Origin of the sequence: Qipengyuania sp. S6317L1 (assembly GCF_023015615.1) — a bacterium.
In the GTDB taxonomy this organism is placed as follows: domain Bacteria; phylum Pseudomonadota; class Alphaproteobacteria; order Sphingomonadales; family Sphingomonadaceae; genus Erythrobacter.
The window spans coordinates 283,702-341,372 of record NZ_JALKAJ010000005.1; the positions used below are offsets into that span (position 1 = coordinate 283,702).

48 protein-coding genes, 3 tRNA genes and 1 other RNA gene (2 of these 52 only partly in view) are annotated in these 57,671 nt (G+C 59.7%); 25 read left to right on the forward strand and 27 right to left on the reverse strand.

Features of this window, described 5'->3' with window-relative positions:
• The 3 genes from MWU38_RS13005 to MWU38_RS13015 form a co-directional block, all read right to left on the reverse strand.
• A protein-coding gene (locus MWU38_RS13005) for a sterol desaturase family protein (protein ID WP_247272237.1) crosses the window boundary here: on the reverse strand, nt 1-403 show its start. Its footprint begins 551 nt before the window's first position; 403 of the gene's 954 nt are visible here — the first part of the coding sequence; its start codon is at nt 401-403; its stop codon lies off the left edge, out of view.
• Nucleotides 404-507: 104 nt separating this feature from the next.
• Nucleotides 508-1,599, reverse strand: coding sequence for a helix-turn-helix domain-containing protein (locus MWU38_RS13010; protein ID WP_247272238.1), 1,092 nt, complete (start codon nt 1,597-1,599; stop codon nt 508-510).
• A complete protein-coding gene (locus tag MWU38_RS13015; protein ID WP_247272239.1) occupies nt 1,596-4,379 on the reverse strand; it encodes an ATP-dependent DNA helicase in 2,784 nt (927 codons plus the stop codon). Before MWU38_RS13015 ends, MWU38_RS13010 begins: the two co-directional genes overlap by 4 nt.
• Before the next feature lie 83 nt (nt 4,380-4,462).
• Between MWU38_RS13015 and MWU38_RS13020 the strand changes: the two genes are divergently transcribed.
• Nucleotides 4,463-4,891 carry a nuclear transport factor 2 family protein gene (locus tag MWU38_RS13020; protein WP_247272240.1) on the forward strand — a complete coding sequence of 143 codons (429 nt, stop codon included), beginning with the start codon at nt 4,463-4,465 and terminating at the stop codon, nt 4,889-4,891.
• A gap of 108 nt (nt 4,892-4,999) precedes the next feature.
• The gene (locus MWU38_RS13025) at nt 5,000-6,622 is read left to right on the forward strand and encodes a lysine--tRNA ligase (protein ID WP_247272241.1); all 1,623 of its coding nucleotides are present in this window, start codon (nt 5,000-5,002) and stop codon (nt 6,620-6,622) included.
• A 98-nt stretch (nt 6,623-6,720) separates the two neighbouring features.
• On the opposite strand, the gene MWU38_RS13030 is transcribed toward MWU38_RS13025, so the two are convergent.
• Both MWU38_RS13030 and MWU38_RS13035 read right to left on the reverse strand, forming a co-directional pair.
• Entirely contained in the window at nt 6,721-7,389 is a 669-nt protein-coding gene (locus MWU38_RS13030; RefSeq protein ID WP_247272242.1) for a 2OG-Fe(II) oxygenase, read from the reverse strand.
• Nucleotides 7,390-7,477: 88 nt separating this feature from the next.
• Nucleotides 7,478-8,647 (reverse strand): RcnB family protein, encoded by a 1,170-nt coding sequence (locus tag MWU38_RS13035; RefSeq protein WP_247272243.1) that lies wholly within the window; start codon nt 8,645-8,647, stop codon nt 7,478-7,480.
• A 195-nt stretch (nt 8,648-8,842) separates the two neighbouring features.
• Between MWU38_RS13035 and MWU38_RS13040 the strand changes: the two genes are divergently transcribed.
• Nucleotides 8,843-9,427, forward strand: coding sequence for a pyridoxamine 5'-phosphate oxidase family protein (locus tag MWU38_RS13040; protein ID WP_247272244.1), 585 nt, complete (start codon nt 8,843-8,845; stop codon nt 9,425-9,427).
• On the opposite strand, the gene MWU38_RS13045 is transcribed toward MWU38_RS13040, so the two are convergent.
• The gene (locus MWU38_RS13045) at nt 9,424-9,882 is read right to left on the reverse strand and encodes a hypothetical protein (protein ID WP_247272245.1); all 459 of its coding nucleotides are present in this window, start codon (nt 9,880-9,882) and stop codon (nt 9,424-9,426) included. The genes MWU38_RS13040 and MWU38_RS13045 overlap by 4 nt on opposite strands.
• Nucleotides 9,883-10,532: 650 nt before the next feature.
• Entirely contained in the window at nt 10,533-12,206 is a 1,674-nt protein-coding gene (ettA, locus tag MWU38_RS13050; protein WP_247272246.1) for an energy-dependent translational throttle protein EttA, read from the reverse strand.
• Between the two features lie 216 nt (nt 12,207-12,422).
• On the opposite strand from ettA, the gene MWU38_RS13055 reads away from it, so the two are divergent.
• Entirely contained in the window at nt 12,423-13,655 is a 1,233-nt protein-coding gene (locus MWU38_RS13055; protein ID WP_247272247.1) for a GGDEF domain-containing protein, read from the forward strand.
• Between the two features lie 42 nt (nt 13,656-13,697).
• Here MWU38_RS13055 and MWU38_RS13060 read toward each other — a convergent pair whose 3' ends face one another.
• Both MWU38_RS13060 and MWU38_RS13065 read right to left on the reverse strand, forming a co-directional pair.
• Complete coding sequence (locus MWU38_RS13060; protein ID WP_247272248.1) at nt 13,698-14,102, reverse strand: response regulator; 405 nt, start codon at nt 14,100-14,102, stop codon at nt 13,698-13,700.
• A 288-nt stretch (nt 14,103-14,390) separates the two neighbouring features.
• Complete coding sequence (locus tag MWU38_RS13065; RefSeq protein ID WP_247272249.1) at nt 14,391-16,073, reverse strand: ShlB/FhaC/HecB family hemolysin secretion/activation protein; 1,683 nt, start codon at nt 16,071-16,073, stop codon at nt 14,391-14,393.
• A gap of 143 nt (nt 16,074-16,216) precedes the next feature.
• On the opposite strand from MWU38_RS13065, the gene MWU38_RS13070 reads away from it, so the two are divergent.
• A complete protein-coding gene (locus MWU38_RS13070) occupies nt 16,217-18,295 on the forward strand; it encodes a FecR domain-containing protein (protein ID WP_247272250.1) in 2,079 nt (692 codons plus the stop codon).
• 48 nt (nt 18,296-18,343) lie between these two features.
• Complete coding sequence (locus tag MWU38_RS13075; RefSeq protein WP_247272251.1) at nt 18,344-20,641, forward strand: EAL domain-containing protein; 2,298 nt, start codon at nt 18,344-18,346, stop codon at nt 20,639-20,641.
• 38 nt (nt 20,642-20,679) lie between these two features.
• Here the strand turns inward: MWU38_RS13075 and MWU38_RS13080 are convergent.
• From MWU38_RS13080 to MWU38_RS13095, 4 genes are all read right to left on the reverse strand, one after another.
• Nucleotides 20,680-20,756 (reverse strand) — tRNA-Pro (locus tag MWU38_RS13080).
• A 73-nt stretch (nt 20,757-20,829) separates the two neighbouring features.
• A tRNA-Ile gene (locus MWU38_RS13085) sits at nt 20,830-20,905 on the reverse strand.
• A 119-nt stretch (nt 20,906-21,024) separates the two neighbouring features.
• Nucleotides 21,025-22,086: a polysaccharide deacetylase family protein gene (locus MWU38_RS13090; protein ID WP_348646902.1), complete on the reverse strand. Its 1,062-nt coding sequence runs from the start codon at nt 22,084-22,086 to the stop codon at nt 21,025-21,027.
• 79 nt (nt 22,087-22,165) lie between these two features.
• Nucleotides 22,166-24,277: a histidine kinase dimerization/phospho-acceptor domain-containing protein gene (locus MWU38_RS13095; RefSeq protein ID WP_247272252.1), complete on the reverse strand. Its 2,112-nt coding sequence runs from the start codon at nt 24,275-24,277 to the stop codon at nt 22,166-22,168.
• Between the two features lie 333 nt (nt 24,278-24,610).
• Between MWU38_RS13095 and MWU38_RS13100 the strand changes: the two genes are divergently transcribed.
• Nucleotides 24,611-25,072: an Lrp/AsnC family transcriptional regulator gene (locus MWU38_RS13100; protein ID WP_247272253.1), complete on the forward strand. Its 462-nt coding sequence runs from the start codon at nt 24,611-24,613 to the stop codon at nt 25,070-25,072.
• A 40-nt stretch (nt 25,073-25,112) separates the two neighbouring features.
• The gene (locus MWU38_RS13105) at nt 25,113-25,562 is read left to right on the forward strand and encodes a GFA family protein (protein WP_247272254.1); all 450 of its coding nucleotides are present in this window, start codon (nt 25,113-25,115) and stop codon (nt 25,560-25,562) included.
• Here MWU38_RS13105 and MWU38_RS13110 read toward each other — a convergent pair.
• From MWU38_RS13110 to MWU38_RS13125, 4 genes are all read right to left on the reverse strand, one after another.
• A complete protein-coding gene (locus MWU38_RS13110) occupies nt 25,559-26,953 on the reverse strand; it encodes an NAD(P)/FAD-dependent oxidoreductase (protein ID WP_247272255.1) in 1,395 nt (464 codons plus the stop codon). The genes MWU38_RS13105 and MWU38_RS13110 overlap by 4 nt on opposite strands.
• A gap of 184 nt (nt 26,954-27,137) precedes the next feature.
• A complete protein-coding gene (accC, locus tag MWU38_RS13115; RefSeq protein WP_247272256.1) occupies nt 27,138-28,487 on the reverse strand; it encodes an acetyl-CoA carboxylase biotin carboxylase subunit in 1,350 nt (449 codons plus the stop codon).
• A 15-nt stretch (nt 28,488-28,502) separates the two neighbouring features.
• A complete protein-coding gene (gene accB / locus MWU38_RS13120; protein ID WP_247272594.1) occupies nt 28,503-28,952 on the reverse strand; it encodes an acetyl-CoA carboxylase biotin carboxyl carrier protein in 450 nt (149 codons plus the stop codon).
• Between the two features lie 135 nt (nt 28,953-29,087).
• Nucleotides 29,088-29,528 carry a type II 3-dehydroquinate dehydratase gene (locus MWU38_RS13125; protein ID WP_247272257.1) on the reverse strand — a complete coding sequence of 147 codons (441 nt, stop codon included), beginning with the start codon at nt 29,526-29,528 and terminating at the stop codon, nt 29,088-29,090.
• A gap of 135 nt (nt 29,529-29,663) precedes the next feature.
• Between MWU38_RS13125 and MWU38_RS13130 the strand changes: the two genes are divergently transcribed.
• Nucleotides 29,664-29,987, forward strand: a complete 324-nt coding sequence (locus MWU38_RS13130; RefSeq protein WP_247272258.1) for a TraR/DksA family transcriptional regulator — start codon at nt 29,664-29,666, stop codon at nt 29,985-29,987.
• A gap of 46 nt (nt 29,988-30,033) precedes the next feature.
• Here MWU38_RS13130 and MWU38_RS13135 read toward each other — a convergent pair whose 3' ends face one another.
• The 4 genes from MWU38_RS13135 to MWU38_RS13150 form a co-directional block, all read right to left on the reverse strand.
• The gene (locus MWU38_RS13135) at nt 30,034-30,447 is read right to left on the reverse strand and encodes a holin family protein (RefSeq protein ID WP_247272259.1); all 414 of its coding nucleotides are present in this window, start codon (nt 30,445-30,447) and stop codon (nt 30,034-30,036) included.
• 79 nt (nt 30,448-30,526) lie between these two features.
• Entirely contained in the window at nt 30,527-31,408 is an 882-nt protein-coding gene (locus MWU38_RS13140; protein ID WP_247272260.1) for a CoA ester lyase, read from the reverse strand.
• Nucleotides 31,409-31,442: 34 nt separating this feature from the next.
• A complete protein-coding gene (locus MWU38_RS13145; RefSeq protein WP_247272261.1) occupies nt 31,443-33,575 on the reverse strand; it encodes a TonB-dependent receptor plug domain-containing protein in 2,133 nt (710 codons plus the stop codon).
• Between the two features lie 117 nt (nt 33,576-33,692).
• Nucleotides 33,693-34,616 (reverse strand): PAS domain-containing protein, encoded by a 924-nt coding sequence (locus tag MWU38_RS13150; RefSeq protein ID WP_247272262.1) that lies wholly within the window; start codon nt 34,614-34,616, stop codon nt 33,693-33,695.
• A 437-nt stretch (nt 34,617-35,053) separates the two neighbouring features.
• On the opposite strand from MWU38_RS13150, the gene MWU38_RS13155 reads away from it, so the two are divergent.
• A complete protein-coding gene (locus MWU38_RS13155) occupies nt 35,054-37,591 on the forward strand; it encodes a YadA-like family protein (RefSeq protein ID WP_247272263.1) in 2,538 nt (845 codons plus the stop codon).
• 239 nt (nt 37,592-37,830) lie between these two features.
• On the opposite strand, the gene MWU38_RS13160 is transcribed toward MWU38_RS13155, so the two are convergent.
• Nucleotides 37,831-37,907, reverse strand: a tRNA-Pro gene (locus MWU38_RS13160).
• 300 nt (nt 37,908-38,207) lie between these two features.
• Here MWU38_RS13160 and yajC point away from each other — a divergent pair.
• The 3 genes from yajC to secF all read left to right on the forward strand — a co-directional run bounded on the left by yajC (nt 38,208) and on the right by secF (nt 41,196).
• Nucleotides 38,208-38,537 carry a preprotein translocase subunit YajC gene (yajC, locus tag MWU38_RS13165; protein ID WP_247272264.1) on the forward strand — a complete coding sequence of 110 codons (330 nt, stop codon included), beginning with the start codon at nt 38,208-38,210 and terminating at the stop codon, nt 38,535-38,537.
• 66 nt (nt 38,538-38,603) lie between these two features.
• On the forward strand, nt 38,604-40,202 hold the full coding sequence (gene secD / locus MWU38_RS13170; protein WP_247272265.1) for a protein translocase subunit SecD: 1,599 nt from the start codon (nt 38,604-38,606) through the stop codon (nt 40,200-40,202).
• Between the two features lie 16 nt (nt 40,203-40,218).
• Nucleotides 40,219-41,196, forward strand: coding sequence for a protein translocase subunit SecF (gene secF, locus MWU38_RS13175; protein WP_247272266.1), 978 nt, complete (start codon nt 40,219-40,221; stop codon nt 41,194-41,196).
• 1 nt (nt 41,197) lies between these two features.
• On the opposite strand, the gene MWU38_RS13180 is transcribed toward secF, so the two are convergent.
• On the reverse strand, nt 41,198-42,406 hold the full coding sequence (locus MWU38_RS13180; RefSeq protein ID WP_247272267.1) for a glycosyltransferase: 1,209 nt from the start codon (nt 42,404-42,406) through the stop codon (nt 41,198-41,200).
• Nucleotides 42,403-42,999, reverse strand: a complete 597-nt coding sequence (locus tag MWU38_RS13185) for a helix-turn-helix transcriptional regulator (protein ID WP_247272268.1) — start codon at nt 42,997-42,999, stop codon at nt 42,403-42,405. The genes MWU38_RS13180 and MWU38_RS13185 overlap by 4 nt, the downstream gene beginning before the upstream one ends.
• Before the next feature lie 111 nt (nt 43,000-43,110).
• On the opposite strand from MWU38_RS13185, the gene MWU38_RS13190 reads away from it, so the two are divergent.
• Complete coding sequence (locus tag MWU38_RS13190) at nt 43,111-43,593, forward strand: DUF6456 domain-containing protein (protein ID WP_247272269.1); 483 nt, start codon at nt 43,111-43,113, stop codon at nt 43,591-43,593.
• 37 nt (nt 43,594-43,630) lie between these two features.
• Here MWU38_RS13190 and MWU38_RS13195 read toward each other — a convergent pair whose 3' ends face one another.
• Together MWU38_RS13195 and MWU38_RS13200 are read right to left on the reverse strand one after the other, a co-directional pair.
• Complete coding sequence (locus MWU38_RS13195; RefSeq protein WP_247272270.1) at nt 43,631-44,215, reverse strand: uracil-DNA glycosylase family protein; 585 nt, start codon at nt 44,213-44,215, stop codon at nt 43,631-43,633.
• The gene (locus tag MWU38_RS13200; RefSeq protein ID WP_247272271.1) at nt 44,212-46,029 is read right to left on the reverse strand and encodes an ATP-binding cassette domain-containing protein; all 1,818 of its coding nucleotides are present in this window, start codon (nt 46,027-46,029) and stop codon (nt 44,212-44,214) included. The genes MWU38_RS13195 and MWU38_RS13200 overlap by 4 nt, the downstream gene beginning before the upstream one ends.
• Before the next feature lie 100 nt (nt 46,030-46,129).
• Between MWU38_RS13200 and MWU38_RS13205 the strand changes: the two genes are divergently transcribed.
• From MWU38_RS13205 to MWU38_RS13220, 4 genes are all read left to right on the forward strand, one after another.
• A complete protein-coding gene (locus MWU38_RS13205) occupies nt 46,130-46,861 on the forward strand; it encodes an SIMPL domain-containing protein (protein WP_247272272.1) in 732 nt (243 codons plus the stop codon).
• A gap of 99 nt (nt 46,862-46,960) precedes the next feature.
• Nucleotides 46,961-47,302, forward strand: a complete 342-nt coding sequence (locus tag MWU38_RS13210) for a PepSY domain-containing protein (RefSeq protein ID WP_247272273.1) — start codon at nt 46,961-46,963, stop codon at nt 47,300-47,302.
• Between the two features lie 121 nt (nt 47,303-47,423).
• Nucleotides 47,424-48,101, forward strand: coding sequence for a response regulator transcription factor (locus MWU38_RS13215; RefSeq protein WP_247272274.1), 678 nt, complete (start codon nt 47,424-47,426; stop codon nt 48,099-48,101).
• Nucleotides 48,052-49,557 carry a HAMP domain-containing sensor histidine kinase gene (locus MWU38_RS13220; RefSeq protein WP_247272275.1) on the forward strand — a complete coding sequence of 502 codons (1,506 nt, stop codon included), beginning with the start codon at nt 48,052-48,054 and terminating at the stop codon, nt 49,555-49,557. Before MWU38_RS13215 ends, MWU38_RS13220 begins: the two co-directional genes overlap by 50 nt.
• Before the next feature lie 11 nt (nt 49,558-49,568).
• On the opposite strand, the gene MWU38_RS13225 is transcribed toward MWU38_RS13220, so the two are convergent.
• Nucleotides 49,569-49,853, reverse strand: a complete 285-nt coding sequence (locus MWU38_RS13225) for a chorismate mutase (protein ID WP_247272276.1) — start codon at nt 49,851-49,853, stop codon at nt 49,569-49,571.
• Between the two features lie 67 nt (nt 49,854-49,920).
• Between MWU38_RS13225 and MWU38_RS13230 the strand changes: the two genes are divergently transcribed.
• From MWU38_RS13230 to lon, 7 genes are all read left to right on the forward strand, one after another.
• Nucleotides 49,921-50,931, forward strand: a complete 1,011-nt coding sequence (locus MWU38_RS13230) for a polyprenyl synthetase family protein (RefSeq protein WP_247272277.1) — start codon at nt 49,921-49,923, stop codon at nt 50,929-50,931.
• Nucleotides 50,932-50,950: 19 nt separating this feature from the next.
• A complete protein-coding gene (gene hrpB / locus MWU38_RS13235) occupies nt 50,951-53,392 on the forward strand; it encodes an ATP-dependent helicase HrpB (RefSeq protein WP_247272278.1) in 2,442 nt (813 codons plus the stop codon).
• A gap of 138 nt (nt 53,393-53,530) precedes the next feature.
• Nucleotides 53,531-53,809 (forward strand): ETC complex I subunit, encoded by a 279-nt coding sequence (locus MWU38_RS13240; RefSeq protein ID WP_247272279.1) that lies wholly within the window; start codon nt 53,531-53,533, stop codon nt 53,807-53,809.
• 132 nt (nt 53,810-53,941) lie between these two features.
• Nucleotides 53,942-54,036, forward strand: an RNA gene (ffs, locus tag MWU38_RS13245) — signal recognition particle sRNA small type.
• Nucleotides 54,037-54,096: 60 nt separating this feature from the next.
• Complete coding sequence (locus MWU38_RS13250) at nt 54,097-55,941, forward strand: DNA polymerase III subunit gamma/tau (RefSeq protein ID WP_247272280.1); 1,845 nt, start codon at nt 54,097-54,099, stop codon at nt 55,939-55,941.
• 16 nt (nt 55,942-55,957) lie between these two features.
• A complete protein-coding gene (locus tag MWU38_RS13255; RefSeq protein ID WP_247272281.1) occupies nt 55,958-56,299 on the forward strand; it encodes a YbaB/EbfC family nucleoid-associated protein in 342 nt (113 codons plus the stop codon).
• 112 nt (nt 56,300-56,411) lie between these two features.
• Nucleotides 56,412-57,671, forward strand: partial view of an endopeptidase La gene (gene lon, locus MWU38_RS13260; protein ID WP_247272595.1) — the 5' portion only. Its footprint extends 1,152 nt past the window's final position; 1,260 of the gene's 2,412 nt are visible here — the first part of the coding sequence; its start codon is at nt 56,412-56,414; its stop codon lies beyond the right edge, outside the window.

The window sequence follows — 57,671 nt, forward strand, 5'->3', positions numbered from 1 at the left end:
GGTGGATCCAGTAGAAATAAGCATCGTGGACAAGCACGATGAGCGCAAATTGCCACGCGACCGTGAGCATTGGCACTCTCTCCAGTTTGAGCCCGATCAGCCCGACTTCGCGGCCCATCAAGATCACAAGCGTGACCAAGGCGAACACGATCACGGTACGCATCGAAGAGAGCACTTCGCGGATATAATCGCCCCGAGAAGCTCTGCGTTTCCTCTGAATGCGCCGTGCCTCGGACCAGCTGCGAAACACCAGCAGGAACAGCGTAAGCGCCCCTGCAGCCATGAGGTAGCGCCCGAGATCGAAATAGATCACATCGATAAAATGATCGCCGATGCGGGTGATAGCGTATTCGAGAGTAGAGGCGGCGGGCTCTGGGGTGGCGGTGTCGGAAGAGGTCATCATTCGGCTCCATCGGGTTTGGGTGCCGTCGGTTTGGATGACTTTGGGCTCAGCGTCCTTAGCGATGCCGCAAAAATGGCCTCGATTCTGAAATCGAGCCACATTTTTCAGTTCTGATCGGCGTCTGAATGCTCTGTCTGAGGCTCTGGTGCTACGAAGGCCCGCTTGCGAAATTCACTTGGAGATGAACCGCTTAGCTCGCGAAACGCACGGTTGAAGGGAGGTAGCGAATTGTACCCCAGGTCCATAGCAATGGTGAGGATGGGCAAATCGACATTTTCGCTCGATGAGAGCCTTCTTTGCGCCTCGGCGATACGATAGCCGTTCAGGAAGGCACTGAAATTGCGGTGGCCCAGCCGCTGGTTGATCAAAGCCCGCAACCGGTGTTCGGGCGTCTCAAGCTGCTCGGCGAGCGCAGCGATGGTGAGGCCCGATGCTCTGTAGGCCCCCTCATCCATCGCGCTGACCAGCCTGTCATGGAGCACCTTCTCGGAAGGTGACAGCTCAAGTTCGGGCACCATTTCATTGGGCAGATCGGGACGCTGCTCTTCGCTCGTTTTGGGTAGAAGCTCGCGGTTGGTGCGAAACAGGGTGAGGCTGGCAAACAGCATGAACACCAAGATCAAGGTCGAATTGATGATCGAGACAATAGGGTGGCGGCTGTCGAGAGGCGAGAGCGGTTCGAGTATTTCAACGAGCAGGATCTGGCCTGCCTGAAGCGCCACCAGCAACGGGAACCAGAACCGGACGATCCGGCGATCTTCGACCAAATCATCGCCGCGCTCGAAAATCCCGACCCTTACGAGGTCCGCCACCAGCACCAGCGCCACCACATGCAGCAGCACGAAGCCTGTTTCCCCCACCAGATGGACCAGAAAATTCTGCAGGAACCAGCCCAGCACCATAAGAGCCGCTGTGATAAGCATGATGCGTTGCTCTGGCTCGCGCTCGAAAAGGCGGCGACCAAAGAGCCATATCCAGAACGGTGTCGAAATCGCAAAAAGCTCGATCCATGGCGAGGCGGGCCCGCGTTCGGTCATCATCGGGGTATTGAGCAGGTAGCCTACCGATCCCACCAACATCCCGATCAGAGGCACGCGAACCGAGAGGCGCACTTCGCTTGCCACCACCATGGCGATCAAGGTGAGAGCGCTGCCCAGCGACATGAGCCGGATTAGAAAATCCCAATCATGGATCATACGAAACTATCTGGGATGTTGTCGTTCAGGATTCCAGTGTCTTCGTCGGCGTGTGCGTCATCTTCGCCGATCAGGCCGCCTTTGACCCTCGCCAGTGCTTCGTCGAGCGTCACCCGCCGCACCATCGTTCCCTTGGGAAACGCGCTGAGCAGTCTTGAGGGAAATGCCGATGAAAGAACCACGAAATGTCCTGCATCATCCTTGTTACGAATGAGGCGGCCAAATGCCTGAGCAAGTTTTGCGCGGATAATACGGTCGTCATATTTGCTGCCGCCATTGGCCGCGCGGCGCGCCTTGTGAAGAATGTTGGGGCGCGGCCACGGAACCGCTTCGAGCACAACGCATCTGAGAGAACGTCCCGGTACATCCACACCGTCACGCAGCGCATCGGTGCCGAGCAAACTCGCTTTAGGGTCGTCCCGAAAAATGTCGACCAGCGTGCCGGTGTCGATGGGGTCAACGTGCTGCGCGTAAATCGGCAGCCCTTCGCGCGCCAGACGGTCGGCGATGCGACCATGCACAGCGCGCATCCGGCGGATGGCTGTGAATAGGCCAAGGACGCCGCCCTCGCTTGCCTCGATCATCCTCGCATAGGCTCCCGCGAGCCCGGGAAGGTCGCCTTTCCTCACGTCGGTGACGATCAGGACCTCGGCCCTCTTGGCGTAGTCGAATGGGCTGTCGGCCTGGCTGAGCAGTGGCTGGCTCTCGATATGCGCGACGCCTGAGCGGGCGATGGCGCTCTGCCATTGCAATTCTTGCGGATCGCCGGTTTCCGTTTCGATCCGGTCGGTTAGAGTTGCGCTTGTCAGCATTACGCCGTGGGCCGGTTCCAGCACCACCTTGGCAAATGGCTTCATCGGGTCGAGCCACCGCCGGTGGATTGCAACGTCAAACTCGCGCGCATCAGAGCGGTCAACCGCGAGCCAATCGACAAATTCCGGGTCGGCGGGGCCACCAAGCCGCACCAGCAGCGATTCCCACGCAGTCAACAAATCCACGCGCCACGAGAGTGAGAACCGCGCCCCTTCAATCCTTGCTCGGCCCTGTCCATCAAGCCAGTCGGGCGGGTCCGCCATAATCGCCTCCAGCCGCGCGCCGAGTTTCATCAGCGGGATGCGAATTCTGGCAAGTGCTTCGGCAGCGGCATTGGAGGCCTCAATGACTTCTCCGGGCAGACCCGATGCTTCGGTCTCGATCCCGTATCCAGCCTCCTGCCCCTTTTCATCTCGGGCGTAGGTAACGGTGCGAACAGCCGCCAGAAGCTCCTCGACCGGGCCTAAAGCGGCGTCCTCGTGGAGACGTTGCAGCCAGCCATCACCCGGAAGAGCACTTGCTTTCTCGCATGCCTCATCAATCGCTTCACCGCCTTCTTCATCGTAGCTTGCAACGTCGGCCAGCCGCGCCGAAAGGCCGCGTCTGCGGCCACGGTTCTTGCGCTCTGGCCCGATGATCCAGCGCCTCAGTTCAATCGCCTCCTGGCCTGAGAGCGTGGCGGCAAAAGTGCTGTCAGCGGCCTCGAAGACATGGTGGCCCTCATCGAAGATAATGCGGGTGGGACGCTGTGCGTGGTCGCGGCCGCGCGCCGCGTTGACCATCACCAATGCGTGGTTGGCGATCACCAAATCGGCCTGCGCCGAGTCCCGCGCGGCGCGCTCTATGAAGCATTTTCGGTAATGCGGGCAGCCTGCATAGATACACTCACCGCGTTGATCAGTGAGGGCTGCGATCCCGCGTTTACGGAACAGAGTGCCAAGCCATCCGGGCAGGTCGCCACCGATCATATCGCCATCGCGAGTGAACGATGCCCAGCGTGCGACCAAATGCGCAAGGATTGCCGGACGTCCGGCAAAACCGCCTTGAAGAGCGTCTTCAAGGTTGAGCAGACACAGATAATTCTCGCGTCCCTTGCGCACGACGACCGGAGGTGTGCCATCAGCGCGCTTGGCCGGCCAGGCGCGTCTGCTTTCGGTGCGCAACTGCCGCTGCAGGTTCTTGGTGAAGGTCGATACCCACACGGTCCCGCCAGAGCGCGCCGCCCAAAGTGATGAGGGAGCCAGATACCCCAGTGTTTTGCCAATCCCCGTGGCTGCCTGCGCGAGTGCCACATGCGGTAATTCCCGGGCGTCGCGGGGGGCAAATATCTTTGCCGCATCCTGCGTGTAAACCTGCTGCCCCTTGCGCTTTTCAGCTTTGTCGCCCGTAAGTTCGTCCAGCTTGGCGGTCACATCCGCTGGTGGCATTTCGACTTGGCGCGGCGCGCCGCGTTCACCCGCTTCCTCCCATTCCGGAAGCGCGGAGAACAGCCATTTCTCGGCCCGATCGGGTCTGGCAATATGCGGCTTCAAAACCTGCGCCCATGGCCAGCGCAACCGTTCCAGAGATTGCAGCGAAGACCAGGCCCCGGCGCGTTCGAACCACTCCGGGTTCTCGCACTCTTCGACCAGGGCGCCTGCTGCCAATTGCAGAAACTCTGGCACGGCCTCATCGCCCTCTGGCTCATCCAGCTCCAAAGCAGAAGCTAACCCTCGCGGGGTCGGTACGCAAAACCGTGCAGGATGCACGAAGGCAAAGAGCTCTAACAGATCAAGCCCCGACAGATCGGGATAGCCTAGCCGGTTGGCCACCAATGGCGCATTCAGAAGCAGAACGGGTGTGTCGGCCGCGGCCATGATCGCGTCCCCCTTTGATGCGGCCTCGGTCGCACCGGTGCTCGTGCGCAGCCAATTGCCCGAATGGCTGGCATGGAGCGAGGGAAGGGGGAGGGGGGCAGGCTTGCTCACGCGACCCTTGATGGCGCGGCCTCAATCCAATGTAAACGCATGCGTGCAAGACTATTGTGGCTAGACCTTCCGGAGACCACACGATGCGTTTCAAACTTGTCACTTTGGCTGTCAGCCTGTCCCTTTGTGCCGCGGCGATGCCGGTTTCGGCCGAGGAGAAAACACCCGCTTCAGTCGAACAGGCCAACGCTCGCATTGCGGCCGTGCAAGCGCATATTGATGCCTATCGCTCAGGTGATCTTGATCGCTTCGTTGCGACTTTCGCAAAAGATGCCGAGGTTCACGCTATGGGGATGACCGCCATCGGCCATCGCCAGATCAAGGAAATCTATCGCATGAATTTTCAGCCCGGATCGCCCGGCCTTCAAATATACGACAACGGTATTGATGGCGATATGATCTGGGTGTCGGCTGGATACGTCTTCCCTAACGGCGAAGAGATGTGCTGTTCGCTCTCCGAATATCGGGTTGAGGGCGGCAAAATCAGTTTCCTGCGCTCCAACATGGAGTAGGCATCAAAGAACACGCCTGCGTGCCGGAGAAGTGGTTGACCCTCGGGCCAGTATTGACGCTTTTCGCGCTTGTGGGCATTGCGCCGTGGCCCTAAAAGCCGCCGCACTATGACAGACAGCACACTCAACGAAGCCGCCCGTTCGTCCAAAGCCTGGCCATTCCAAGAGGCACAACGCCTTGAAAAACGGGTGAAGGCGAAACGGCTGAAAACCGGCGCAACCGATAATGAGCCTGTGCTGTTTGAAACCGGATACGGTCCCTCTGGTCTGCCGCATATCGGTACGTTTCAGGAGGTCCTTCGCACAACCTTCGTGCGCCGCGCCTATGAGGCGCTGACGGGTGAGCCGACGCGCCTCGTCGCGTTTAGCGATGATATGGACGGCCTTCGCAAGGTACCCGATAACGTCCCCAATCAGGAAATGCTGGCCGAGCACCTTGGCAAGCCTTTGAGCCGGATTCCTGATCCGTTCGAGAAGTATGAGAGCTTCGCGCATCACAACAACGCGATGCTGCGCGAATTCCTCGACCGCTTCGGTTTCGAGTATGAGTTCATCGCCTCATCAAGCCGGTACAATTCGGGCGCGTTTGATGATGCGCTGAAGAACGTGCTGCGCAATAATCAGGCGATTCTCGACATCATGCTGCCCACGCTTCGCGCGGAGCGCGCCGCGACCTATTCGCCGATCATGCCGATCTCGCCCAAGACGGGTGTGGTTCTGCAAGTCCCGGTCGAAGTTGTCGATGTTGACGCTGGGATCATTCGCTTCACCGACGAAGACGGCGAAGTGATCGAACAAAGCGCGCTTGGCGGTCAGTCGAAGCTTCAATGGAAAGTCGACTTTGCCATGCGCTGGGTCGCGCTGGGCGTTGACTATGAGATGTATGGCAAGGATTTGACCGACACTGGCGTTCAGTCGGGCAAGATCGCGCGCGTCCTTGGCGGCAATAAGCCGGAAGGTCTGATCTACGAGCTGTTCCTCGACGAAAAGGGCGAGAAGATTTCCAAGTCGAAAGGCAACGGCCTGACGATTGAGCAATGGCTTGAGTATGGGACGGAGGAGAGCCTTGGCTTCTATATCTTCCCTAACCCGAAGAGCGCGAAGCAGCTTCACACGGGCGTCATTCCGCGTGCGGTCGATGACTATTGGCAGTTCCGTGAGCGCCTCGCCGAGCAACCGCTCGACAAGCAATTGGGCAATCCGGTGTGGCATTTGCTGCGCGCAAACCACTCGCTTGCGGGCGCCGAAGCCCCGGGGGCTGGAGACACGGTTCCGGTAAGCTTTGGCCTGCTCTTGAACCTCGCAAGCGTGCTTGGCTCTGAGGCGACGGCAGAAAACCTCGCAGGCTATGTTGAAAGTTACCTAGGCGAGACAGAGAAGAACGCTGACCTTGACCGGATGATCGAAGCGGCGGTTGCCTACACCCGCGACTTCATCGTGCCCACGCTCAACAAGCGCGGGGCGGTTGGTGGCGAGGTTGAGGCCTTGCGCGAACTCGATGCCAAACTTGCCGAAGCGGACGCTGATGCGAGCGCAGAAGACTTGCAGACGATGGTGTACGAAATTGGCAAGAACGAAGCGCATGGCTTTGAAAACCTGCGCGATTGGTTCCGGGCCTTGTACGAAACCCTGCTCGGATCAGAGCAGGGACCGCGCATGGGCAGCTTCATCGCGCTTTACGGTGTTGAGCCCACTCGCAAGCTGATCGCAGAGGCGCTGGCGAAGGTCTGACCAATGACGCCCTGGCGTCGCAAGGGCGGAGTCGAAGCGAAGCGGAAGCCGTCTAGCGAGGACGCAGCCCCGAACGGGGCTGCGCAAGTCCTAGCGCCCTACTTCCACGCCCGCGTGCGATACCATTTGGTGAAGATGTATTTGGCGCCCTTGATGACCGGCGTGCCAGCATGAATTGTCGCCTCGTTGGGCGAGCCATCAGGTTTGGCGTTGTTCCACAATAGGAGCACGCCGGGCTTGGGCTCCAGCTTGATGCCGATGTCGACGAAGTAGGTCTCACCGCCCTCTTCAACTTCATTGAGGAATGCCATCGTGGTCCAGCTGCGCTGCCCGCCGCGCTTTCTTTCATCCTCCCAATAGGCCTCCGTGGGATAGAACCAGTCGTTGTGCGCCTTGAATTGTTGGCCTGGGAGATAGCGTTGCCCTTGCAGAGCTTCGCCCACTTTCGGGTCGACGCCCATGAGGTCGTCGATCCGCCGGCTGATCCCTTTGACGAAGCTGTCATGCGGGTCGAGGTCGCCCGAATAACTTGTGCGAAAGCCGGCATCGTAGCCGATTTCATGCAGGCTTGATGGCCGGGCGGTCGCATCGACCATGGTGCATAACCTTGCGCATTCGGCAGGGGTCAGGAAGTCGCCAACCGCATAAAGGTCGGCCAAGTCGGTTTCGATTTTATAGACACCCGGATCGGCCTCCAATCGTTCGCGGACCTTCTTGCCCATAATCCGGCAGGCGTCTTGATCGGGAAAATTCTTTGTCTTTGCCATCACCGCGCGGGTTAGCACCGGATGAAGGCCAAAGAAAACCCCCGGAGGATCGCTCCCCCGAGGGTTTTTCGCCAGTCTGCACCCGGCCTTACCAGAAGAAATCGTGGATCACATCAACCACTTCACCGGTGTAGATATCCACCAACACCACATCGTCATAATACCGTACCCAGCGATAGGGGCCATAGACCGGTGGCAGGCGGTATGCCCATGGGTCGGAAATCCAATAACGCTGACCAAAGAACAGGTTATCAAGATAGAACCCAATCCTCAGGCGGCTGTAGGAGTGCCCGTAGAAGGGCGCGTAATAACGACCGAGGCGGTAGAAGCTGCGATTGGCAGCCCGATAGTTGCGCCAGCCAAAGCGGCGGTCGTTGCGCCATCCGCGACGGTTCCAGTTGCGGAAATCACGCCGACCATCGCGATAGCCACGGCCATAGGCGAACCTTTGGTCACGCCAGCCCCGATCGCTGCGGTAATAGCCTCGCGAGTCCCGGCGATCAGCACGCCTCTCGGACCGAACACCGTTGCGCTCTGCACGGTCGATGCGGCGATTGTCACGGCGGTCCGCGCCAAAAGCCCGGTTGGCAAAACCACGATTTTCTCTGCCATTGCTCACCCGGTCAGCCCGGCGATCACCGCGCCGCTCGATCCGGTCGGACCTGCGATCACCGCGATTTTCGATCCGATTGGCGCGGCGGTCACCGCGGTTTTCAATCCGATCTGCGCGCCGTTCTGATTGACGGTCCACTCGGTTTGCAGCGCGATTATTGCCGCGCGCCTCAAAGCGATCAGCACGCCGGTCGCCTCTTTGCTCGACACGGTTCGCGCGGCGTTCGCTGCTGCGGTCGACCCGGTTCGCGCGCACCTCGCCCCGACGCTCGACGCGGTCAGCGCGGCGTTGACTTTGGCGCTCGATCCGGTTGCCGGTGCGGTTGGCGCGCTGTTCTGCGCGATCCCCGCGAGTCATCATGGGTCGCTCCTGCCGTGCTGAGCGTTGTTCGGTGCGATTGACTTGCCTGTTGGCGCGTCGCTCCCCGCGGTTTGATTGGCGGTTTGCCTGGCGATTGGCGCGTCGCTCACCACGATTTGCCTGGCGGTTTGCGCGGCGATCGGCGCGGTCTTGCTCCGCTTCCGCTGCTGCGCTTGCCAGGATTTCGAGATTCGTCGCCTCAGCCTCCTCAACAGGAACGGCAAAGGCAAGCGCCAAGCCTAGAGCCGACAACGCGGTTCCTCTCATCAGCTGGGTTATATCCATTGTAGTGCCTTTCAGTGTTGCCGCCCCACCATCACGGCCGTGATTATCCCGGAGCCACTTGGCCCTCGATGATTGCGTTTTACGGGTGAGTCGCTGAGCGCAACCTTAACCGCCCGTTTAGGGTTACGTTCATGTTTGCGGCGTTGAACATGAACATCTTGACCCCTCGTGTCAAAGCGCCAATGGCTCTTGCCTATGTTTGAAACACTCGAAGATGTGCGCGAAGATCTGACGCGCCGTTTGGTGCGCGCCGCCAAAGACAGACGTTCCCCCATGCACGTGCCAGCGGTCATTACGAGCGACGTTGATGCGCGGATTATGGTCTTGCGCGAGTTCTACTCAGACCAATGGACCTTGCGCTTTCATACCGACACGCGAGCGCCCAAGGTCACAGCGATCAAGGACGACCCTCGCATGGCAGTGTTGTTCTACGACAAGGGCGCCAAGATCCAGATCCGTGCCAAGGGCAAGGGCAGAGTGCTTGCCGACGATCCGCTGACGCAGGAAGCATGGGACAAGGGCACCAATTTTGCGCGGCGTTGCTATCTGGGGGATGGGCCCGGGACGGCGAGTGATACGCCGACATCAGGCCTGCCGGATGAGTTCGAAGGCCACGAACCGAGTGACGAGCAGCTTATCCCGGCGCGTGAAAACTTTGCCATTTTGATGGTCGATCTGGTCGAACTGGATTGGCTCTATCTTGCCCACACAGGTCATGTGCGCGCGCAGTTCACCCGCGATGATAGCGGAGCGTGGTGCGGGCGCTGGGTGTCGCCCTAGGCTGCTTTGCGCGAAGAGGGTGAGGGAGCAGGCGCGGGCAGAAGCAGGACTTCTTCCCATGGTTCCTCTACCGTGCCGTCATATGTGGGCAGTGGCGCTTTGTCGAGTTCCGAGCCTGCACGCATTACCTTGGCGATATGATCGAGGACTGCCTGATGATCATAGCGTTCCGCACGGTGGGGCGGAACGGGGCGTGCCGGACTTGAGCCTTTCGCAGCCTTCTTTGCAAAGATCTTCGCACGGATTGCCGATGCGTCGCGATCTGCCTGCTCGGTGCGGGCAGCGTGGTCGGCCACGCGCGCGATCTGGCTTTGCAAGGTGTTGCCTTCGAAAAGGTTGGAGAGCGGATCAGGCTTGGCTCCCTTGCGCGGTTCCCAGAAGACAACAGCCAGCGTTCCAAGCGCGCCGATTGCTGCTCCTGCACCAAGCGCAAGAAGCGGGTTAATCGTGCTCAAAGCGACAAAGAAAGGTTCCAAGATAGCGCCCTCACAATTCAAGGACCGTCCCCTTGGCCCCTGTTGAAACATCAATGTAAACTCATCGACCTGCGTATCTTTCGCGGGCGGGCGTTAAATCCGGGTTAAGGACGCTGGTCGGTGGTGAATTTGGCGAAGGATGGGAGCCGGAGGGGCAGATTGGCAGGAGCGCGCCTCCGACGACGACGCTGAGGCATCTTGATGCGCTGCAAAACAAGAGCGCGATCAGGCGCGTGGCGCACGAAAGCGACAACCTCATTACCTATGTGGGGCTGACCGACAGCGCCCGCGCCGCGATTGATCAGGCGCTGGGAGCAGGGTGATGATTGGCGGCATTGGGGCGGCTCGTGGCACCCCTTTTGTTGATAAAGTGCAGCCGTAGCGCAGGGTCAACAAACTCGAGGCTTGGCGGCGATCAGCGCCGCGGGTTCAAGGTGCGCCAGCGATGAAGCTAGCAGGCGTTCGCGATGTAGGAAAATGGGTAGGGCAGTGCCGCCTGAGTCCACGCACTTCCAATCCACCATCTTAGCGCCCGAACCGGGTTCGAGCTTGCATTTGGGTTCGGTCGAGAAGTGAAGAAGCTGCACCCCGGATCAAGTCCGGGGTGCAAAACCGTTTCGGTTTGTCGCCTACCTAGTCAGCTTCTTGTATGCCAACCTTGTAGGCCGATCCGCTGCATCGCCCAGACGGCGCCGCTTGTCTTCTTCATACGCCTCAAAGTTCCCCTCAAACCACTCGACGTGGCTATTGCCCTCAAACGCCAGAATGTGCGTGGCCAGACGGTCGAGGAAGAAGCGGTCGTGCGAGATTACCACGGCGCAGCCGGCGAAGTTTTCGATTGCGTCTTCAAGCGCGCCCAAAGTCTCCACATCGAGGTCGTTGGTCGGCTCGTCCAGCAGCAGTACGTTGCCGCCCTGCTTAAGCATTTTCGCCATGTGCACGCGGTTGCGCTCACCGCCGGACAGTTTGCCGACGTTCTTCTGCTGGTCTGCGCCTTTGAAGTTGAACGCGCCCACGTAAGCGCGGGTAGAAGTGTCGTGGCCGTTCACCTGCATGTAGTCGAGGCCGTCGGAGATTTCTTCCCAGACGTTATTCGTCGGGGTCAGGTCATCGCGTGACTGGTCGACATAGCCAAGGTGCACAGTGTCGCCGATTTCGATTGAACCGCTGTCGGGGGTTTCCTGCCCTGTAATCATGCGGAACAGGGTCGATTTACCCGCACCGTTGGGGCCGATCACGCCGACAATGCCGCCCGGCGGCAGCATGAAGGAGAGGTTTTCGAACAGAAGCTTGTCGCCGTAAGCTTTCGAGATGTTCTTCGCCTCGATCACCTTGCCGCCAAGGCGCTCTGGCACCTGAATGACGATCTGGGCCTTGCCCGGAGCGCGGTTGCCCTGCGCTTCCTGCAATTGTTCAAACTTGCGAATACGCGCCTTCGATTTGGTCTGGCGCGCAGCAGGGGTCTGCCTGATCCATTCCAGTTCGCGTGCGAGCGCCTTCTGCTTGCCCGATTCCTCGCGGCTTTCCTGCTCCATCCGCTTGGCCTTCTTCTCGAGATAGGTCGAGTAGTTGCCTTCGTATGGGTAGTAAGTGCCCCGGTCGAGTTCGAGGATCCATTCTACAACATTATCAAGGAAGTAGCGGTCGTGGGTGATCATCAGCACGGCGCCGGCATATTCCTTGAGGTGGTTCTCAAGCCACTCGACACTTTCAGCATCGAGGTGGTTGGTAGGCTCGTCCAGAAGCAGGATCGAAGGTTTCTGGATCAGCAGGCGGGTAAGCGCCACGCGGCGTTTCTCACCACCGGACAGGTTTTCCACCGACGCATCGGATGGCGGGCAGCGCAGCGCCTCCATCGCGATTTCGAGCTGGTTGTCGAGCGTCCAGCCGTCGACCGCGTCGATCTTGCCCTGAAGGTCGGCCATTTCCTCACCCAGAGCGTCGAAATCGGCATCGGGTTCAGCCATCTGCGCAGACACGGCGTTGAAACGCTCAACCAGATCGGCGGTTTCGCGCGCGCCGTCTTTCACGTTTTCAAGAACGGTCTTGCTCGGATCAAGCTCGGGCTCTTGTGGCAGATAGCCGACGGTGATGTTTTCACCCGGCCACGCTTCGCCGGAGAAATCCTGGTCGATGCCGGCCATGATTTTCATCAGGGTCGATTTACCCGCACCATTGGGCCCGACGATGCCGATCTTTGCGCCTTGGTAAAATTGCAGGTTGATGTCCGAGAGCACCGGTTTTTGAGCGCCGGGAAAGCTCTTTGTCATGCCTTTCATTACGAAAGCGTATTGCGCAGCCATGGGGCAGGTCCTTTGGGTCGAAAATTCTTGAGATATCGCTTGGCGCCCCAAATAGGCGCGGACACGCGTGGGGGCAAGCGTGCATGTCGGCCGTTTCCGGCGCAAAATTGACTGAAACCAAAAGAAATCTGCAAAGGCTGCGCTTTGAGGGCTGCCCCTAAAGGCGGCATTAACCTTATTGGACTAGCGCAAGGTCCACCGGGAGTATCCACCTAAATGCAAACACAAATTCTTGGATTGCTGACACCGCTTGTCGGGCTGCTGTTTGCGGCAACCTTTGTCCTGTTCTGGAAAATGGGCAATTTGCGGCGTCACGTCCTTGGTTTTGCTATCGGCTACATATTCTTTTCAGCCGGTTATCTGGTGACCCACTTCCTCCCGCCGGATGCCTTCTATCTGTTCCACACAACGCAGCTGCTTTACTCACTTGCGGTGATCGCGATGGTGGCGTCGATTTGCGAAAGGGTCGGGCAAAGCATCAATATCCCGCTTCTGTTCGGGATTTATGCGGTAAGTGCGTTGGTGCTCACTCTTGCGGTTTCGTTGACCGGTGATGTGGCGCCGCGCTTGATCATCGTGAACACCGGTTATGGCGCGATGTATATCGTGTGCCTCGCGACATTGTTGATGGCTCCGCGGCGCGGGCTGGCGGATTTGGCCATCATCATCGTGGTTGCGATCGGGGCGGCAGATTTTCTAGTAAGGCCAAACCTCACCTTGATGTATCAGAGCATCATCCCAGAAGAAGCCTATCGCGATTCCTTCTACTATTCGGTCATCGGCCTTGTGCTGGGCGTGAAAACGGTGCTCGGCGCGATGGTCCTGATCGGTGCGACGATCGAGGAATGGACCACGTCTTTCCGCGAAAGCAGCGAGGCGGACCCGCTTACCGGGCTGCAGAACCGAGCCGCATTTGAAACAGACATGCGCACCCTTATCCCCAAGGCGCAGGGCGAGGGCCGGCCGTTGAGCCTCGTGGTGGCCGACATCGACCACTTCAAACAGGTCAACGATATCTGGGGGCATCAGGCCGGCGACAAGGCGATTTCGAGCTTTGGCCGCCTCATCAGCGAAATGGTGCGCAGCTGCGACAGCGCGGGCCGCGTGGGGGGCGAGGAGTTCTGTATCGCCGTCTATAACTGCCCCAACGAGCCCGCCGAACGCCTGGCAGAGCGTATCCGCCAATCCTTTGCGCAGCTCGCCCATGAGGGGTTGAGCAATGACATTCGCCTGACGGCAAGCTTTGGCGTTGCCTCGGCAAACGACGGTGAAACCTACGAGCAGCTGTTCGCGCGCGCGGACGAGGCGCTTTACAAGGCAAAGTCGAATGGTCGAAACCGCGTCGAGAATGCCGAGCGTACGAGCCTTGCCGATCATTCATCGGCTGCGCCAAACTCGCCAGGTCCAGATCCACAGCCTGAGCTTCCGCGCACCGCGCAAATGGACTGATACTCCCGGACGTTTCGGCCAGTGCGCCGGCCGCTAAAACCCCTAGGGCGTGACCCGGCGTAGGGCAGCGGTGAGTGTATCGGCATCGAACGGCTTCACAATCCAGCCGCTCGCGCCTGCGTCCCTGGCGAGCGCTTTCTTGTCCGCCGCGCTGTCGGTCGACAGCACGAGGATAGGCCGGTCACCATGAAGCGCGGTTTCGCGCAGTTTCCTGATCAGGCCAAATCCATCGAGGCGCGGCATGTTGATATCGGTCAGCACCACATCGACTTCATTGGTCGCCAGCCACTCCAGCGCCTGCTGGCCGTCTTCGGCCTGTTCGACATCAAAGCCGCTTTCGGTAAGCGCCGCGCGCAGGAGGGCTCGCATGCTGGCACTGTCATCGACGGTCAGAACGCGCACTTTCGATGCGTGTTCGGTTTGCAAATGTGGCTGAACGGACTGCATGGGCGGCTCCTTTCAACCTGCAATAATCTGGCACTACCAATGTCTGCTTGCGAGGCGCCCAATGGTTTTTCCCTAATGGAGGCGCAAGGGAGCACAAGGCTTGCGCATCTCGATGATGCAAAGCTCTATCGCCAAAGGCCCCGTATGGCCTTGGCAGGTTCCCACCTTCGGGGTTTTGCCAACAGGGAATGGTTCAGACCTTGCCGATGCCCAAGGTCGCAACGCAGGCAATCCAGAAGGACTGAACTAGAACGACTGGCCTAAAACGACTGGCCCAAAACGACTGGCCTAGAACGACTGGCCGATCCGCAAATTGAACAGGGGGCTGTCGCTATCGCTGTCCGAACGCTCGCCGGTCAGCGGGACCGCCATTTCAACGCCGAGGTTCATATCGCGCGTGACCTTGAGACGGAGCCCGCCGCCAGCCGAGGCAAGCGAGCCGCTGCCAAAGCCATCTTCAAGGTTTGTGACCGTCCCGCCATCTGCAAACAGATACGCCTGGGCCCGTGGCAGCCAGAAGCCTTCGCCGCGCCAATCGTAGCGCAGTTCGCCAAAGCCCATGATGCCGGTATCGCCTGACCTTTCGTTAAAGTCATAGCCCCGAAGGAAGCTGGTGCCGCCAATGCCGATATCCTCGGTCACGAGCACTGGCGCGGATGCCACTTGCCCGCGCGCGCCCAAGGCGACGCTTACGGATTTGGCGATCGGGCGCTGCCATGCAAACCAGCCATACAGGCTCGAGAAGCGTGCAGAGGCATCGCTGCGCGAGGCGAGCGGATCGCCCGGATCGGTCGCGGAAAGGATGTCGAGCCCGCGCGAGGCCATGACCCGCCCACGGAACCAGCCCCCGGCCAGCCGACCGCGCGAATAGATGCCGGCGCGAACGGCGGGGACACGGTCATGCCTTACAAGGTCGCCAAAGCGTTCCTGTTTAAGGTCCGTGACTTCAAATTCGCCGATTACCCACACGCTCAGATCGCGCGAGCGTTTGAGCGCATATTGCGCGGTCACGCCCGCTCGCCAGAATTCGCCGTCAATTTCCCGGTCGGACAAAAAGTCGCCGGGCGCAGTGGAGGAATAGGACAGGTGCGTCCCCAGTTCGAGCCCGCTTGCATCGACCGCAATCTTGTAGCTGCCGCGAACGAATTGTAGCTCGCCGGGCTGCAAGGGAGTGGTGCCGACGGTCAGTGTGACCTCGTCGCCGGAATTCAGAAGGCCGTTGAAATCTGCCTTGATGCGGGCGCGTATGGGCCCCACGGTTTTTGAGCCGTTATTGGTCACTTCGGCATAGGCTGATGCGCGGTCGCGCCGTGTCTTGACGACGAGAACGCCGCGCCCGCCTTCTTTTTCATACCGCGAGCCGAGGATGCGCACTCCGGGAATGTCATCAGCAAGCAAAAGCTGGGTTTCGAGCTTGTCTTTTGTCAGCGGCGCGCCCGAAGCCAAGGGTGAAAGCTGGCGGGCGATGGCGGCATCTTGTGCCCCTTCAAGCCGCACTTCATCAATCCGGCCTTCATCAAGCTTGACCCGCAATACCCCCAGATCGAGCCGTTGTTCAGGAACGCTGGCGGTTGCAAAAATCAGCCCGTTTGCCTGTGCCCGAACCGCAATCCGTGTCGCAAGCGTGGCAAGGTCTTGCTTGGAAAGAGGCTGGCTTGTGTATTCTTCGATAAGGTCGATGAATTCGCTGTCGGGTAAGGTTTCATTGCCGACAATGATGATTGATCCGACAGTGATCGAACCGGCAGAAGCCGGGGTCGACGGCGCGCCCAATGTTTTTTGAGCGAGGGTCTGCGGCTGCGGCTCGTCATACCCCATATGCCCGGCCGGATCACTCTCCATGCCGCGTGCACCTGTTTGTTCAAGGGTGTCTTGCGCAGCGCCTTGCGCGCTGACCAGCGCCAGAGACAGCGCCAGAGACAGGGCGCAACTAACGCGCACCAAACATTGGATAGATTTCTTAATAGCCACGAACGCCGCCTTAAGCGTGCAGTCCCTAAAAAAGGGTCAAGGAAACACTCAATAAAGCGATCAAAAAATCAAAATATTAATCATACCCGCTTAGGGTTTGGCGATGTTAGCTGTTCTAAAGGCAGGCTCATTAGGAGACTTTGATGATTAGTGCATCGCGCAAACTGCTGCCTTTGACGCTCTTGTTGTCGAGCACCAGCGCCTTCGCCCAATCCTCACCATGGATCGTGAGCGAGGTGCGCGGCACAGTGACGGTGCGCAGCGATTCGGGTGAACGGCAGGTTGCGCGCGGTGCGCGCGTATCGGCTGGCCAACAGGTGGTGACGTCCGGCAATGGCAATGCCACCCTGGTGCGCGGCAAGGAATTTGTGACGGTCAGGCCGAACTCGCGCATTACAATCGCGCCTGAACAGCGCGAGCGCAGCGTCATTCAGATCATTCAGGATTACGGCAGCGCGCTATTCAATATCGGCAAACAGAAAGACCCGCACTTCGGGGTCGACACGCCGTATATGGCCGCTGTGGTGAAGGGCACGCGCTTCTCGATCACGGTATCCGAAGCGGGCGCGTCCATGCAGGTGACCGAAGGCGCGGTCGAAGCATCCACGCTTGACGGCGGGGCCAGCGATCTGGTCGTGCCGGGCGAAGTGGCGATGATCGGCGCTGACGACATGTTCACGTTGAGCATCGAGGGCGATTTGTCACGCCAGGTGGTGTCGCCCAAGGGCGCAGTGACCACGCAAATTTCTTCGCCCCAAACGCTCGCGGCACAGCCGTCACCGGCACAGGCGGCAACTCCTGTGGTCCTCGCAAACGCGGTGACGCCTGAAACGCAAGCGCCAGAGCCGCAGGTCATTGACGTTGCCGTAGGCAGCGCAAGCACCGATCTGGGCAAACTCACCGGTGGAATCGTGCAGGGCGAAGTCGGCAATGAGATCGCCACCGAGGTCGAGGACACCCTCGACGATCGCAGCGAAGAAGACGACACGACTGACAATTCCGGCAACAATTCCGGCAGCAACTCTGGCGGCGGTTCCGATGGCCAAGGGGCCAGTGGCGACGCTGGCGATAATGCCGATGGCGGTTCGAACGATGACACGGGCGACGGGTCCGGTGATGAGGGCCCCAGCGATGAGGGCGGCAACGATGAGGGCGGCAACGATGACGGGGCCGACGATGGCGACAGCAACGACACTAACGATGACAGCGTTGATGATGCTGGCACCGATAATGATGTCGACGGTGAAGAAGTCACAGATGATGATGATGCGGACGACGGCGAAGAAGTTGCGGACGACAACGACAACGACGACGACGATGACTCGGGCGACGACGACGACAGCGCTGGCGAGGCGAGCGACGACGATTTGGTCTATGCAGAAGATCAGGAGAACGGCAGCTGCGCAGGCGTTCCGAACTGTTCTGGCGGCGAACGGCCAGACGATGATCTTCCCGACGATGACGATGCCAGCGATGATGATGACGGTAATCGCGGTCATGGCGACGATGACGACGGGTTTGATGATGACAATCCCGGCAACGGCAACGGCAACGGCAACGGGAACGGCAACGGCAATGGTCTTGGCTTAGGTCTTGGACTGGGTCTCGGCGACGACGATGACGACGCCGACGGTGACGCGGACGAAGATGACAATGACAATCCCGGCAACGGCCTTGGACTGGGTCTGGGCGTTGGCATCGGCGGTGATGACGATGATAACAACGACGACGATGACTCGGACGATGACGACGATAACAATCCCGGCAACGGCCTTGGACTAGGTCTGGGCGTTGGCATCGGCGGTGATGACGACGATGACAACGACGACGATGAGTCGGACGATGACGGCGACGACAATCCCGGCAACGGCGTTGGACTGGGTCTGGGCCTTGGCATCGGTGGTGACGACGACGACTTCGACGACGATGATGACGATACCGATGAGGACGACGGCAATGGCAACGGCAACGGCGTCGCTCCCGGTAATGCTGGTCAGCAGCTCGCCGAGCTTGAGGAAATCACGGCCATGGACGATGCCATGGGTGATGACGATACGGGCGACGACGACATGGAGGACGACACCTTCGAACCCGGGCAGGGCAGCCGCCTGAGAGACTTTGTCGGTCGCCTTGTCGATGCCTATCAGGAATTCAGGGAAAGCCGCGAAGAAAGCGGTGGTTTCGGCGATGATGATGATGACGATGACTATGACGACGATTGATCGTCTTTCATGCTCATGCGTCTGAGCGAGACCTGAGGGTTCTTTCCCATGCGCATGACGATACCCGCAGCAGCCAGGCACTGGGCCATTGTGCTCGTGAGCCTTGTCGTGTGCGTGGTGCTTGCGCAAACCGATGGCGTGCGGCTTCTTTCGCATGAACAGCGGGCCGCCATCGCCCAGCTGTCACCCAAGAAAGCCTCCGGTGATCTTCATATCGTCGAAGTCGACGCCGAAAGCCTTGCTCAAACCGAGAAATGGCCATGGCCGCGCGATCATCATGCGCGACTGGTCCGGCAACTCGATGCAGCAGGCGCGCGCTCCATCGTCTTTGATATCGATTTTTCAGCGCACTCGACCCCGGATGGCGATGCGGCCTTTGCGAAAGCTTTGGCCGAGGTGGAAACCGCCTCTGTCGCATTGCCTACCTTTGGCCAGCGATCCTCCGAAAATTCGGACCGCAATATCGATGCCCTGCCGATCCCCGCGCTTCGCGAACACGTAAGCCTTGCGACTGTCTCGGTGCTGCCGGACAAGGATGCGCGCGTGCGACGCATGGTGTACGGCACGCTTACCGATGGAACCCCGCGCCCCTCTCTGTCGGCGCAGATCGCCGGGGTCAGCGGTTCTGTCGGCGAAGAATTCGCGATTGATTACAGCATCGATCCAGCCTCCATCCCGCGGCACAGCTTTGTCGATATCGAGCGGGGGCAATTCGATCCCGCCGCATTGCAGGGCCGCGATGTGCTGGTCGGGGCGACCGCGATTGAACTGGGTGATCGTTATGGCGCGCCCGTCCACGGGGTCATTCCCGGGGTCACGATCCAGGCGCTTGCCGCCGAAACCCTGATGGCAGGTGCCATGCAGGAGGTGGCATGGTGGCCGCTTTTGATAGTGGGCGTGATCGCCGCTTTCTACCTCGTCCGGTCGCGCAGCTATATTCAGGTCGCATGGCGAAGTCTTGGCGCCATCGCGGTGCTGATCATCCTTGATGCCTTTTCCTATCACTTCGGGCGCACCTTGCTGAATGTCGTGCCGGCCGGGCTGATGATCGTGTCAGCCGCGGTGCTCCAGACTGCTTGGCTCATTCGTGAAAAACGTCTTGAGGAAGCGCTGGTGGACGGGGAAACGGGCCTTCCCAACGCGCTCGCCTTTGGTCAGGGCACGCATGACGATGTGCAGTTCACCATGGCAGCCTACGTCAAGGACTTCGATTCCATCCGCGCTGTCGTGGGGCAGGGGGCGCTCGGCGCCTTTATCGAGCGTCTGATCGACAGCGCCGCCTCCGTTCACCCCATCGGACAGGTTTACCGCGCCGACACCCGCATCATCGCATGGACTCATGAAGGCGACTATCAGGAACTTATCGAGGCGTGCGAAAAGATCGGCGTTGCGCTTCAAAAGCCGTTGAATGTGGCAGGGCAAAGGATCGACGCGCGCGTTTCCTTCGGACTGGCGTCAGGCGCGGACCTCGATGCGGCCAGCCGTGCGGCAAGCCATGCGGCGGTTGAGGGGCGCTTGTGGCACGCGCACGAAGACGCAGAGGCCGCAATCATCGCACAGCGCGTGTCGCTTATGGGCGAGCTCGAAGAGGCTATTGATGAACGGCAGGTGAGCCTTGTCTATCAGCCCAAGCTGAACCTCAAAACCAATCGTATCGAAAGCGTCGAGGCGCTGATGCGGTGGGAGCATCCAGTGCACGGTTTCATGCGCCCGGACCTGTTTATTCCTCTTGCCGAAGAAACTGGCCGGATTGACCGGCTGACCATGTTCGCGATCGAAAGCGCAATCCTGCAATTGCGCGACTGGCGTCAAAAGAACATCGACATTTCGGTCGCTGTGAACATTTCGGCCAATCTTATCAGCTCGGAACGCTTCGTAGCGGCAACCGAATATCTTCTGGCCGAAATGCGCGTGCCCCATGAACGTCTTATTTTCGAGATCACCGAATCGGCGGCCATGTCAGACCCTGATCTTGCCGCCGCGAACCTCGAACGCATTCGCAAGCTCGGGGTGCTGATCTCGATCGACGATTATGGCACCGGTCAATCCACGCTCAGCTATCTGCAGAAGCTCCCGCTAAAAGAGCTCAAGATCGACCGCGCCTTCGTTCAGCACGCGCATGAAAACCGCAGCGATGGCCTGATGGTGCGCTCGACCATCGAGCTTGCCCACTCGCTCGGCCTTCGCGTGGTATGCGAGGGCATCGAGGATCAGGCGTGCCTTGATTTCCTTCGCGAGAATGGCTGCGACTATGCGCAAGGCTACTTCATCTCGCGGCCTCTGCAAGCCGGCGAACTCACGCCGCAGCTGCCAACGCAAACAGGCGCAACCGCCTCGGCGGCCTAAACATCTCTATCAAGAATTTTCTCTGAAAAGTGATGAAATGGTCGGGGAGAGAGGATTCGAACCTCCGACCCCCTGTACCCAAAACAGGTGCGCTACCTGGCTGCGCCACTCCCCGACATTTCATCCGCGTTACGCCAGAGCAGATCTGGCCCGCTTGTTTAGCCCTTTGCAACCGACCGGCTCAAAAATGGTGGGCCCGGCAGGATTCGAACCCGCGACCTAGCCGTTATGAGCGGCCAGCTCTAACCACTGAGCTACAGGCCCTAAAGGGTTCTTCTAGCCGAACTCAAAGCTAAACTGGAAGGGCCCTCTACAAGTCATTTTTCAAAACCACAAGCGTATTTCCGAAGGAAATTTGCATCCCTTGCAATTGCGCCGAAAAACTAGCGTTTCGCGGCCTCCCAGACATCCTTCACACAGGCCGATTGCACGCCCTTTTGCGCAAGCCGGGCGTAAATCTGTCCGAACCAGTCGTAAAGCGCCTCCACATCGCTCTGGGAGCGGGTGTAGGGCGTGAGGCCCGGCATCAAGGACGGGCTGTGAAACGACAGCACGATGCACGGCAATCCCTGTTCTATCGCAAGGTCGAGCCCGCGTAACGCTTCGGTTGCTGTCACACCTTCGGGCGTCAATGCGATTCGTTCCAGCATGCGCAGCCTTGAAAGCGCGCTCAAAAGCTTTGGCAGTTGTCCGCCCGCCTGCTGCAAGGATGCGCCCATATGCCGCAATGCGCCCCAGTGAAGCACGGTCATCGGCAATTCGAGCAGGTCGCGGCTTTGATCGACCCAATAAGGCAAGGTGGGGTGCGCCGAATAATCAGGACCGCCTTGCGCGCTGTAATCGAACAGGGGGCGCACCGATGTGTCGAGCTTTATTCCGCCGGCCTTGAGAATGTCTGCGGTATGCGGGCCAAGGCCATAGCGTCCCGCGCGGTAAATCTCGGGCGATTTGCCGAATGCGCGCTCGATTGCATCGCGCAACGCATTGAACTTGGCCGCTTCGACCTCGCGCGGCAGATTGCCGGCGAACGAATTGATAACGCTCAATTCCTCGTCAAAGGGCGGGTTTACCCACGGATGCAATTGCACTCCGACATCGGCCGTGCCGCGCAAAACCGCATCGCCGATAATCTCGACCGCGCCTGCGTCATTGGCGATAGGCCAATCAACAAGATACACAGGATGCGCGCCAACTTTCTCGCAGAAAGCCTGAAATCTGGCGATGGCGGGAACATGGGTCAATCCGTGGCGGTCGCGGGTGAAAGGTTTGTTCCAGTCGAACTCTTCTTCCGTATCCACGGTAAGCAGAACGCGTTGCCCGAATTCGGCGGTAAAGCTTGCTTTGGCGTGATGGTCCGGCGGCCTGGTCATGGGGATGCCGGGCGCAGCTCCCTTACGCGCATGCGGCGCGTCGGTGCGCGCAGATTGGACCTTTGCCGGTGTCATGGCGCGGGGCATAGCATGAGAGTCTTTAGCGACCCCTTACCAACCCCCTTTTAAGCCGGGGCGCATAGGTGCGCGTGACCTACTTGGGTTCTTCGGCGGTGGTTTCGCTCATGCGGGCGTCGCCCAATGGCAGTGACAAGGTCAGCGCGCCCTCTTTGCGTGTAAGATCGCCTCCGCCAGAGCGCGCCTCTGCCCGCGCGAGCCTGAGTGCAAAGCCAGCGCCAAACAGGCCGGGATTGATCGCGGTGCTGATTGGCCGCGCGTCGGCTGCAAAAAGGTCATCTTCGCCAAGCAGCTGCATCGGAAGATCGCAGGTCAGCTGCACCATGCCGCCGCTTTTGCTCAGCTTGGCCTGCAAGGTTTCGCCTGCACCGCACCCGCCGCCAAGCGTTGCGAGCATCCGCCACATCAGGCTTTCCGCGCTGTCGCCATCGATTGCCGCGATCAGAGCAGTATCGCTTTCCTCGACCAGTTCAACGCCTGCCATTCTTGCGTCCAGCACCTGCGCAAGCTGACGAATGATACGCTTGGCAAGGCCTGATATGTCGCTTGCGCCCTGTTCCAATTCGATGACGCCGGTTTCAAGCTTGGCGAGGCGGTCAAGCTCCTCAAAACCGGAGAGAATACGTGCAGCGTCAGATGCGATAGCCGCGGCCAGAGCGCGGTATTCATGCGGGGCGGAGCCGAACAGTTGTTGCTGGATGACTTCGGAATACCCTTGAACGGCGGTCACGGGCGTGCGCAACTCGTGCAGCAATTGGCGGATGCGGTCGGCTTCTTGCTGGGCGGGGCTGGGCTCCGGGTCGGATGCCACCTCAAGCTTCCTGCGCATACGCCCGATATAGCCGGAAAAACCCCCGATTGCGCTAAATCGCGGCTGTGCATCGACCACCCAATCGCCCGCAATCATCGGGGCTCCATTGAGCGATAGGGGCGCAGCCTTGATGATCTGGCGCGCATAAAACGCGCGGGTCATGGCATCGGTTGTGCCGCCCGATTGAAGCCGGGAGCGCGCGATAAGGCGTGTGCCCACCACCATCGGCGCAACTTCGCTTTCCGCCCATTCGATCCGCCCGGCCGCATCGGCGGCAAAAGCAAAGCCGCGCACCACGCGCGCACCAGCCCGATCCTCTTCTCCAAGCGGCAGACGCGGCATGAGCGCATCGCCATCGCCGGGCGGTGTCTCGTCGGCTCTGGGCGCTTCATTTGCCTCTTCCCTGTTGCGCTTGAACTGCGCAATCCGGTCGACAAGTGCCGAGATTTCGCTGCGCCCCTCATTTTTCGGCGCGCCAGTGACATCCTTTGGCCGGGGAGGGGGCGTGTCCGCGTGGCTTTTGACCGGATCTTGCGCCTCGTCATCAAGTTCGAACACATCTTCCGGTTCGTCCGGCGTCTTCTCGCCAAGAGGCTCTTCGGCAATCTCCCTCAGTTCTTCCCTGGTAAATGGCCGAGGGGTGAAGGTGAGGGGGCTGGTATCGGGACCTGTTTCATTGTTGCCGTTATCGCGGCGCTGACCGCGATCCTGCGGGAAGAAAATCGGGCGCGAGGGGGCAGGGGTTTCGTCCTCGCCTGCGCCCTCTTCCTTGTCCGGACCGACAGAGGGAAGGCCATGCGAACCAATGTCGGGGCGGGAAAGGGAGGCGACCTTTTCATGGTCCGCGTCCCGCCCATTGATCGCGGCCTGATCTTGCACGCTGGCATGGCGCTGCGAGGTCGCTTCTGCAGGCTGTGCTTCGGGATGGGGAAGGCCGCGATCATGAACGCCCAGCCGTTCAAGCACCGCCTCAACATCTGCGCCCAAGTCCTTGCGCAGCCTCAAAAATCCGCGAGCCCTTACCGGCAGACGCGGGATGAGCGCGGTCCAGTCGTCGCTCGACAATTGCGCCCGTGAAAGTGCTGCAGATGCAACCTCTGGCTCAAAATCAGCGAGATGCGCCGCGAGCTCGGGATTGCGCAAACGCCAGCTTGGCTCTTCGATAAGGCGCGCTCTGTCGCGCGCTGGAATGTTCTGGGCAAGCTTGTCCATGCGCATCCATGCGGCCGCGACAAGGCTGGGATCGCGCGCCGCTTCGCGTGCGCCATTCGCCTGTGCGCCGAGAAGATCGAGCAACTGGCGATACTGAGTGCGGCGCAAAGCATCGCTTTGCGCGTTTTGTCTCAGGACCGTTGCAAGGCGATCATCGAAGAACATTCAGGCTCCAGAACCCCAAATTGCCCGGGTGGGCGAGGCGTTTGCACATCGGTCACGCTCGAATATTCGGCTGGCGCAAAACTCAAAGGACCGCATCGTGCGTCATAGCACTGAAGACAGGGTGCACCACGCCCGCTTTCGAGTGCGTTGCAAAGCGGGACAATTGCTGGCACATATAATATAATTAGGTTCACAAGCGAGTGGTCCGCTACAATCTTTCAGCAGAAAGATGCGTAGTTATTGCAAGTCGACCATTTGTGTTGATGCACAAATTGGGGCAAGTGATTGGGGGCTGGACACAAAACGCCCGCCACTGGGGAGTATAAGGGTATCATGGCGAACTTGGACGAGATTGATCGTCGTCTTTTGAGCGAGCTTCAGGCTGAAGGCCGCGTCACCAATGTGGAATTGGCCCAGCGCGTCGGTTTAACCGCGCCTCCGTGCCTGCGCCGTGTGCGCGGGCTGGAAGAAGACGGCGTAATTCGCGGCTATCATGCCGATCTGGACCCGTCCAAACTCGGCTTTGCCATCACCGTTTTTGCCATGGTGAGCCTCAAATCCCAGGCAGAGGCCGAACTTCGCGAGTTCGAAGACCACATGGCGGACCTTGCGGAGGTGCGTGAGTGTCATATGCTCAATGGCGAAATCGACTTCATTCTGAAGATCGTGAGCAAGGATTTGCAGAGTTTTCAGGAGTTTTTGACGAGCAAGCTGACGCCGGCGCCCAATGTCGCGAGCGTCAAGACCTCGCTCACCATCCGCACCGCCAAGCACGAGCCCGGAGTGCCGCTCTAGCCCCGCAGCGCACAGTCATCGAAACGAGGGAGGACCACACATGAGCGAACAAGAAAAATTGATCGCAAGGCCCTTGAAGGGGTCATGTCTTTGTGGCTCGGTTTCGATAACCATTGAGCAGGCGCACCGCGAAGTCGATGTGTGCCACTGCTCGATGTGCCAAACGTGGGGCGGCTCGATGTATGCAGGCGTTGAGGCCGAGAGTTTCTCGATCAAGGGCGAAGAGCATATTACGGCCTATCCCTCGAGCGACTGGGCCGAGCGTGCATTCTGCTCCAGATGCGGGAGCCACCTTTGGTACAAATTCGTTCCCACCGGCAATCGGACGTTTCTGGCAGGGATGTTTGATTTGCCGCAGGATATTGCGATCAAGCAGCAGATCTTCATCGACGAGAAGCCGCACTGGTATGACCTTGCGCAGGATAGCCCGAAGAAAACCGGAGCCGAGATCATCGCCGAGGCAGAAGCTGCAGGTTTTACCTTCGATTAGTGCAGCTTGAGCCTTGGCCGCACGATCCGGTTGACGCGGCCAATGACCATCAGGCCAAGCCCCTTGAACCACCCGTGGATGCCGATCAGGTGCATCCGGTATAGCGATGTGTAGATGAAGCGCGCCATGCGGCCTTCGACCGCCATCGCGCCTCCCACAAGGTTGCCCATGAGGTTTCCGAGCGTGGTAAAACGGCTGAGCGAAATGAGCGAGCCGTTGTCGTGATAGGTGAAAGTCTCAAGCTTTCGCCCGCGCTCTCTGCGACAGATATTATTGAACACCGTGTCCGCCATCTGGTGCGCGGCCTGGGCACGCGGAGGGATTTGCGGGCCGCCGTCTTCGGGCACGAAAGCGCAGCAGTCACCAAGGGCGAATATATCCTGATCGGTCACACTTTGCAGGGTAGGTTTGACCACGATCTGATTGCGCGGCGTGACTTCGAGGCCGAGCGTTGCCAGAAAATCTGCGCCCTTGACGCCGGCGGCCCAGACCATGAGATCCGCCTCGATCTCCTCGCCATCGGCGGTCACCAGCGCGTTATCGGTGGCCTTGATCACTTGAACCCCCTCGCGCACTTTCACACCGAGCGCCTGAAGCTCACCGCGTGCCGAGTTCGACAGGCGTTCGGGAAGCGCAGGGAGAATACGCTGCCCCGCCTCAAGCAGGGTTACATCAAGGCGGCTTTCATCAAAGACTTCGAGGCCATAGTGTTTGAGGCCTGCCGCCGCGTTATAGAGTTCCGCAGCCAGTTCCACACCCGTTGCACCGCCTCCAACGATCGCGACTTTCACCCGTTCGTCGGCCTTGGGATCGGACAGCATCGCGCGGCTTACGCGCAGGCAATGGTTCAAAAGTCTCGTCCGGAACCGGTCGGCCTGCTTACGGCTGTCGAGATAGAGGCAATGCTCCTTGACGCCGGGCACACCGAAATCGTTTGATACCGAACCAAGGGCGAGCACCAGCATATCGTAGCGGATCGTATGCGCGCCGATCACCTCTTTGCCCTTGTCATCGACCACAGGGGCCAGCCGGATGGTGCGCTTCTTCCGGTCGATGCTCTCAAGCGATCCTTGAAAGAAGCGATACCCCCAGCGCGCACAGTGGCTGCGGTAACCGACCTCGTCGAGATTGGCGTCGAGCGAGCCTGCCGCAACCTCGTGCAAAAGAGGTTTCCAGATGTGCGAAAGGTTCTGATCCACAAGGATAATGTCGTGATTGCGCCGCCCGAACTTGTCGCCAAGCTTGCGGACAAGCTCAAGGCCTCCTGCTCCACCACCAACGACGACAATCTGCGTCTTGCGCGCGCCGCGCCTGATGCGCGGATACGGGGGCGAGGGTTGGGCTTTGCGCTCGCGAGCGGTGATCTTCTGTTGGTCCATAAGGCGTTGCATCCATAACCATCCCCGATCCCGCAGGGGTAAAGGCCCGAGCAATCGGGTTCATCATGCAACGCGCAAAATCCGAATTTGTGCCCGAAGGCCAAACCGGGCGTGTCAGTTGTGATATTCTGGCGGGCAAAAGAAAGCCCGGCAGCAGCGCGGCCGGGCTTTCTTGAAAGCTAATATTGGGCGCAGTTTACGCCTTGCGCTCTGCCAGCCACTCTTCGAGCCATTTGATCGAATAATCGCCGTGGAGCACATCGGTCTGGCGCAGCAATTCCTGATGCAGCGCGATGTTTGTCTTGACGCCTTCGACCACCATTTCTTCCAAAGCGCGGCGCAGGCGCATGATGCACCCTTCGCGGTCGCGCCCATAAACGATGAGCTTCGCAATCATGGAATCGTAATGGGGCGGGATCGAATACCCTGCATAAAGGCCTGAATCGACACGCACATGCATACCACCAGCCGGATGGTAAGATGTGACTTTGCCCGGCGAGGGAGCGAAAGTGAACGCATCCTCGGCGTTGATACGACATTCGATCGCGTGACCGCGAAATTCGAGGTCCTCCTGAGTGACGCTCAATGGTTTGCCGGCTGCAATACGGATCTGTTCGCGCACCAGATCAACGCCCGTGATCGCTTCGGTCACGGGGTGTTCGACCTGAAGCCGGGTGTTCATTTCGATGAAGTAGAACTCACCATTTTCCCAGAGGAATTCGATGGTGCCGGCACCGCGATACGCCATGTCGCGCATCGCCTTTGAGCAGATTTCGCCCATGCGCATGCGCTCTTCGTGGTCGATGACGGGCGAGGGCGCTTCTTCCAGAACCTTCTGGTGGCGGCGTTGCAGCGAGCAATCGCGTTCGCCCAGATGTATGGCATTGCCATTGCCATCGCCGAACACCTGAAATTCGATGTGGCGCGGGTTGCCGAGATACTTCTCGATATAAACCGTGGCATCGCCGAAAGCCGCTTTCGCCTCGGAGCCCGCCTGCTTCATCAGCGTTTCAAGCTGGTCCTCGCTCTCGCACACCTTCATGCCGCGGCCACCGCCGCCAGAGGCCGCTTTGATGATGACCGGATAGCCAACCTCGGCGGCGATCTTCTTGCCCTCTTCAGGGTCCTCGATCGCGCCGTCAGAGCCCGGAACCAGGGGAAGCCCCAGGTCGCCAGCGGTTCTCTTCGCCTGCACCTTGTCGCCCATGGTGCGGATATGCTCGGGCTTGGGCCCGATCCACGCGATGTCGTGCGCTTCGACGATTTCGGCGAATTTGGCGTTTTCCGAAAGGAAGCCATAGCCCGGGTGGATCGCGTCGCAACCGGCCACTTCGGCAGCAGAGATGATCGCTGCGTGGTTGAGATAGCTTTCCGAGGCGGCGGGCGGCCCGATGCACACGGCATGGTCGGCCAATCGCACGTGCATCGCGTCAGCATCCGCAGTGGAGTGCACCGCAACGGTCTCAATGCCCATTTCATGCGCCGCGCGGTGAATACGCAGAGCGATTTCGCCGCGATTGGCGATAAGAATGCGAGTAATGCTCATAATTCAGATGCCCGCTTAACCGATCACGACAAGCGGTTGGTCAAATTCAACCGGCTGCGCGTTTTCGACGAGAATCTCTTTGATTGTGCCGGCCTTGTCCGCGGTGATGGGGTTCATCACCTTCATCGCCTCGACGATCAAAAGCGTATCGCCTTCGGATACGCTGTCGCCGACCTTGATGAAGTTTGGCGCGTTGGGGTCCGGAGCAAGATAGACGGTTCCCACCATCGGAGACTTGAGCGCGTCGACATTGGCTTGCGGTGCGGCGGCCGCTTCGGGAGCCGGAGCGGCGGCTGGCGCTGCGACGGGTGCAGGTGCCATGGCAGGGGCGGCTGCAACACTGGTCGCAATCCCGCCGCGCGCGACGCGGATCTTGCGGTCGTCGTCCTCGACCTCGATCTCGGTGAGACCCGTCTCGTTCAGGAGTTCAGCCAGTTCGCGAACCAGAGCGGTGTCGATGTTCATGCCGGATTTGGATCCGGCGCTTGGCTTCTTGGTAGCCATGCGTTCCCCTATGTTTAAAGTTATAATTGTGCCTATTCACGCCAAATGCGGCTGGCAAGTGGCAATGCGCGCAAACGTGCACGAAAATGTGGGTGGTCAGACCTCGCCCGACGCTACGGCTTGCAATGCAATGCTGTAGGATTGGGCGCCGTGTCCCTCGACCGTCTTGGCCGCTGCCATGCCCACATATGAAATATGCCGGAACGCCTCGCGCGTTTTGGGGTCCGACAAATGCACCTCTATCACGGGCGTTTTGATCGCCTTTATCGCATCAAGCAGCGCGATGGAGGTGTGGGTGAAGGCGGCCGCATTGAGCAGCACCGCGCGAGCGTTTTCGGCCTGCGCTTCGTGGAGCCAGTCGACCAGCATGCCTTCGTGATTGGTCTGGCGCATATCGATTGCAAGGCCATGTTCGCGACCCTCGTCCTCGAGCATCCCGGCGATTTCGTCGAGGGTGGTGTTACCGTAAATCTCGGGCTCGCGCAGGCCAAGCAGGTTCAGATTGGGCCCGTTCAGGACGTAAACAGTGTCGGTCATGGCGCGTGCGATAGCGGCTTATGTGTGCACCGCAAAGCGCCTTGAGCGGGAATACGGGCAAATTGACGTGAATCAATTTCTGGAGGGCACAGCTGCGCTATTCACGGCTCATAAGAGAGACAGGAGATGGTTCAGATGACCGACTATTTCGAATTTGCCACCAGGCTCAAGGCCCGCATGGGTGATCTACTCAAGCGGGCCGAGGTGATCGAGGATGATCTGCGCCACCCGCTCGAAGCCGATTCGAGCGAGCAGGCCGTCGACCTGGCCGATGACGAGACGCTCATCGGTGTCGATGATGTCCTGCGCGCTGAGATAACCCAGATCAAACAAGCGCTTGAGCGTATTGAACGCGGAACTTACGGCAGCTGTTCGAAATGCGGGGCCGATATTGGCCGCGAGCGCCTTCACGCGCGGCCGATTGCGACCCGCTGTATCAAGTGTGCGAGCGTTGGTTAGGCGCGGGTTGGGCGCGGGTTGGGCGCGGGGTGGGCTGGGCGCAGCCCTACTTGTCGACGCCTTTGACCTTGCCCCACTGACGCGCGGCGGTGTAGCCGAGATAGCCGGTGCCAAAGAGCGCATAAAGCGGCTCTGGTAGGCCGGAGAGGTAGGCGTTCATGCCGCTTGCGATGTTTGTCGCGGCGGAAGGGTTGAACGCGCTGAGCAGACCCATCGGCAAAGCCGTCAGGATCAGGACATACATCACGTAAAGAAAGCTTGGCCGCGCGCGGCTGGTCCAGGGGTCTTTGGAATTGGCTTCTGCGACAATGGCTTGCAGGCGCGCTTCGATCAGTTCCATTTCCTGCGACCCTTCAAGCTTGATGAGTTCAAGCTGGGCCTTGGCGCGGGCTTCCTTATCCGGAATGATTTTGTCGAGGATCTTCGTGATCGGGCCGATAAGCGAGGTAAGCAGTCCCATAAATGCGCACTCCTTGTTGCGAGTCGCGCTTTTGGTAACCAGAATGGTTCGTGTAGGAAAATCCTCTAACCAACGTGTGTCATTCGCCCGCTTCCGCTAGCAACCGTTGAGCGAGCGCAAGGTGGGGGCGGTCGATCATCGCGCCGTCAAGCTGAAGTGCGCCGGCTTCGGGGTTGGCCGCAAACGCATCGACAATAGCACGTGCGTGGGCAATTTCCTCGGCGCTCGGAGTGAATGCTGCGTTGATCGGGGCGACCTGGGCAGGGTGGATCGCCAGCATACCGCGGAACCCTTGTGCGCGAACGCGACGGGCGCGGGTTTCGAGCGCTTCAAGATCGCGAAATTCGGGTTGCACCGTCTCGAGCGGGATGACGCCCGCTTTGACCGCACCCAAAAGGCACAAAGAACGCGCCATTTCAAACACGTGGGTGTATTCACCATCGGGGCCGCGTTGCTGGCTCGCGCCGATTTCACTCGACAGGTCTTCGGCCCCCCAACTCATCGCCACCAAGCGCGGCGCGCCGTCATACGTGCCGGTGGTGAACATGGCAGCCGCCGTCTCTGTCACCAATGCGGCGACCTTGATTGAACCCACTGCGAGCCCCGCTGCCTGTTCGCGTTCGGTCAGCATCGCGTCGAGCGTTTCGACATCTTGCCCGCCCTCGGCCTTGGGAAGGAAAACGCCGCCAGGGCCAGCCGACACCACGGCGTCAAGATCGCCCTTGGTCCAATTGCCTGAAAGCGGGTTTACCCGCACCCACACGCGGGCCGGATCGGGGGTGGACCGGATGGCTTGAGCCACCATTTCTCGCGCCGCTTCCTTGCGCTCCGGAACCACTGAATCTTCAAGGTCCAAAAGGGCAATATCGGCATCGCTTGCAATGGCCTTGCCCATTTTCTTCTCGCTGTCGCCAGGGGCAAACAGCCAGCTGCGCATTTTGATCTGGTGTGCGTTATTCATGTCCGGTCCTCTCTTGCCCAGCGGGGTAGAGCGGTCAGAACGTTCCTTCAATCTCAAGCGTGAAGATTTGCCCGAAACGGCGATCACGATCCTCGACAAATTCGACCGCTCCTGATGCGCGGTCTTCGAAGACGGTGCGATCGAACTTGTTCGTACGATCAAGGATGTTGTTGATCGCAAGGCGCACTACAAGTCCCACTACATCCTTGTTTTCAACGTAATAGCCCGCAAATCCGAAGGTTTCACGGCGGCGTGCAATCTGGTCGAGGCGCACGTCCTCGGCGGTATCGTTCCAGAAGGCGGTTACGCCGTTTGCCCAGTTTGACGAGCCGAAATCGTGGCGGATTTCAAAGTCGATCTGCTCGGTTTCAAACCGTGAGAGGTTCCGGCTGAAGGCGAGCAACGGATCGCGCACCGAACTGGTTGCGAGCCGGAACCCAGCGTCAAACCGCGTTCCCTTCCAGCCCAGCGCGTCGGACAAGAGCGTGACATCGCCCTCAAATCCATAGCGGCTGGCCGACGAAATGTTGCCCGGTGCCTGCCCGCCGCCTTCGATCGGGATAAGATCGACAATATCGGAAACGTCTTCGTAAAACGGGCGCAGCGCCAGAGTGCCAAGGGCGCCAAGACCCAGATTGGCCTCCATCTCGAAGCGCCAGAGTTGTGGCGGGACCAATGCGATGTTTGAGACATTGGTGTTGTTTTCGTCGAGATCGACCGAAGCGATAAAATCAAAGAAATTGAGCTGCCCGACCACTCGCTCGATCCGGCCGGAAAGATTGACCGTATCGCCCGCTGCCCAATCGAGCGCGACAGACCCTTTGGGACGGTAAAATGTCCGGGTTTGGCCTACCGGACCGTCCTGCGAGATGCGCGAATATTCAGCGCCCAAGCTTGTCTGCAATTGAAGGTTGTCCGCAAGGGGGCGGCTGTATGTGACGGTCGCCTCGGCGCGGTCCTCTTCGACCCGGCTGTTTGCCCCGACAAGCGCCACCGGCTGCAAGATCCCTTCGCCGTCGCGCTCTTCCAGGGCAGCCTCGATGTCGAGGAAGTTCTTGACGCCCTCGACCGCGACAACAAGATCGCCGCCAAACGCGCCAAAGTTAAACTCGCCGCGCGCAATGGTTTCGCCTTCGTCAGCGTCGCGGGTGAACAAAATGCCTTGGGGCGCGCTGCCATCAGCAAATTCTGTAAGAACAGAAGAGGTTGTCGGGCTGTCTTCGTAGCGGTGATAGGCAATCAGTTTGAGCCGCCCGCCGGCCACGGGAAATTCGTAATCGGCACCCACTTCGAAATTGAACTCGTCCTCGGACCCGCGAAGGGTTCGGGTGCGGTCAACAGGATCGATAATGCCAGACCGCTCTGAAATCTCGCGTTCGCGAAAAATAAAACCGTTCACCGCTCCGGTGAGGTTCAAAACATTGCCGTTGTTGGCGATACGCGAATAGGAGCCTGAAACACCGATCGCATCCGTGGCAAAATTGGCTTTTTCCTCGCGTGTGTCGATCAGTGTTCCCGCACTGTCGAAAGCCAATTCAGGCCCTTCATCCCCGCGCCGGTTTGAATCGTTTTCAAAACTGAGGGTCCATTCGTCCTTTTTACCGCCGCCAGCGAAGGAGACTCGCCCTTCCAACAGGCGGGGCGGGGTCCCGCTTGTGCGGATTTGCGGTGCATATCGGAATGTCCCGGAGATGCCGCCGCTTCTGGCGGTGACGACATTCAGCACCTGCCCGCTAAGCCCGCCGATATCGAGGCTTGCGCCGTCAACCAGTTCGAGGCGCACGACCTCTTCGACCGGGATCCGGCCCAGGGCTTCAACCGGCCCATTTGATTTGCCCGAAATCCGGCGACCATTGATCAGGACATTGGTATCGGCAGCGCCAAGACCACGTGCGCCATCGCCTTCGCGGATCGAGAAACCCGGCACTTGGCGCGCCATGTCAGCGGCGCTGCGCGGCGCGAAACGGGCAAAGGCTTCCGGCGTGAAAATGGCTCTGGCATCGGTGTTGGGCGTGTCGCTTACGCCTTGGCCACCGGCTACATCGCTCGCTTCGGCGGGGATCGCATTGTCCTGCGCAAAGGCCGGCGCTGCACTCGCGGCCAGCGCTGCCGTGCTGGCGAGCAAGAGGGGACGTGCAATCGCCGCGAAGGAAGCTGTCGAATTCATGAAGGTTGCTTGCGTGGCCTTGCAATGAAATTACAGCGGTAAATGACGAAGCGTCCATCTCTCCCGACGAATGGATTCAGGCAGAAATTTGTCTCGCAGCTGTTTGCCGGGCCAAAATCAATACTGTTTTTCGCCGCTGGCAGTTGCGTTCTCTTGGCAAAAACCGGTGGGCGGTTTGTCATGAATCACGAAAGCAAAATTCAGCATGTTCTCAATCGTTTGGAATTGAGTGAGAACCATCTTTGCCGGTTTGAAAGCGGTCCCGTTGCAAAGGTAACGAATATCTATTTGTTGGGGGACTTTGTGAGGTCCGGAAAGCAGAGCGCGGATTTTCTTCGCGCTTGGCTCATCAATCATGGAATAGATCGACAGGCCACTGAGCGCAGAGGCTGTCCCGCCCACCAAACTTGCAAAACTTGGTGATACCGATGTGAGTTTGCCAGCCTGATTTAGAACTCCGGTACCCACACTCTCCACTTTCGCCAGGCACGCTTCAAACGCCGCCCTTTCAACGGTCGCATTCCGAATGCGAGAGCGATTGGTTATGTCTTTTGCAAACATGGCCACGCCGTTTGGCCATGGCACAATTTTATAATGATAATTACGGTTGCCCCGATGGCCTGCGGGCAATTCGAAGCTTTCCGGTCGTTTGCTTTCCAGCGCTTCTTTGAGCCGCAATAAAATATACTGGTCATTGGGTGTTTCGACCAAATTCTCAATCGGCGCGCCGATAGCCTTGTCAGGCTCTATATCCAGCACATCACAAAACGCCTGATTGATGCGCCTGATATTGAGGTTCGTATCAAGAATAAGGACCAATTCGTCGATTGTTTCGAATGTTAACCGCAGTTTCGTGTCGAGCCGGTCTACATCCATCCCGACCAGCGAGCGCATATCGTGATACTGTCTGGACGACAGAATAACGAAGTCCTCTCGGCCGTGGGTGGTCACGTGAACAGGACCCGGCACAAGCATCTCTTTGACTTTGGGCAATGACCGCACGAGTTGGGTCGAGGAGATGGACTGACTTTTTGGGATCATGCAGGTTACTCTCTCTCTACTAACTCTTAAGATAACGCTGCAGCGTGGACAGGTTTCCCGAAAATACGAAAGTTGCATGAAAACGGTTTAAGTAGCTTTTAACCATAGGTTCGGAACAAAACAAAAATACGCCTGTTTTCAGACTATTAGAATTCATCGTTCGATATTAGGGTTTCTGGAATTTTGTGTATTTTACGTTAGCTGCCCAGTGGAATAGGTTCTTTGATTAGTTACTCCTCGATGTGAATATCTTCGTGTTCCATTCGAAGGAGAGAAAGAACATGAAGACGTATCTAAAAGCGACAGCATCAACCTCGGCGTTGTTCGCAACACTAGCGACGGCAACTTTTCTAACTCCAATCTCAACCCAGAAAGCTCATGCGCAGGCTCTCCCGGTGGTTGATGTGTGCACCGGAATTTCGCTTCCAAGATCGGCCGTGACCGAAGTTATCGGGGCGGTAAACCAGCCAATCGTCGGAGAAGTCGAAGGCGTTGTGAATGGGATCACCGGCCTTTTGGGCGGCGTCCCGCTCTTGTCCGTTCTGGGTTTCCCGACACTCAATGTTGACCTCACCACGATCCTTGCCGACGCAGAAGCGGGTGATCCGCTGAGCCTTCAGGTGCTCAATTCCGACGGCAACATCGTCACGGACAGCGATGACTGTAATATTGGCGCCGACAATTTCTCGCTCAACGACGAAGGCGGAATCTCGATTGGCGGAAACCAGATCAGCGGGCTTGGAACGAACGGACAGGCCGCGATCGCCGGTGAGCAAAGCGCGATTGCGTTTGGTAACAATGCCTCGACCTCAATCGGTGCCGATGGCGCAATTGCATTTGGTTCAGGCGCTTCGGCAACCGAGGGAAATGCGGTTGCCATCGGAGCAGGCTCGGTCGCTGATCGTGCTGCGCTAACGGGCTATAGCGCGGCGGGGATCACCGGCACGGTCGATTCAGCCGGTGCCGTTTCGTTTGGCTCTGCAGGTCAGGAACGCCAGCTGATCAATATCGCGCCAGGCAGCGCGCCCAACGATGCTGCGACCGTGGGCCAGGTGACAGGTGCCATTGCCGAAGCAACCGGAAACCTAATCGCTTATGACGATGCGGCCCTGACGAGCATAACGCTTGGCGGTGCCGGGGGAACGACGGTCACGAACGTTGCAGACGGGGCTCTCAATGCTTCATCCAGCGATGCGGTGAACGGGTCCCAGCTTTTCGCAACCAATCAGAATGTTGCGGCCAATACATCAAATATCACCACTCTCGACGGGCGCGTAACCGTCAACGAAGGCGATATCGCCAGTCTTCAATCGGACGTTGCGACCAACACGACAGGTATCACCAATCTGGATGGGCGCGTCACGGTAAACGAAGGAGATATCGCCGATCTTCAAACCGATGTCGCAACCAACACGACGAACATCACTACCCTGGATGGTCGCGTAACAACCAACGAAGGGGATATTGCAAATCTTCAGACCGACCTTGCGACCAATACCACCAACATCGCCAATCTCGACGGGCGGGTGACTGTGAATGAAGGCGACATCGCAAACATTCAGACCGACGTTGCCACGAACACCACGGATATCGCCAATGTCGACGCGCGCGTGACCGTGAATGAACAATCGATCATCGACAACTCGACTGCGATCCAGAACCTCATCGACGGGTCTATGGGCTCAACCGATTTGACGGTCGTGAACTCGCGCATCACCCAGAACGAAAACGATATTGTCGATCTCGACGGCCGGGTGACGGTCAACGAGAACGATATCGCCAATGTGCAGGCCGATGTCGCGACCAATACCAGCAATATCGCGGGGCTCGATGGTCGGGTCTCCGTCAACGAAGGCGATATTGCTGCGCTCGACACCCGCGTCGCCACGAATGAGACGGATATCTCGAACCTCGACGGGCGTGTGACCGCGAATGAAGGCGATATTGTAGCGCTCGATACGCGCGTCGCCACCAACGAAACCGATATCTCAAACCTCGATGGCCGCGTGACCGTCAACGAAGGCGACATCGCCTCGCTCGACACGCGGGTTACGACTGCGGAGGGCGATATCGACACGCTCGAAGGCCGCGTGACAGTCAATGAAGGGGATATTGCTGCGCTCGATACCCGCCAGACCGACACCGAAGGAGATGTCGCAAACCTCGATGCGCGGGTCACCGTCAACGAAGGCGATATTGCCGTTCTCGAAGGGCGGGTGGATAACGTTCCGGTCGCCTATGTCGATGATACAGACGGCGTGACCCGCTCGCCCGTTCCGACCGGCACTGTTGCATTCGGTGCGCCCGGAGGCAGCGCGGTTCGCGTAACCAATGTGGCCGACGCAACTCTTGCTGCGGGATCAACAGATGCGGTCAACGGCGGACAGCTGTTTGCCACCAATCAGGCTGTGGCCCAAAACCGCACCGATATCGATGCCAACACCGCCAGCATCACGTCGCTCACTTCCTCGATCCAGGGCAGCACGGTTTCCGCGGTGCAATATTCCAACCCTGACAATCCGACAGTCTCAAACGGCGGAACGATCACCAATGATGTGACACTGGTGGGCGCAAACGCCTCGGCTCCGGTGGCACTTCACAATGTCGCCGACGCCACATCGGCCACCGATGCCGTCAACTTGCGCCAGCTGCAGGGCGGACTTGGTCAGGTCATGGCCGACTCGATTGCCTACACAGACGCACGCTTTGCTGATCTGAGCTTCGACCTTTCGCAGCTCGAAAACGAAGCGGCCGCAGGGACCGCTGCGGCGATGGCAATGGCCGCTATCCCGCAGACGATTAGCGCCAGTGCGAACATGGTCGGTGGTGCTGTCAGCCACTATCGCGGCGAAACGGCGTTCGGCTTCGGCTTCTCCTCGGCCTTCAATGACGGGACTGCAGTTGTGCGGATCAACGGCACAATCGACACCCGCGGCAGAGGCGGAGTGGCCGCTGGCGCAGGCTTCTCGTTCTGAATTGGCTGCGAGTTCATTCGTGGCTGAGTGGGGCCGCATACCAGTCGGCATGGTATGCGGCCCCACAATTATGAGTAATGCCGGATGCCGGGAGCGCATGAACGGGCGGAAAGCTTTCGCGACCTTTATCGTTTCTGTTTGGGAAGCACCAATCATGGACTGGTTGCGGCATGCCGCGCGATAGCCCTGCAATCGGGGTGATCCGCGCAAAGCAAATTCGGCTAAGCCATTGACTCCACTGGTCGGGAAGACAGGATTCGAACCTGCGACCCCCACACCCCCAGTGTGATGCGCTACCAGGCTGCGCTACTTCCCGAACCGGTGGAGTGCCGGGGCCTATAGGAGGCTCTTTTGTTGCTGACAAGCGGGGATGCGTCACGAATTTGTGCAGGCGCACGGCAATACGTGAATTTGGGGACATTGTTGCGCGCAGATCAAGGGTTGATTGCGGGGCGCTTGCAATGCTGCTAACCGCGCCCACTTAAGTCCGATAATACGAGTGCATTCGGGCTGGTATCGAGGGGTGTTGCGACACACGGCGCGGCTTGGGCTTGTCCCTCCTCAACGATGCTGGCCGCGTGCACAAGCACACACAAAACATAGGTTTAACAAAACGATGCTCGAACTTCTGACAGCTGCTGCCGCTGGTGCAGGCGAAGCGCCTCCTGCTTGGATCAACTGGCTGCCAATCGTTGGTATGGTTGTGATTTTCTGGTTCCTCATCATTCGCCCGCAGATGAAGCGTCAAAAAGAGCACCAGGCAAAAGTCGCTGGCCTCAAGAAGGGCGATCAGGTTGTGACGCAGGGCGGGCTCGTTGGTAAAGTCATCAAGGTCGATGACGTTTACGCCGAGGTTGAGCTTGCCAAGGATGTGCGCGTGAAAGCAGTCAAACACACCATCGCCGACCTCGTCGAGCCGGGCGCAAAGCCTGCCGCCAACGACTAATTCGGCGGGGCGCGGCAGCGTCTGGCCATCATTCATACATCTCAACAGGATCAAAGCGTAAAAACGATGCTTGATACACCGCTTTGGAAGAAAATCTCGCTTTGGGGGCTGACGATCGCATTGATCGCCGCGGCTTTGCCGTCCCTTATGATGTCGTCCGGATTTGATTTTGGCGACGATGCGCCAACGGTCAATCTGGGCCTCGATCTGGCGGGTGGCTCGCACCTTTTGCTCGAAGCTGATCCTGACGATGTCGCTGCCAAGCGGCTGGAGAATATGGAAGAATCGGTCGAGGCCGCGCTTCGCGGTGCGACACCGGAAATCAAGTTCGGCGACACGTCGCGCGCCGACGGCCGGTTCTCGCTCCTGCTCGATTCCGCATCCGATATCGACCGCGCAAGGGGCCTGCTTGAACCGCTGATGATGGGCCGTGATGGTTCGCTCCAGCAAGAGTGGGATCTTGAGGTTGTCGATACACAGCGGCTTGTTCTCGTCCCGACCGAAAGCGGTCTCAACGTCGCGGTCAACAACGCGATGGAAAGCGTGATCGAGGTTGTGCGTCGCCGGATCGACGAACTTGGCACGCGCGAGCCGACGATTGTGCGCCAGGGCGATACCCGCATTGTGGTTCAGGTGCCCGGGCTCGAAGACCCGCAGGCCCTCAAGGAATTGCTCGGCAAAACGGCAGAGCTTGAATTCAAACTCGTCGACCAACAGGCGCTGCCCAGCAATACCGAGGCAGGCGTTGCCAATCCGGGAAGCCAGATCTTCCCCTATGCCGCCGATAGCAATCTTGCAGGCCAGTCAGAGGCGGTAAAGCGCCTTGGCGGTATTCGCGGTGACAGCCTCACAGGCGCGCAGGCCGGTGTTGACCCTCAAACCAATCGAAGCGTCGTCAACATCCAGTTCGACCAGCAAGGCGGTCAGAAATTCGCCAAGCTTTCGACCGAGAACGTGGGACAACGTTTTGCGATTATTCTCGATGGCGAGGTGATTTCGGCCCCGTTCTTCAACGAGCCGATCCTCGGCGGTGCAGCGCAAATTTCGGGCAGCTTCTCGCCCGACAGCGCAAACCAGCTCGCCATCCAACTGCGTTCAGGCGCGCTTGAAGTGCCGCTCACTGTTATCGAAGAACGCACCGTTTCGGCAGAATTGGGTGAACAATCCATCCGGTCCGGCATGATCGCCATGCTGATCGGCAGCCTTGCGGTGATCGCGCTGATGATTGCGACCTATGGCCGTTTCGGCGTTTATGCCACCGGCGCGCTTCTGATCAACGTGCTCATCCTGCTTGGCCTTATGGCAATCGGCAACTTCACCCTGACACTGCCCGGTATTGCAGGTTTCGTGCTGACGGTGGGCGCCGCGGTGGACGCGAACGTGCTCATCAACGAGCGTATCCGCGAAGAGCGCAAGCGTGGCCGCAAGGTCGTGACCGCGGTCGAAAACGGTTACAAAGAGGCCAGCCGCGCCATTTATGACGCTAACATCACCAACTTTATCGCAGGCGCACTGCTGTTCTGGTTCGGCTCCGGGCCTGTCAGGGGCTTTGCCGTGGTTCTGGTGATTGGCCTTCTGACTTCGGTCTTCACCGCGCTTACGCTCACCCGCATGTGGGTCTCGGGCTATCTGAGCGCGAACCGTCCCAAAGACATCAACATTTAAGAAGGAGGCGAGGCACATGAAACTTTTAAAGCTCGTCCCTGATGACACGAATATCCAATTCCTGCGCCTGCGCGTGCCGTTTTTCATTCTCAGCCTCGTGCTGATTTTCGGAAGCTGGGGCGCGGTGGCGTACAATGGCCTGAACCTTGGCATCGACTTTGCCGGCGGACAGGAAGTGCGGCTGACCTTTGAAGAAGGAAACGCCGCGCCTGTTGGTGAGCTTCGCGAAACGGTCGCAGGGCTCGGCTATGGCACACCTGTCGTGCAGGAATTCGGTTCACCCAATGAGGTGAGCATCCGTGTGCCTTTGCCCGAAGGGGCGGAGGACACACCGGGCGCTGCTACCGCCATTGGTAACGAAGTCATCGCCGCAATCGAAAGCGGTTATCCTGATGTGCGCACCGACGGGAACTCGACCGTTTCGGGCAAGGTCGCAGGCGAATTCAGCCGCGATGCAGCAATTGCACTTGCCGCAGCGATGGCGATGGTCGCGCTATACATCTGGATCCGGTTCGAGTGGCAGTTCGGCGTCGGCGCGCTGTTCGCGCTTTTCCACGATGTCTCTGTGACCATGGGGCTTTTTGCGATCACGCAGATGGAGTTCTCGCTCCAGATTATCGCGGCAATCCTTGCGGTCATCGGTTACTCGCTCAACGATACGATCGTCGTCTACGACCGCATCCGCGAAAACCTTAAGAAGTATCGCAAGATGCCGTTGCCCGAGGTTCTCGACCTGTCGGTCAATGAAACCCTTGCGCGCACGGTCATGACATCGCTCACGCTTCTGGTGGCGCTGTTGCCGTTGCTTATCGCGGGGCCGGCAAGCCTTTTCGGCCTTGTCGCTGCGATCACGGCGGGTCTTTTCATCGGGACCTACTCGAGCATCTATCTTGCCTCGCCGCTTCTGATCTGGATGGGCGTCACATCGGACAGCTTTGTGCCGCAAGAAACCGATGCCGACCGGCAGGAGAAGAAAGCCCTCGGAGAGGCGTAGCTCACGCCTTCGCGACGAGCCCGTCGTAATAGGCGGCGAGCTCAATCGCGTTGGTTTGCCAGCTGAACCGCTCGGCCATCGCCGCAACCGCTTGACGCATGGGCGGGTCGTTCAGGACCGCACGAATGCCCGCAGCAACGCTTTCCGGATCGCGTTTGACGAGGCGGCCGGCGGTTGGATTTGTAATGATCTCTTGCGCGCCGCCGACGTTGCAGGTGACAACTGGCGTCCCGCAGGCGAGCGCTTCGACCCAGGCATTGGCGAGCCCTTCATTTGCGGTCGGCAGCACCATCACATCGGCTGCGGACAAGACAAGCGGCAGCATGTCGTGGTCGAGCGAGCCTGCAAAATGCACCCGTTCAGCCACACCCAGATCGCGGGCCAATTGGCGCAGGTGCACCTCATCATCGCCTTTGCCCACCAGAACCAGACGCGCACCCTCAATGCGTGCCAGCGCGGCAATCGCGATATCCTGCCCCTTGCGCTCAATCAGGGCGCCGACACACACCAGAAGCGGCGCATTGCCTGGCATGGCAAAGCCCAGTTCCGCGCTGAGCTGCGAGCGTAGTTGCGTGTGGTCGAGCGGGCGAAAACGTTCCCGGTCAAGCCCGGTGTAATGCACGCTGATTTTCTCGCGCGGCATTCCGATAGCGGTCATTTCTTTTACCATGGAGCCGCTCACCGCAAGAAGGCCCGCCGCGCGCTCTGCCGCTTGCAGCATTTGCTCTCGTGCAAAGTCGATCCCGCCCCAGTAGGTGATGTCAGAGCCGCGCGCCTTGATTGAAACGGGCAGGCCCATCTCTTTTGCAATCCAAGCCGCCGCCGGGCCATCGGGGAAGAAGAACTGCGCATCAATAAGGTCGATCGGGTTCTGCTGGTGGATACGTTTGATGACGGGCAGGGCGGCCTTTGCAATGGCAGAGGCGTTGCGCCGTGCCCCCACTTTGGGGATCAGCGTAAAGCGCGGGCGATGCACGGATATTCCATGCTCTTCGGCGCTGTCGGGAAGCTTGGCCAGGTCGCGGTAACGGCCAAGCGAGAGCGGGGGAAGACCGACGGGATTGACCACGCTCACCTGCCAATCGCCTGTCTGCGCGCCTCTCTTTGCAAGCGCCTCAAGCGAGCGCGCAACGAAGGTTCCGAAGCGCGGTGAAACCGGGTTCGGGTATAGCGTGCTGAGAGAAAGGACGTGCTTCATTGTATCGCTCATAGGGGGCGCACCAGCATGCACGCGATCGCGATCCAGTCGGGATTGTCGATGACCTGTTGTTTCTGCCCGGCCTGGGCAGGCAGTATCGCAAGTTTGTAACCGCGCCGATCAATCAGCCGCCCGAAGGCAAACCGGCCACCGGGGCGCGGCACCAGGCAATCGCGGTTCATCGCGGCAAGGAAGTCCTTATCCTTGGCCGCCCACGCATCAATCTGGCGCAGCCACACGCTATCGCCGGGTCGATATTCTCCCACGGGCGCGGTCACTTCGAGCACCAGCATGGGCTCATCGCCTCCTTGCGCGGCCATTTCGCTTGGCAGGATTGCATCGCGGTGTTGTTTGAGCGCTTCGGGATCGCTCGCGCCAAGTTCTGCGATCACTTTTGCACGAGGGGTGTTTTCGGAGCGGACCAACACTTCGGGATCAACGTCGAGAGCCGCGCCAATGCGCTCCATCCATTTGGTCGATAGATTGCGCATACCCGTTTCGAGGCGTCCGATGGTTTGCGCGGTGGTTGGCGGGTCACACGCTGCGCCAAGGTCCGCGAGCGTCATCGCGCGCGCCTTTCGAATTTCGCGAATACGGTTGATCATCGAGGGCTTGGCCTTTCGCAAAGTAACCAAATTGGCGAATTTGACTTTCCTACATCACCGGGCGCGTTGCAAGCCCCCTTTCACAGAAGCCATGCGAAGAGGAGTGTGACGATGCGCAAACTGGTAGAACGTGAACTGACCCCCGAAGGCCCCCGACGCACGAGTGAGGGGAGAGGCAAGCACCGCAGTGTAACGGTCAATCTGGGCGAATCGCCGATCGCCTGGCTGCATTCGCGCGGGCATTTGTCGGATCGCCTGTTTCAAGCGGGCGAGCAACTCAGGAATGATTACGAACGCGCGCAATTGTCTGCCAATCTGACGATGCGATGGGATCCGGTGCGGATAAAGACAGGCAATCGCGGCAGCAGCGAGGCGGGCTTGACGTCGAGCGAGAAGCAGGTGGCTGCCAAGCAACGCTTTGACGGCGCCTTGGCCGAAGCGGGCAAGGGGTTGGACGATGTCTTGTGGCGCGTGGTGTGCGCTGGCGAAGGCTTGCCCCAAGCTGAAAAGGCGCTTGGCTGGCCGGCGCGCAGTGGCAAGCTGGTGCTGCAATTGGCGCTTGAACGGGTGGCGGATTTCTACCGTATCATGTGAGGCGGGATGTGCGCCTTTGAACAGTGTCTCAACTGTCTCAAACGAGCTGTGCAACGCGCGTTTGGAGGCGCGGCACAATATCGGTTTCAAACCACGGATTTCGCCCGATCCACATGCGCACGCGCCACGAGGGGTGGGGCAGGGGGATGACCGGGCCAAGCGCGTCGCTCTCCTGCTCGCCTTCGCCCACCCGGTCGGTCAGCGAAAGCTTCCGGGTGAGGGGTAGATATTGCGCTTGCGCATAGCTTCCCACCAGAAGCGTGAGACGGGTTCGCGGGAGATGTGCGAGGATTTGATCGTGCCACTGCGGCGCGCACTCCTTGCGCGGAGGGGCATCGCCGCCCTTCGCCTTTCCCGGATAACAGAACCCCATTGGCATGATCGCGACCTTCGCCGCATCATAAAAGTCGGATTTTTCCAGCCCGACCCAATCGCGCAAACGATCGCCGCTGTCATCGTCCCAGGGGATACCGCTTGTGTGAACCTTTGTGCCGGGGGCCTGCCCGATGATCAGAATGCGCGAGTTGGACGAAAACTGGACGATGGGCCGGGGGCCAAGCGGCAGGTGCTCGGCGCAAAGTGTGCAGGCCTTGATCTCATCGTGCAGCGCGGCGCTGCTCATCCCTCGACCCGCTCGGCAAGCTCCAGCCACCGTTCTTCGGCTGCGTCCTTTTCTGCTCGCGCATTCTCGACCCCCTTGGAGATATTGGCAAACCGCTTCGGATCAGACGCGAACAGGTCGGGGTCTGAAAGGATTGTCTCGCCCTTGGTGATCGCTGCTTCGAGTTCTTCGATGCGCGCAGGCAGGAGCTCGTAATCGCGCTGGTCTTTATAGGACAGCTTGCCCGGTGTCGCATCAGACGGTGACGCGCGCACTTCGGAAGGCTCGGCCTTGGCAGGCTTGGCCTTTGGCGCGACCGGCTTGCGGCGCTTGGCCTCCCAATCCTCGTATCCGCCCGCAACGATGTCCACGCGGCCAGTGCCGTCGAGGCCGAGCGTGACGGTCACCGTCTTGTCGAGAAAGTCGCGGTCGTGGCTGACGATCAGGACAGTGCCGTCGAAATCGGCGATGACTTCTTGCAGGAGGTCGAGCGTTTCAAGGTCGAGATCGTTGGTGGGCTCGTCCAGCACGAGGAGGTTTGCGGTCCGCGCAAACTCGCGCGCAAGGAGAAGGCGCGAACGCTCTCCGCCCGACAGGATTCCGACCTTGGTATCGACCAGCTTGGGGTCGAACAGAAAGTCCTTGAGGTATGCCTGAACGTGCTTGCGATTGCCCCTGACGTCGATCCAATCGCCGCCCTCGGCAAGAATGTCGCGCACGCTCGCATCGGGCTCCAGAAGCTTTCGCTGCTGGTCGATCATCACGCCGCTCAATGTGCGGGCGTGGGTGATGGTGCCGGTGTCGGGCTCGATCTCTTTGGTGAGCAGCTTGAGCAGCGTTGTCTTGCCCGCGCCGTTCGCGCCGACAATGCCGATGCGGTCGCCGTTCTGGATGCGCAGGGTGAACGGCTTTATCACCGCGCGCCCGTCGTAAGATTTGGAAATCTCTTCGGCGACGATCACCGATTTGGATTTGAACTCTTCGTCATTCGCCAGTTTCAGCTTGGCCGAACCGCTGTCCGAAATCATGGCCGCGCGTGCGGCGCGCATCTGGTGCAGCTTTTCAAGACGCCCCTGATTGCGCTTGCGCCGCGCAGTTACACCGCGTTCGAGCCAGTGCGCCTCGATCTTGAGCTTGGCATCAAGCCGCTCAGCCGCGCGCGCTTCCTCGGCGTAAACCTGTTCTTCCCACGCTTCATAACCGCCAAAGCCGACCTCCTTGCGCCGCAAGGTCCCCCGGTCGAGCCACAGCGTCGCGCGGGTCAGGCGCTTGAGGAAGGTGCGGTCGTGGCTGATCGTGATAAACGCACCCTTATACCGGTTCAGCCAGTCCTCAAGCCAGTCAATCGCGGAAAGATCCAGATGGTTGGTGGGCTCGTCCAGCAGCAAAAGATCAGGGTCCTGCGCCAATGCGCGCGCAATCGCTGCACGGCGTTTTTCACCGCCGCTCGCGGTCGCCGCATCGGTCGCCATGTCGATGCCAAGCTGTCCCGCAATCGCGTCAACCTCGTGCGCAGCGGGCGCGTCATCACCGGCAAGCGCAAAATCCATCAGCGTATCAGCTGCGCTGAAATCAGGGTCCTGCTCCAGGAACACGATGCGCGCGCCCGGTTTGACCCGGCGCGTGCCACGGTCGGCTTCGATCCGGTCGTCGATCAACTTCAGCAGCGTCGTCTTGCCCGCGCCATTGCGTCCGATCAGCGCCAGCCTGTCGCCGGGGAGAATATGCAAATCTATCGGCTCGGCGCCCTCACCGGGTTGAGGCCCGCCGAAAAGCCAGCGCGCGCCTTGTTGCAGGGAAAGGCCTTCCCATGAAAGAATTGGAGGTTGTGCCATGGTGCGCGCGCTTAAGCACTTGCATCCTTGCTGCCAAGTCGGTTCAGTGTGCGCTCAGGCATAAAACACTAGGAAGCCTGAAAATTCAGGAGGAAGTTTCATGATCCGCTACGCACTCGCCCTTGGTCTTGCTTCAGGCACCGCAGCAATGGTTGCTGCGCCCGTCCACGCTCAGGAGATTGAGATTGAGACTCATGGGCCCGTGATCGAACTGTCCGTATCCGAAAGCGTTACCGCACAGCCCGATCTGGTGACTGTCGGCGCAGGGGTCACAAGCAGAGCGGCCACCGCGGTCGAGGCGATGCGCCTCAATTCGCGCCAGATGCAGAGCGTGATCGACCAGATCAAGGCGCTGGGCGTGGAAGACAAGGATATCCAGACGACCGGTATCAATCTCAACGCGCAATATGACTATGACCGCAACAGCCAGACCCAGGTCTTTCGCGGCTATCAGGTTTCCAACCGCGTCAGCGTGAAGCTGCGCGATGTGGCCGGCACGGGCGCAGCCTTGGACGCATTGGTGTCGGCTGGCGCAACCGATCTTTCCGGCCCGACCTTCAGCATCGAAGACGATGAAAGCGCCAAAGCGATGGCCCGCGAACGCGCTATTGAACGCGCACAGGCCCGCGCGCAAAGCTATGCCAAACTGTTCGGTTATGACGGTGTGGAAGTGATGTCAGTGAGCGAAAGCTTGAGCGGATCTTCTCCCGCGCCTCAAATGGTGATGCGTGCGATGGATGCAGAAGCAGCGGCCGCGCCCGTTCAACCGGGCCAGGTAAGCACCGGGGTCAACCTTACGATCAAATATGAGATGGTGCGCGACGAGGGGTGAAAGGGGCGACAGGGGTGACACGCCGTTACCAAGCTGAACGCATCAAAGATCGCATATTCACAGCTTGTTCAATAGACCACAGCTAGGCATGACATTGTAATGACAACCCGCCGTTTCCTTTTGGCCGCAATGGCCGCTTCTGCTGCGACAGTGATGCTGGGCGCTGGCTCTGCAACGTCTGCCGTTGCATCCGGCGTTGCAGCGCAGGAGCAGACGCGCACCGATCAGGGCACGGCGCGGCGCGAAATGCGGGCCGGCAATCAGCTCTCCTTGCGAGAGATCGAACGGCGCGTGCTTCCACGGATGCGCGGCGCGGAATATCTCGGCCCATCCTATGACAGCACCGCGCGTGCCTACCGGCTCAAATTCATCCGCGATGGCCGCGTGACCTATGTCGATGTTGATGCACGCTCTGGCCGTATCATCAGCCGTTCACGTTAAATCCTGCTCCTATTATGAAATCATCGGGGACTAAGGCGCGTTTGCAAGGGGATGCTCGCTTGACGCGAGTGGCTCAAAAGCGCAGTCCTGCCCCACTGATATCACGCGAAAATGGTGGAATATGCGCATCCTGATTGTCGAAGATGAACCAACACTTGGGCAACAACTCAAGTCAACGCTTGAGCAGAACGGCTACGCTGTGGACCTGTCCACCGATGGCGAGGACGGGCACTTTCTCGGATCGACCGAGGATTATGACGCCTGTATCCTCGACCTTGGGCTGCCCGAGATTGATGGCCTTTCGGTCCTCGGCATGTGGCGCAAGGAAGGACGGGACTTTCCCGTTCTGGTGCTGACCGCGCGCGATAGCTGGTCTGATAAGGTCGCGGGCCTTGATGCAGGCGCTGATGATTATCTCGCCAAACCATTCCAGACAGAAGAGCTCATTGCCCGCCTTCGCGCGCTTATCCGCCGCGCTTCGGGCAACACATCGTCGGAACTTACCGCTGGCATGGTGCGTCTCGACACGCGCTCTGGCCGGGTGACGCTTGATGGGGAGCCGGTGAAACTCACCGCGCAGGAGTACAAGCTTCTCTCCTACCTCATGCACCACAAGGGCAAGGTGGTAAGCCGCACAGAGCTTATCGAACATATTTACGATCAGGACTTTGACCGCGATTCCAATACAATCGAGGTCTTCGTCACCCGCATCCGCAAGAAACTCGGTAGTGAGGTAATTACGACTATCCGTGGCCTCGGTTACAGCCTCGACGACCCCGCAGACGCGCCCCGCGCCTGAGCAGGCTGCACATACGCTGGGCGCGCCGGCGAGCGATGATGTGAGCGGTGATAATGCCGCCGATGAGGCGCAGCTAAATCCCGTCCCGGGCGCCGAGCCGCGCGCCAGTCTTGCCCGCAGAATGGGACTGATTGCGGCTGGCTGGATCATTGTGCTTTTGCTTGGCGGCGGGATTGCGCTTGAACGCACGCTAACGCGGCAGGTTATCGCCAATTTCGACGAGCAGCTCGAATATCAACTCACCTCGATGATCGCATCGGCCGAGATCGACAGCTTTGGCGAGGTATGGTTCTACCGCACGCTCGGCGACCAGCGCTTTCTGGAGCCGGGCAGCGGGCTTTACTGGCAAATCAGCGGTGAGGGATATGAGCCTTATCCTTCGCGCAGCTTGTGGGACCGCACGCTCACCTTGCAGGCGCAAGAGCGCGACACTGATCGAAGTGAGGGCTTCGACAGCGATGTAAATATCTACAATTCCGGCCAGTTCACAGGCGAACCCTTACGCATTGCGGAGCGCACGGTGATCTTGCCGGGAAGCGAGACACGCTGGACCTTCGCTGTTGCGAGCGCGACCGAGCAGATCGACAGTCAGATCCAGCAAGTGCGCCTTATTCTGACGTGGAGCTTTGCGGTTCTGGGGCTTGGTCTTATCGTCATGGCGCTGTTGCAGATCCGCTATGGTCTTTCGCCATTGCGCCGGGTGAGGGCAGCCATTCAGAAACTGCGCACTACCGGCGACAATCGCATCACAGAGCCGCTTCCTGCCGAAGTCGAGCCGCTGGTGGATGAGGTCAATGCGCTGCTCGAACACAGCGAGCGCCAGGCCGAGGAAGCGCGGATGCACGCGGGCAATCTGGCGCATGCGTTGAAAACACCGCTCACCGTCCTCACCAATGCGGCGACCGCGCGCGACCCTAACCTCAATGAGGCGGTGTTCCGCGAAACCCGCACGATGCAGCGCCATGTTGATCACCATCTCGCCCGCGCAAGAGCCGTGGGCAGGCGCGCCGTGGGGCAGGCACGCAGCGATGTTCGTGCAAGTGCAGAGGCCGTGCGCCGCGCGGTCGAGCGCCTTTATCCCGAAGGCCGGCTGGATATTGCAGGGACGAAGAAGGCGCTGGTCGCCATCGAGCGTCAGGACCTTGATGAAATCCTTGGCAACCTTATCGAGAACGCGGCAAAATATGGCGGGGGAAGCGTGTTCGTGACCCTCGACCACGAGCCGGAAAGCGAACTTCTCAAAATCTGGGTGGAGGATGACGGCATGGGCATCCCCGAAAAAGAGCGGCAACGCATTTTCGACCGCGGCGCGCGGCTCGACACAGGCAAGCCGGGGACGGGATTAGGCCTCGCGATTGTGCGCGATGTGGCGGAAATTTACGGCGGGACAGTGACGCTTGATGAGAGCGAGGACCTGGGCGGATTGCTTGTGGAGCTGAGCCTGCCCCGAGCTTGAAGCGAAGCTGATTAGCCTCCGCGCGCCTTTTGATGGTGGCGGATCACTTCCTCAATGATGAAACGCAGGAACTTCTCGCTGAATTCAGGATCGAGATCGGCTTCTTCGGACAGTTTGCGCAGCCGCGCGATCTGACGCTCCTCGCGCGCGGGATCGGCCGGGGGCAGTGTGACCTTTGCCTTATACTCGCCTACGGCCTGCGTGATGCGAAAACGCTCGGCCAGCATATGGATGAGCGCGGCGTCGATGTTATCGATGCTCTTTCGGAACTTTGCCAGTTGCGGATCGTCGGACATAGATGACCGCCTACGCATCAATTCAGCGCTTGCCAAGCCACTCACGCACCCACTAAGGCCTATGCCCATGACAGCTGACGTTGTTCCTCTCCCACGCAAAGAACCGACGATCGAGCCGATGTTGTCTCTGACAGCAAGCGGCATGAATTCGGTGAATGCGGTTATTCTCGACCGGATGCAGAGCGAAATCCCGCTGATTCCGCGGCTCGCCGGGCACCTCATTTCAGGGGGCGGCAAGCGGCTTCGCCCGATGCTGACCCTCGCTGGCGCTGAGCTGGTCGGGTACAATGGCACGCGCCATCACAAGCTTGCTGCAGCGGTTGAATTTATCCACACCGCTACACTTCTGCACGATGATGTGGTTGATGGAAGCGAGCTTCGGCGCGGGAAAGCGGCGGCCAATATCATCTTTGGCAATCCGGCAACGGTATTGGTCGGAGACTTCCTGTTCAGTCGTGCGTTCGAACTTATGACCGAAGACGGGAGCCTGCGGGTCCTCAAAATCCTTAGTCATGCAAGCGCAGTGATCGCGGAAGGCGAGGTCGCGCAATTGACCTCGCAGCGCCAGATCGAAACAAGCGAAGAGCGTTATCTTCACATTATCGGCGCCAAGACCGCTGCTCTGTTTGCAGCCGCGAGCCAGATCAGCGCCGTGGTCGCCGAGTGCAGCGAAGAAGAAGAGCGCGCATTGGAAGACTATGGCCGCAACCTTGGTGTCGCGTTCCAGCTGGTCGATGATGCGATCGACTACGATTCCGATGCAGCCGAAATGGGCAAGGACCAGGGCGATGATTTTCGCGAAGGGAAGATGACCCTGCCGGTGATCCTCGCTCACGCGCGCGGCGATGCGGATGAGCGCAAGTTCTGGAAAGATGCGATCCTTGGACATCGTTCGTCTGACGAAGATCTGGCGCATGCGGTCTCTCTGATCGAGAAGCACAACGCGCTTGCAGATACGCGGGAAAAAGCGCGTCACTTTGCCCAGCGGGCGATTGATGCAATCTCGATCTTCCCCGACAGCAAGGCGCGCGCCGCAATGGCGGAAGCGGCGCAATTTGCCGTCGCGCGCGGCTATTGATCGCGCTATCTGAACGGGCGTGACGCCTGATCTTCCAATCTATGAAGTGTTGCCGCAATTGCGGGAGGCGTTGGCGCGCGATGGCGCGGCAGTTCTGATCGCGCCTCCGGGTGCGGGTAAGACCACAGCCGTCGCACCGGACCTCCTGCGCGAAGAGTGGTGTAACGGCCTTATCATCCTCACATCTCCGCGCCGCGTCGCTGCCCGTGCGGCTGCCGAACGCATGGCGCAGATGCTTGGCGAGAAGCCGGGCGAGACCGTGGGCTACATGACCCGGCTCGACAGCAGAACCAGCGCCAAGACGCGCATTCTGGTGGTGACCGAGGCGATCCTTGTGAACCGGCTGGTGGAAGACCCCGAGCTTGGCGGAGTGTCGGCGGTGCTGTTCGATGAAGCGCATGAGCGGCATCTCGACAGCGACCTTGGCCTCGCGCTTACACTGGAGACGCGCGAAGTTCTGCGCGAAGACCTGCGGGTGCTCGTCATGTCCGCGACCATTGACGGCGAACGGTTCGCGGGGCTCCTTGGAGACAATGCTCGCGTTATCGAGAGCGAGGGGCGGAGTTATCCGCTTACCATCAAATGGCTCGGCAGCGACCCCACCGCACGGATTGAGGATCACGTCACCCAGGGCGTTATGACGGCGTGGCGCGATGGTGCAGACAGCGGCGTTGGCGGCGACATCCTTGCCTTTCTTCCCGGTGTGGGAGAGATCGAGCGCGTGCGTGAGCGGCTGGAATCCAGGCTTCCCGATACGCCCATCCTTCCCTTGCACGGTCAGGTCGAACCCGCGGCGCAGCGCGCAGCGATCCGCCGCGATTCCGAAGGGCGAAGGCGCATCGTTCTTGCCACTGCCATTGCCGAAACCTCGCTGACACTCGACGGGGTGAGCATGGTGGTCGACAGCGGATTGGCGCGCATGGCCGAGTTCGACCGGGCGGCGGGAACCACGCATCTGGTCACCCAGCGCGCATCCCGAGCAGCGGCAGCCCAAAGGGCAGGGCGCGCAGCGCGGCAGGGTCCGGGGGTGGCCTATCGCTTGTGGGAAGAGGGCGGGCATCTTGGCCGCCCCGAGTTCGCGCCGCCAGAGATTGAAACCGCTGACCTCACCTCATTGGTGCTCAAGCTTGCCAGATGGGGCACTGGAGATCCGGCGGACCTGAAATGGATCGACCCGCCATCTGCTGCCTCGGTTGGCGCAGCGCAAAAGGCGCTAACCGCAATGGGTGCGCTCGACGGGGACGGTCGCATCACACCGCTTGGCGAAGCGATTGCGGCGATGCCGATGGCGCCCGATCATGCCGCTTGTGTGCTGAACGGTGCAAGGGCCGGATGCGCAGAGGAGACGGCGCGGCTGGTCATGCTCCTGCAAGAGCGTGGCCTTGGCGGGCGCAGCGAGGATTTGACGCAGCGGCTTTCCCAATGGCGCGGCGATCAATCGAAACGCGCAGTCAGCGCGGGACGGATCGCCTCGGGCTGGGCAAAAACCGCGCAAAAGCTCGTTGAAAGGACCGAGGCGAGGGAGCTTGAGCCGGTCGAATGTCTGGCTCTGGCGCGGGCGGATTTCGTTGCGCGACGGCGCGATGGGACGGGTGAAAACTGGGTAAGTACATACGGACGGGGGTTTTTGTTGAATCCGACCTCTCCGCTCGCCCGGGCGCAGTGGCTGGTAATCGGCGATGCGCAGGGACAGGCCAAGGGAGCGAGGATTACGGCGGCGGCGGAACTGTCGGCTGAGCGGGTTGAGACTATCTTTGCAACGGAATTGCAGGAGAGAACCGTAACCCTATGGAATAATGGCAAAAAACGTATCGAAGCGCGGCGGGAGCGACGGCTTGGCGCGATTGTGCTCTCCAGTGGTCCGGACCCCGATCCGGACCCGCAGGCCATTGTGGATATGCTCGTGGATAAAGCTCTGGATGATCTGGGGGCAATTTTTCCCGAAGGCTTTCTGGCGCGCGCGGCATTTGCGGGTGTCGAGGTGCTTTCTCCCGACGCTCTGAGAGCGCAATCAGACCTGTGGCTCGCGCCCCTGCTGGAGGGGCGGCGCGATCTTGATCTGCCGCCTGCGCGTTTTGCCGATGCGGCGCTTGGCGCTATCGACTGGAACGAGCGGCAAAGGCTCGACGAAACCGCTCCGGTCAAGTTCACTTCGCCCGCAAACACCACCCACACGATCGATTACGCAGGCGATGATGCGCCAAGCGTCGAGGTGCGCGTGCAGGCGCTTTTCGGGCTTGATCGCCACCCGATGATCGGGAACACGCCGCTCCTGCTAAAGCTCACCAGCCCCGCCGGTCGCCCGATCCAGTCCACCCGCGATCTGCCCGGATTTTGGCGCGGGTCGTGGGACGATGTCGCAAAGGATATGAAGGGACGCTATCCCAAACATCGCTGGCCCGATGAACCTTGGGGGGAAATCCCCGATCTTCGGACCAAAAATGCCTTCAATCGGCGGTAATATTGGATTATGGGCGGGGACTGAACGAATACATCGGTTGCGCGAGCGACCGCAAGGCCGACCGGCCGCCGCGGCTTATGCCGCGAAAGCCAAGGCGGGCGGATGCCCGCCGCCCGGCGTTTGAGGGACTAAACAAATATGACCGCCATCATCTATCAGCAGCCGAAAAGCGCCATGCAATCTGGCAAGGCGAAGGTCGATACCTGGATTCTCGAATTCGAACAGAGCGAGAAACGCCGTGCTGATCCGTTGATGGGTTGGACCGGGAGCGGCGATACGCAGGCTCAGGTGAAGCTGAAGTTCCCTACGAAAGAGGCCGCGCTCGAATACGCCCAGCGTCAGGGCATCGTCGCCCGCGTTCATTCAACGCCGCGCAAGACCATGAAAATTCAGGCCTACGCCGACAATTTTCGCTAGGGCATTTGCCCACCCCGCTGCGACTAACCTCGCCTGCGGCTCGCTAAGTCTCGCTCCCCTCCCGCCTGCGGGAGGGGTTGGGGGTGGGCCAATAACGCTTGAAATCTTTGGCAACCCCCGCCATATGGCGCGTCGGGAGTCGGGTGGACGTTTGCGTTCGCTCACCGGGTCAGGACCGGAAGGTAGCAGCCCAGGTGGATTGCGGCGGGTCGCTCGGCTCCTTATCCTCACAATTTGGTCGATGAGTGCCATGACAAACGCTGGCTAAACGCCTAGCTTGTCGGGCGATGAGTGATTCCGATCCAGACCTGCCCGAGAATGAGGAAGATAAGGTTCCCAGCGCGGCCGAGCTAGAGGCGGCTGGGCAGAACTCCATGTTCGGGGGCGATGATATGGGCGGAGCGGCAACGCCGCCGCCACCGGCTCCGGCGCCAACGCCAGAGGCAGCAGCACCCAAACCAGCACCCGTTCCCGCTGAAACCAACCAACCCTACCGCGTTCTTGCGCGCAAATACCGGCCACAGACTTTCTCCGAGCTGATCGGACAAGAGCCGATGGTGCGCACGCTCGCCAATGCGATCGAGCGCGACCGGCTGGCCCACGCCTTCCTGATGACCGGGGTGAGGGGGGTCGGCAAGACCTCGACCGCGCGCCTGATTGCCAAGGCATTGAACTGCGTTGGCCCGGACGGAAACGGCGGCCCTACAATCGACCCATGCGGCGTGTGCGAATATTGCACCGCGATTGCCGAAGGCCGCCATATCGACGTGATCGAAATGGACGCCGCCTCCCACACCGGCGTCGACGATGTGCGCGATATTATCGAGCAGGTGCGCTATGCCGCGGTTTCTGCACGCTACAAAATCTACATCATCGACGAAGTGCATATGCTGTCGCGCAACGCTTTCAATGCGCTGCTTAAAACGCTCGAAGAGCCGCCCGCACACGTCAAATTCCTGTTTGCGACCACCGAGGTTGAAAAGCTTCCCGTAACGGTTCTGAGCCGGACGCAGCGGTTCGATCTTCGCCGCATCCCTGCCGAATTGCTCGCCCGGCATTTTGGCAAAGTGTGCGCTCTCGAAGGTGTCGAGGCCGAGGAAGAGGCGCTCAATATCATCGCTGCGGCCGCCGAAGGATCGGTGCGCGATGGCCTCTCGATCCTCGATCAGGCGATTGCCCATGCCGATATGGACGGCGCTGCGGGTTCAGGGGGCGGCGTGAGCGCTGCCCGCGTGCGCGATATGCTGGGGCTGGCCGACAAGGGCGCGCAGCGGCGTATTTTGACACACCTTCTGGCAGGCGATGCGAAAGCGCTGCTTGCTGGAATTGATGAACAATATGCGCTTGGCGTTGAGCCGCTCGCGCTGATGCGCACGCTGATGGATCTGGTGCACCGCGTGACGGTGGCGCAAGTCTCGGGCGGCGAACCCGATGCACCCAGCGAAGAGGAACGCGCCGCGCTTGCAGAGTTTGCTTCAAGGCTTGGCGCGGGCGAACTCCACCGCTTGTGGCAATTGATGCTCAAGGGGCATGATGAAGTGCGCCTTGCGCCCGATCCGCTGGTCGCGCTGCAGATGGCGCTTTTGCGGGTGCTCCACGCATGCGAGCTTCCCGATCCGGGCAAACTTGCCAAGCGGATTGAGGAAATCGCCGCAAGCGGTCCGGCACCCGCTGCCCCTGCACCAGCGGGCGAGGGCGCGCCAGCTCCCGTTGCCAGCGCGCCTGCCCGTTCGGTGGACTGGGCCGAATTGGTCGAGCGCGTTGATGCCGGCGGGCATTTGCGCGTCGCTCAAATCATGCGCGACCGGGTGCGGGTGATTGAAATTGCCGACGGGCGGCTGATCTTTGAACAGGCCGACAATTATCCCGAAGACCCCATTGCCGATATGCGCGATTGCCTGTTCAAACTCACCGGCAAACGCTGGCTTATCGAGCGCGGTTCCGGCGAAGCGCAACCGTCCTTGCGCGAAGCTCAAGAGGCCGCCGCCAAAGCGAGCGCAGATCGCATCCGCGCCCATCCGCTGGTACAGGCAACGCTCGACGCCTTCCCGGAAGGCGAACTGATCGACCCCGATGACCCAAGAAACAACAATGTGGCCCGCGCAAGCAACGCTGGCCGCAAATGGAACTAGAGAAAAGGAAATCCCCGTGAAGAGCATGGAAGAAATGATGCAGGCAGCCCAGCAAGCGGCCGAGACCATCCAGAAACAAATGGGCGATATGCAGGTCAAACTCGACGCGATCGAGGTCGAAGGTCAGGCAGGTGGCGGCCTTGTCAAAGTGCGCGCATCGGCCAAGGGCCGTATCCTTGGCGTCTCCATCGACGACAGCCTGATGAAGCCCGAAGAAAAAAACATCGTCGAAGACCTCGTGACCGCGGCCTTTAACGATGCACGCGACAAGGCCGACCGCGTTTCCGAAGAGCAGATGAAGGAAATGCAAAGCGGAATGGGCCTGCCGCCGGGCTTCAACCTTCCGGGCATGGGATAAGCGCGCCGCTCCCCATTGCAGGCTTGAGGGGGCCTTCCCATATTCCTCTTCAGACACTGATTAGGAACGGTTTGCCCTGCTATTGGGTAACACCGTCATGGACTTTGAATATATGACACACAGCTACCCCCTCCTCCCGCTTCGCGACATCGTCGTCTTTCCCGGCATGGTCGTACCCCTGTTCGTGGGACGCGACAAATCGGTTGCGGCGCTTGAGGCGGCGATGGAAGCCTCGAAAGACATCTTCCTCCTCGCGCAGCTTGATCCTGCGTGCGACGACCCGGAAGGCGATGACCTTTACGATGTGGGCGTGGTGGCTCAGGTGTTGCAAATGCTCAAACTGCCCGACGGCACCGTGCGCGTGCTCGTCGAAGGGGCAGAGCGTGCCAAGCTAACCGAGCTTCGTAAGGAAGGCGAGTATGTCGTATCGGATGTTGAACTGATCGAGCCTGAAACCGTTGCGGGCACGGAAGTCACCGCGCTTATGCGTCAGGTGAGCGATCAGTTCGGCGAATATGCCAAGCTTAACAAAAAGATGGGCGAGGACAATCCGGTTGACCTGTCCGAAATCGACGATGCGGGCCAGCTTGCCGACACGATTGCCGCTGCGATCAGCGCGAAGGTTTCGGACAAGCAATCCATCCTGACAGAGCAGAGCCCGCTGAAGCGGCTGGAACTCGTCATGTCCTTCATGGAAGGCGAACTCTCCGTCCTTCAGGTCGAGCGCAAGATCCGTGGCCGCGTGAAGCGCCAGATGGAAAAGACGCAGCGCGAATATTATCTCAACGAACAATTGAAGGCGATCCAGTCGGAACTTGGCGGTTCCGACGATGGTGAGGGCGGTGATGAGATCGCCGAGCTTGCCAAGAAGATCGACGAGACAAAGCTTTCCGAAGAAGCCGAGACAAAGGCGAAGGCGGAGCTTAAGAAACTGCGCGGTATGCAGCCGATGAGCGCAGAGGCGACGGTGGTGCGCAACTATCTCGACGTGCTGCTTGGCCTGCCGTGGGGCAAGAAAAGCCGCATCAAGAAGGATATTCCCAAGGCGCAGGAAATCCTTGATGCCGATCACTATGGTCTTGAGAAGGTCAAGGATCGCATCATTGAATATCTCGCGGTTCAGGCGCGCACGAACAAGCTGAAAGGCCCGATCCTGTGCCTCGTTGGCCCTCCCGGTGTGGGTAAGACCTCGCTGGGCAAATCCATCGCCAAGGCAACGGGCCGTGAATTTGTGCGCCAGTCGCTGGGCGGGGTGCGCGATGAAGCGGAAATCCGCGGGCACCGGCGCACTTACATCGGCTCGATGCCGGGCAAGATCGTCAACAATCTGAAGAAGGCAGGGACCAGCAATCCGCTGTTCCTCCTCGACGAG

Excerpts from the sequence above, each read along its gene's own strand:
- MWU38_RS13010 (WP_247272238.1), bottom strand. The coding sequence starts at position 1,599 with ATGATCCATGATTGGGATTTTCTAATCCGGCTCATGTCGCTGGGCAGC.
- MWU38_RS13020 (WP_247272240.1), top strand. The coding sequence starts at position 4,463 with ATGCGTTTCAAACTTGTCACTTTGGCTGTCAGCCTGTCCCTTTGTGCC.
- MWU38_RS13025 (WP_247272241.1), top strand. The coding sequence starts at position 5,000 with ATGACAGACAGCACACTCAACGAAGCCGCCCGTTCGTCCAAAGCCTGG.
- MWU38_RS13030 (WP_247272242.1), bottom strand. The coding sequence starts at position 7,389 with ATGGCAAAGACAAAGAATTTTCCCGATCAAGACGCCTGCCGGATTATG.
- MWU38_RS13035 (WP_247272243.1), bottom strand. The coding sequence starts at position 8,647 with ATGGATATAACCCAGCTGATGAGAGGAACCGCGTTGTCGGCTCTAGGC.
- MWU38_RS13040 (WP_247272244.1), top strand. The coding sequence starts at position 8,843 with ATGTTTGAAACACTCGAAGATGTGCGCGAAGATCTGACGCGCCGTTTG.
- ettA (WP_247272246.1), bottom strand. The coding sequence starts at position 12,206 with ATGGCTGCGCAATACGCTTTCGTAATGAAAGGCATGACAAAGAGCTTT.
- MWU38_RS13055 (WP_247272247.1), top strand. The coding sequence starts at position 12,423 with ATGCAAACACAAATTCTTGGATTGCTGACACCGCTTGTCGGGCTGCTG.
- MWU38_RS13060 (WP_247272248.1), bottom strand. The coding sequence starts at position 14,102 with ATGCAGTCCGTTCAGCCACATTTGCAAACCGAACACGCATCGAAAGTG.
- MWU38_RS13070 (WP_247272250.1), top strand. The coding sequence starts at position 16,217 with ATGATTAGTGCATCGCGCAAACTGCTGCCTTTGACGCTCTTGTTGTCG.
- MWU38_RS13075 (WP_247272251.1), top strand. The coding sequence starts at position 18,344 with ATGCGCATGACGATACCCGCAGCAGCCAGGCACTGGGCCATTGTGCTC.
- MWU38_RS13090 (WP_348646902.1), bottom strand. The coding sequence starts at position 22,086 with ATGACACCGGCAAAGGTCCAATCTGCGCGCACCGACGCGCCGCATGCG.
- MWU38_RS13095 (WP_247272252.1), bottom strand. The coding sequence starts at position 24,277 with ATGTTCTTCGATGATCGCCTTGCAACGGTCCTGAGACAAAACGCGCAA.
- MWU38_RS13100 (WP_247272253.1), top strand. The coding sequence starts at position 24,611 with ATGGCGAACTTGGACGAGATTGATCGTCGTCTTTTGAGCGAGCTTCAG.
- MWU38_RS13105 (WP_247272254.1), top strand. The coding sequence starts at position 25,113 with ATGAGCGAACAAGAAAAATTGATCGCAAGGCCCTTGAAGGGGTCATGT.
- MWU38_RS13110 (WP_247272255.1), bottom strand. The coding sequence starts at position 26,953 with ATGCAACGCCTTATGGACCAACAGAAGATCACCGCTCGCGAGCGCAAA.
- accC (WP_247272256.1), bottom strand. The coding sequence starts at position 28,487 with ATGAGCATTACTCGCATTCTTATCGCCAATCGCGGCGAAATCGCTCTG.
- accB (WP_247272594.1), bottom strand. The coding sequence starts at position 28,952 with ATGAACATCGACACCGCTCTGGTTCGCGAACTGGCTGAACTCCTGAAC.
- MWU38_RS13125 (WP_247272257.1), bottom strand. The coding sequence starts at position 29,528 with ATGACCGACACTGTTTACGTCCTGAACGGGCCCAATCTGAACCTGCTT.
- MWU38_RS13130 (WP_247272258.1), top strand. The coding sequence starts at position 29,664 with ATGACCGACTATTTCGAATTTGCCACCAGGCTCAAGGCCCGCATGGGT.
- MWU38_RS13135 (WP_247272259.1), bottom strand. The coding sequence starts at position 30,447 with ATGGGACTGCTTACCTCGCTTATCGGCCCGATCACGAAGATCCTCGAC.
- MWU38_RS13140 (WP_247272260.1), bottom strand. The coding sequence starts at position 31,408 with ATGAATAACGCACACCAGATCAAAATGCGCAGCTGGCTGTTTGCCCCT.
- MWU38_RS13145 (WP_247272261.1), bottom strand. The coding sequence starts at position 33,575 with ATGAATTCGACAGCTTCCTTCGCGGCGATTGCACGTCCCCTCTTGCTC.
- MWU38_RS13150 (WP_247272262.1), bottom strand. The coding sequence starts at position 34,616 with ATGATCCCAAAAAGTCAGTCCATCTCCTCGACCCAACTCGTGCGGTCA.
- yajC (WP_247272264.1), top strand. The coding sequence starts at position 38,208 with ATGCTCGAACTTCTGACAGCTGCTGCCGCTGGTGCAGGCGAAGCGCCT.
- secD (WP_247272265.1), top strand. The coding sequence starts at position 38,604 with ATGCTTGATACACCGCTTTGGAAGAAAATCTCGCTTTGGGGGCTGACG.
- secF (WP_247272266.1), top strand. The coding sequence starts at position 40,219 with ATGAAACTTTTAAAGCTCGTCCCTGATGACACGAATATCCAATTCCTG.
- MWU38_RS13180 (WP_247272267.1), bottom strand. The coding sequence starts at position 42,406 with ATGAGCGATACAATGAAGCACGTCCTTTCTCTCAGCACGCTATACCCG.
- MWU38_RS13185 (WP_247272268.1), bottom strand. The coding sequence starts at position 42,999 with ATGATCAACCGTATTCGCGAAATTCGAAAGGCGCGCGCGATGACGCTC.
- MWU38_RS13190 (WP_247272269.1), top strand. The coding sequence starts at position 43,111 with ATGCGCAAACTGGTAGAACGTGAACTGACCCCCGAAGGCCCCCGACGC.
- MWU38_RS13195 (WP_247272270.1), bottom strand. The coding sequence starts at position 44,215 with ATGAGCAGCGCCGCGCTGCACGATGAGATCAAGGCCTGCACACTTTGC.
- MWU38_RS13200 (WP_247272271.1), bottom strand. The coding sequence starts at position 46,029 with ATGGCACAACCTCCAATTCTTTCATGGGAAGGCCTTTCCCTGCAACAA.
- MWU38_RS13205 (WP_247272272.1), top strand. The coding sequence starts at position 46,130 with ATGATCCGCTACGCACTCGCCCTTGGTCTTGCTTCAGGCACCGCAGCA.
- MWU38_RS13210 (WP_247272273.1), top strand. The coding sequence starts at position 46,961 with ATGACAACCCGCCGTTTCCTTTTGGCCGCAATGGCCGCTTCTGCTGCG.
- MWU38_RS13215 (WP_247272274.1), top strand. The coding sequence starts at position 47,424 with ATGCGCATCCTGATTGTCGAAGATGAACCAACACTTGGGCAACAACTC.
- MWU38_RS13225 (WP_247272276.1), bottom strand. The coding sequence starts at position 49,853 with ATGTCCGACGATCCGCAACTGGCAAAGTTCCGAAAGAGCATCGATAAC.
- MWU38_RS13230 (WP_247272277.1), top strand. The coding sequence starts at position 49,921 with ATGACAGCTGACGTTGTTCCTCTCCCACGCAAAGAACCGACGATCGAG.
- MWU38_RS13240 (WP_247272279.1), top strand. The coding sequence starts at position 53,531 with ATGACCGCCATCATCTATCAGCAGCCGAAAAGCGCCATGCAATCTGGC.
- MWU38_RS13250 (WP_247272280.1), top strand. The coding sequence starts at position 54,097 with ATGAGTGATTCCGATCCAGACCTGCCCGAGAATGAGGAAGATAAGGTT.